This is a genomic window from Photobacterium sp. GB-1, from assembly GCF_003026165.1.
Lineage (GTDB): Bacteria > Pseudomonadota > Gammaproteobacteria > Enterobacterales > Vibrionaceae > Photobacterium.
The window spans coordinates 1-57,671 of record NZ_PYOB01000017.1 but is presented as its reverse complement, the minus strand read 5'-3'; the positions used below and the strand labels follow the sequence as shown (position 1 = coordinate 57,671).

Genomic DNA, 57,671 nt, shown 5'->3' with positions numbered 1-57,671 from the left:
ACACAGAATCGGACTGAGCTTGACCAGATAAGCTAGTACCAGCAGCTCTAAATGTCACCGGAATTTGGCGCTCGTAGCACGTTTTAACGGCAAAAATCACCTCTTGCAAACTATCCAGTTGAAGGACAACTTGAGGTGTTAAACGGTAAAAGCTAGCATCGGTACCATAGGCCAGTGCGAGTGTTGGATCGGTGATAATGCGACTTTTATCTATTTGTTGTTCTAATAGCGCAATCAGTTCAAGGTAGGGCTGCTGCATCATGGCTCCATGTATGTATACGAGTTAATTGTTTTATTTCTTATAGGTATATTCTACTTTACTCTGTATGGTTGATAAATATTGACTAATTCACATGTTTGTTGAAAAAAGTACACTAATAAATGAAAACGACGAGTAATCTACTCCTTTTTTATCACCTAATTGATAAAGGCTCCTTTAGCAAAGCAGCCGAACACATTGGCTTAACAAAATCGGTGGTAAGCAAACGTATCACAGCACTTGAACAAGCGTTAGGCGTTCAGCTTATTTATCGGACTACACGCAAATTGACACTGACAGAAGCTGGTGATGTTTTTTATCATCATGCGAGAGAAGTCTACAATGCGGTTCAAAATGCAGAAGATGCAATGAGTGGATTGGGAGAAAGCTTAACCGGTAAAATCCGTATTACTGTCCCTACCATTTCGGGCGAACTTATTTTACCCGAAGCAATTGCAGCATTTAGCCGTCAATATCCTGATATTCATATTGAAATGGAACTCGACAATCGCTTTGTTGATTTAGTACAGGAAGGATTTGATATTGCGATAAGAACAGGCGCAATGCCAGATTCAAGCTTTATTGCCCGTCAATTGGTTCAAGCTCGCTGGGTGATATGTGCATCCCCCAGCTATATCAAGCAATATGGCATACCAACACAGCCTTATGATTTAGAAAAACATAACTGTCTGGGTTATAGCTTCCAAGAAACAGGGGCGAACGAATGGCTAATTGAAGATACATTAGGTATTCATACCGTTAAAGTAAAAGGCAACTTTACCACTAATAACGCTTCTGCTTTACGTGGCGCGGCATTACACGGACAAGGCTTAGTCTACATTCCCAAAGTATTAGTCGCTGAAGATCTTAAAAAAGGTCGCTTGATTGAAGTTCTCACTGATTATGTTGCGAAGTCATTAGGCATTTATGCGGTATATCCGTATACCAAACAGCAACCAATGAAAGTGAAACTCTTCATTGAGCATATTTATCAGTATTATCAAAAATACCGAGATACCTTTAAATAAAATGATTTAATTGATCGCCATAACTTCATACCAAGTGACATTATCACCAATATGAACATCGACTTCTTCACCGATCTCACGACCAATCAATGCATCACCAAATGGCGAAGTTGGTGTCACTATCGTGACAGAATACTGATCAAACGTTACGACTAGTCCACCAGAGCTGGGGCCCAGAAAAACAAAACGCACGTTATCATCTTCATCAGCTAACGTTACAATATGCCCAAGTAGTACAGTATCAAAGGCTTTAGGTAAGTTAGCTTGTAATACTTGATAAGCTGTTATATCGGCTTTGCACTCTTCTACTCTTTGTGCCTGACCATGCGCTAAATAAGACGCTTCAAGCGCCAATGTGTCATATTGATTTTCCGCAACATTTTCATCATCAGTCGCCGTATTATAGGCACGTAAAGCCGCTTCAGTCGCCGCTTCTAATATTTGTTGTAGCCTAATTTGTACCTGATTTAATAACTTTTGCTTATTCACTATTACTGCCTATGATCTCAAACGCGCCATATCATAATACGACTTTGTCTGAATTCATATTTTCGTCATTGTGTATCTTCCTAAAAAGCGACTTATCTAGAACAAGATCCCCCTAAAAGAGCATTTAACGATCAATTAAAAGTAACATTGACAGATATAATGACTAAAGATGTCGCTTAATCTTTGGCGAAAAATCACTAGCAATTGTCGTGTACTATCAAAACAAAATAAAACAGTCTGTTAAAGTAACCACAGCTTTAATAAAACAACAAAAGGTACACTCAATGACAGAATCAAGAGCTCCTGACTGGGATAATATAAAAACTTACGAGAAGTTATATCAGGAAATATTAGTCAACCCTGATACATCAAAGTTTCATCATTATTTTACGGAAGATTGCTATATCAATATTAACGATAAAGAATATGAATCTGATGCTTTTAAGCAACGTATGGTCTGGTTGAAAAAGAATGCAAAGGTTAAAGTTGAAGTAGTTAACTTTTTTACCTCAAAAGACGGCACTAAGATAACAGACACGCATTTATCTCACTCCATAGATGCAGAAGGAATCAAGAGAACTTTTCGTGTTATGCAACAATCCGAACTTGAAAATGGCAGGATAAAAAGATTTATCGACAATACATTTATGCTTAGTGGTAATGATTCAGATTATAGTATTACAACAAATAAATAATTTTATTGCTTACCTTTTAGCTTCTACATCGCATAGCACCCCACTTTATGTGAGGTGCTACGTTTTTATAAATAATTAAATTTATTAGAATTTATAATCAACACTCCAAACAATTTGCTCTGTTCCTTTTAAGCGAACACCATCTGTTTTGTAATTTTGATCAAGATAACGGTATGTAAGATCTGATGAAATATTATCCGTTAGTTGAACCATTGCACCTAGCTGTCCACCCCATACAAAATCAGTAGAGCTATCTTTACCACTCGCTTCTGATGTCTTAGCTGTTAATTTATTATGAGCAGCACCCATTGACGCACCAGCAAAAAGGTTAATATTAGAAGTGACTGGTACTAGGTAATCATAAGAAACTAAAAATAAATCTTGCTTATGCTTAGCCTTGATAGTTTCTTCTCCAGATTCAGCGATATTGAATTTATCTTTCTTATAACCGTAAGTTGCCATTAAGCGATGATGGTTATCGACAATTACACCACCACGGATTTGATAGCTAGCATCTTCACTATGCATTTTAGCTGCATCTTTAAAGTTATCTAATTGATAACCCACACCACCACCCATAAATGTTTCCACATTTGTTGCCATCGCTGGTGCTGATACGATACCTGCTAAAACGACCGTAGATAAAATAGACTTTTTCATGATTTTATTCCTAACTTATTGTTATTAGTGAAAGTCATTAATCTAAAGGGAAGATTAATTGGCTTTCAAAATACCTGTGTCTTTTCGTTAGCAACAAAACTAAAGCATCTCTCCTGTACGAAAACTTAACAAATAAAACACTATTTTATTAACTAAATGCAACCTGAATAGAGCTGAATTTAAACGTCTAAAAAGCACTTCAAGTGTAAGTATTTATTTCAAACACATGATAATTCATTTAGAAAATAAAAATCGATTTCTGGTTCATTACTATGCTTTTTATTTTTCGCGTAGACTGTCAGCTAATGACTTTTTAGAATGAATGCTTTGTTTATGTTGAGCTTGGTTCCAAAACAGTCTTTCGCTATTTACTCTAATAACAAAATTTCATTACTAATAAAGTAATAATTAAAGTTAACCACTTTAAACACGATAGCAATAATATGGACATCACTCGTGAACAACCAAACTCAAGCATGACGAATAACGAAATCATGAAAAAACAATTAAAAACAAGATTGACGCTGCATACGTTCGCCACTTTCTTATTGCTAGCTAGCTCTGCGCCGCTATATGCTTATGCTCTTTCACCTATTCACTTACTGAACTATGTCGATTCATATGGCAATGTCTCATTAAGAAATAGTAGAGATATACAACTACCCGATCCTCTTGTGATCACTGGTAACTTGAATCTTGAAAAAAGCAAGATTTCACAACTTCCACGTAGCCTGACTGTAAATGGTAATCTTAATCTTGCTTATACTGAAGTTGAGTACCTCCCCGTGGTATTTAACGTCGATGGATTCGTTAACCTTGCTCACTCAAAAATTAAAGCACTTAACTATGGTATGAGAGTAAAGGGAGATCTCAGTTTAATGGGAACGGAGATCCAAACGCTTCCAGATAACCTTTATGTCAAAGGGGATCTTTACTTAAACAACAGCAAAATAACTAAACTTCCTAATCAAATCATCGTTGATGGCGATATCCACATTAAGGGCACTCAAATAACAAGCATTCCAGATAATGCAAAAATAAAAGGTCGTATTATCAATTAACAAGCCATTGGATTATTTTGCATTTAAAAATAGCAATCGTTTGCCTTTTAATTTAAATGCCTATCTAAATATAGTTAAATGCGAATTTTAAATATAAGAAAGCCAGAAATATTCATTTATTTCTGGCCACTGATACTCAATAAGTATTTAAATTTACATTACTAAGATTTTGAACATTTAACGGGGGATTTGCTAAATGTATAAGACTTTCTGAATCACCTAAAAGAAAGCCTTTCTGTCAGCATTGATTATGCTTTTTCAACTTTAGTAGTTTGATTTTTATAGTAAAACCACTGTCTACGGTTACGTGTTTTCATTTAAAACCTCTCATTAATCTTATATGAGTAAGGTTGATATCACTAAAATTAATACCGTTCTTACTCTTTACTTATCTGTTCTACTTAAACAACTTGATGTGACATAAACATGACATCACAATAGTTTTTTTGTGAACATCTTTTTTTATTAATATATCTTAGGCAGCAAACTATCAGAAAAGTTCACAGTAGATTATTAAAATGATTTTTATAGATATGGGTTCGATAGGAAGTATTGAAATGCAACCATAGCTAAATATTATCAGCTACGTTTTCTTACTTTAAAAAACCTCGAACAATTTATATCGACAATTTAATATATGTATCTTTTGCTCATTTGACAACCACTAAAATAGATTTTTTTTGTGATTCAACTCTTTATTTTATTATACAAGTGATCATACCCTATTAACGATAATCTTAACCTATTGCAAAATAAGTATATTTTTATAACTATCGGCAATCTATACCAACGTCCTACCCTCTCAAAAATTTAATCAAAACAGCCAATTTTCACTTTTTATTATTAATATCATCACCAATTCATTCCTTTTAATACTATCATAAAAAAGAAAAAATCCCTTTAAAGCTTGCGCTTTGGCTTCCAACAACCAATTGTAAATGGTATGTTAGATGTAATTAAGTGCTATGGAGACGATAATGACGATTCATACCGTTACTTTAGAGGTAACCGCTAATGTACCTAAAACCGTCCTCTTTGCATTACTTTCTGATCACGCTAAATTAGGGCGTTTTTTTAATGCTCAGTACTCGTTGATTCGCTCAGGAAAACCAGAGATTAATGGGATCGGTGCTATACGCGAAGTCATTCAAGGGCCATTTACATATCAAGAGCAAATCATTGATTTTAAAGAAAATGAACACATTCACTATCAAATAATTCAAGGCGCTCCAGTGAATGAACATGGCGGGTGGATAAAGTTTAAAAGTATCAATGCAACCCAAAGTAAAATTCATTATCGCATTACTTTTTCCCCTAAAATTAAAGGCACTGGCTGGTTAATTAAGTTTCAAATACAAAACTTCTTAAAACAAGCACTAGCAAACGTGATTAAACACAGTGAAGATATGTGGAAATCCACAACGACAGCGAAACCTTATTCATGTAATACCACTTCAATAAAAGACATTCCAACCAAAGCCCGCATTAAATAATGCGCAACAGCAAATCGCGATCAATTCTACATTTTTGATTTTCTCTTCCCATAAACATGCCTCTTGTTGCGCGATCTTTGATTGAATCGAGGACGTACATATCAAAATACGTTTTAATAGCTCAACAATATGCCTTTAATTGCATTAATAACTACGTTGAGAGGTCGTTAAGACTATGTACCAATCACAACCACTACTAACAACTGACAGATTAATTCTTCGTCCACTACAATTATCAGATGCGACAAAAATTCAACATTTAGCAGGCAACATCGATATTGCAAATAGTACTATCAATGTTCCTCATCCTTACTCTGACGGTATGGCGGGTAAATGGATTGGTAAGCATTTAGGTGGTTGGCTCACCCAGAACTCAGCAATCTTTGCGATAACATTAAAAGCAAATCACCAACTGGTTGGCTGTGCTGGACTTGAAAATATACAAAACGGGAGTGGTCAATTGGGTTATTGGATTGGTGTACCTTACTGGGGCAATGGATATTGTACTGAAGCGGTTGAACGTCTTAAAGAGTTTGGTTTTAACCGATTACATCTCAAACATATTTATGGTCGCCACAGTAAAAGCATCACAGATCCTGCAAAGGTCATGCTAAAAGTGGGTATGTGCCCTGTTGATAAACTTTCTATTGCTTCTATAGACAATATAAATGATGACATTTCACTGTATGAGATCACAACCTCAGCATGATACCGACTGAATAACGACTCCGTATAGTAAGTAGCCTTATGATAACTCTCATCACGCATCGCCATACCAATGGGAGGTTTTAGTGTTAGATTGTGACTTTCTAGTTATTGGGGCTGGAATAATTGGATTAAGTACAGCATGGGAGCTGCAACAACGTTTTCCCCAAAAAAAGATATGGGTTATCGAAAAAGAAGCTCATGAAGCTTTCCATCAAACAGGCCACAATAGTGGTGTCATACATGCTGGTATTTATTACCCTCCAGGCAGCTTAAAAAGTGATTTTTGTCTTCGTGGTAATCAAGCTATTAAAGCCTTTTGTAATGAATTTAATATCCCTTTCGAACAATGTGGAAAATTAGTCGTTGCCACAAACCTAACCGAGCAACAACGTTTACAACAATTAGCATTACGAGCTGCTCATCTTGATATTGATATCACCCTTCTTGATCAGCATGCACTGAAACAACAAGAGCCTAACATTACAGGCATGAGTGCTATTTTTGTCCCAGATTCTGCCATCGTTAATTATCGATTGATTTGTCAAAAACTTGTTGAGTTGATCCGACATCACAACGGTCATGTTATTTTTAATCAAACCGTTGAAGCAATAGAAGAAAAGACTGATAGCGTTGCTGTTAAATGTAAAACGAAAACATTTGTCGCGGGTAAATTAATTGCGTGTGCTGGACTACAATCCGATAGAATTGTTTCTATGCTCGGTACTCAACCCTCATTTTCTATTGTTCCTTTTAGAGGCGATTACTATCAACTCCCAAACAAGCACAACGATCAAATAAACCATTTAATCTATCCTGTCCCAGATCCTACCTTGCCTTTTCTAGGGATCCACTTAACTAAAATGATCGATGGCAGCATTACTGTTGGACCCAATGCCGTCCTCAATTTTGCGCGTGAAGCTTATGATTCACCAATGTTTAATCTTAAAGATAGTTTGGACTTACTTAGCTTTAAAGGCTTATATCCTCTGCTATACAAACACTTATCATCAGCATTGACAGAGTTTACTCAAGCAGTATGGAAACCTTCTTATTTAGCTAAAGTACAGAGCTATTACCCTCAATTAACAACCTCTGATTTACAACCGTATCCATGCGGGATACGAGCCCAAGCGGTGAATAAACAAGGCCAACTGATTGATGATTTTATGTTTCATCAAACAACATTAAGCCTTGTCGTATGTAACGCGCCTTCACCAGCGGCTACGTCATGCTTTCCTATCGCTCAGTATATTGTTGATAAGCTACGCTATGAGTGAGTGATGTTTTTGATATACTCGCCAACATCAAAAATTATCGTAAAAAGGGAGCTTGTAGTGAAAAGCCCATGTGTTGCCAAGTGTAAAAATAGTGATGGTATCTGTAGTGGTTGCTTACGCACCATGAAAGAAGTTATCGAATGGCAAAACTTTGATGATGCCAAGCGAGAATCAGTTATGGCTGAAATAAAGGGGCAGCCTGATACTCATTTTTGCCCTGAATGCCATGAGCCCGCACATTGCGATATTAGTGCGGGAAAGACAACGTGTTGGTGTTTCGAATTAGATAAACGCGATACTGCAGATTGTCCTTCAGGACGCTGCTTATGTCGTCAGTGCTTATCAAAGCAACCTCTCGCTTAATAATAAATGGCGTTCTAACTTATATAGATCGCTTTGCACGCCTTTTGTTACTAGGACAGTGAAATGACACTTAAGCTTAATAAAAGAAAAGCACAAATCCTTGATGAAGCTATTGCGCACTGGGAACAAGAAAAACTTGTAACTATGGAACAAAGTGAGCAATTACGACAAAGTTATCAAGTCGCAAATTTTGACTGGAAACTGCTTGCTGTTTATTCATTCTGGATAGCTATCGCTTGTTTTATCCTCTCCGTCATTTTATTAGTTGCTGATAACTATTTAATGTCGTTATTGGCCAAATTGATTAATACTCCAGCCAGTGTTTTAACTATTTTTACCGCGTTTTTATCTGCCGCTTTATACTATCTAGGTGTTAGAAGACGTACTAAGTTCCCTGAAAAAAGTATTAGCAATGAAGCAATTTTCTTTTTTGGTGTTTTACTCACAGCTGTTTCTGTCGGTTTTTTAAGTAAAACAGCATTCGCTGAACATTGGCGAGAAAGTCTATTTATTGCTATTCCTGCCATCATCTATTGTGGGTTAGGTATCAAGTTAAGATCAGTTTTAATTTGGTTATTTTTCTTATTAAGCGCGGGGCTTTATTTACTCTCAGAAACGTCCTATTTAAGTGATAGCCATTACCTCTTTTTAGGAATGAATATTCCGCTGCAATTTACTTGTTTTGGCGCCATCATTATCTTAATTAGTCTATTTTTTCCAAAAATAAAAATAGTAAAACCACTAACAGAAGCAACGCGTTTTGCTGGACTGTTCTATTTTTTCACTTTTTTATGGCTACTGACTATATTCGGTAACTATGACAGTTTTCATGAGTGGTCACAGATAAAACAAGTGGAATTATGGGCATGGAGCCTTTTAGCTTTGGCTTGTTGTACTATCGCAATTGTTATTGGCATAAAAACTAATGATGTTATGACGCGTGCATTTGGTATTACTTTTATGTTAGTTGTGCTGTATACCGAATATTTCTCGTATTTTTGGGGCGAGATCCATAAAGCACTTTTCTTTGCGATACTTGCACTTAGCTTTTGGTTTATCGGAACACGAGCTGAAAAGTTGTGGCAACCTAATCAGTAAATAACACACATTCTCCCTCACCATGAAAATGGGATAGCTTGATAGTAAAGCTATCCCATTATGAAAGTCATCGATTCAATCTCTATCGATGATAGGCTATGTACTGTTTGGCCTTTTTAAGTCCCATATACTTAGCCAGCGTCTTTTCTGCTACCTGACGTAAATCAACCACAACTAAACCATCTAACGCATCATTAAAAGCAGGATCAACATTAAAGCAAAGTAGCTTGCCATTTAAGCTTAGATATTGCCTTAATAAGACAGGAACACCTTTCTTATCGTTATCTAATCGACTCACAACTTTTGAGAGCAGTTGAATATCAGTAAGCGCGGCCAATATATCGGGATGATGATAACAACGATCCCCTTTCGGCAAAGGATAACTCGGCTTTACCAACGTTGCTACCTGCTGATCGTAATAGTGCACCTCTAGACTAGCCGCTAATAATTGGCGAGCCTCTAAACTATAGTCATTACTTATACTCACAGGACCAAATAAGTGCGTATATTGCGGATGACGATAGACAAATTCGCATATTCCCTTCCACAGTAACAATAGTGGGCTAAGGCTACGCTGATAAGGCTGAGCAACAAAAGAACGTCCTAATTCTAATGAATTACCTAACTGTTTCACTAACGCCTGATCATAATTAAACAAGGTTCTTGAGTATAACCCTTCAATCCCTTGCTGCTGTATGATTTGATCAGATGCTCCTAAACGATATGCACCAACCAACTGCTGCTGCTCTTTATCCCATACGAATAAATGATAATAAAAGTCATCAAACCGATCTAAGTCCAATGCTTTTCCAGTGCCTTCCCCGACAGCCCTAAAATTAACTTCTCGCACTCTACCAATTTCTTTTAATAAATGTGGCGCGTCTGCAGCTGTGGTGCAATAAACATCAAAGCGAGAATTTTCAATAAGCTTCTGATCATGTGGCAAATGTGCAATTTCTGCTGCTAGTAATTGAGCTGGGATAGGAGGATGGATCGTAGCCATTTCAGGGTTCGATACTGGTTCTTGCTTTGTTGACTGAGATAAATAGCTTGAACCTAAAAGATATGTATTGAGCCGTAAGTAATTAACTAATTGATAGTCATCATTAATATTTTTCACTTCCGAATAATGTATAGCTTCACCGATCGCTAGCCCTATACATTGTTGGCGTTTATTTAGCATCTCTCGCCCAAGCATTGCTGTACGTAATAAAGGATGAATTTTCCCTGCTAAATAAAACTTTTTACTGTTTTCACCACTAATAAAAATCGGCACTACAACTGCTTCATGACGGCGAATAAAGCGACTGACCGAGCGATTCCAACTTTTATCGACTAACCTTTTTTTTTGATCTTTAGTCGATACTTCTCCTGCTGGGAATACCAGCAATAAGCCCCCCGCAGCAAGGTGATGATGTGCTTCTCTTACTGCTTTTGCATTCGCTTTTACTGTGGATTGACTTTCAAAAACATCAACGCCAATGAACAGAGAATCTAATTCAGGCACTGTTTTTAAATATTGATTAGCCAAAATTTTTATATCTGCACGAACTGAGAGCAGAAGCTCAGCAAGAATAATGCCTTCCACACCGCCAAGAGGATGATTGGCAACAATCAAGGTTGAGCCTTGCTGTGGGATCGTTTGTACCGAGCCTTGTTGGAGTTGATAATCAATCCCTAACGATTCTAACGCATAGCGCACAAAAGTTGTTCTATCTGAATCAACGGGGCGTTTTAAATAATACTGATTAAGCTGCTTTAGTCCTGTCACCCATTCAGCCACGTTCTCAGCAATACCTAGTGGCGTTTTTCTTGGAAGTAAAAAAGGCGTGTCCGTTTCCATACTTTCACCGCAAATCACCGAATTTGGTGTCAGTATAAAAAGGATAAATGACGAAGGGGTTTCAATCTATTGCCGTTTTAATGACAAAAATAAAGCCACTGTTTAAAGTGGCTTTATATCGGTAAATTATTTATAAACGCTATCTGTAACAAAGTCGATACTCAAAAAATAGATATATTATCTTACTGCTTGCATTTCAAGATTATAAAGACGGATCTCATGTAATACACGTTCTGTCAGAATTTCATTCATGTTGTCACGAACTGACGCTTGCATTTCCGATATAGCAGGAAATACGTTCTCATGCATTTCATCTAAACATTCCTTTGATACCTTCATTTTTAAATCAAACTCAAAAGATGCTAGAGCCAAAAACTTCTCCATTCGCTCTAAAACGACATCAATCATGTATTGATCAGCATTTAAATCAAGCAGTTCCTGCTCAACAATGGTTTCTAAAGGTGTCCGCTCTCTCGGTTGTTCTTTTACTGGAAAAGTAAGAATATTCGACATAATATCCTCCCATAGACAGTAACTGTGAAGTCCCTAACAAATTTCCCTGTAACAATACCGTTACATTTATCCTATGTGTATTTATTCATTCTGAAAAGCACAATTTTGAAAAAACGTTATAAGTATAACATTTTTTAAATCTAACATGCCCTATCCTAACTCTATAAAACCTTTAATAAACATATAGATAAACAAATAAAAATAAATTTAAACTTTTCTTATTTTTTTTTCGTACAACTATCAACGATGACCAATATTGTTCGATTTTCATGCATTTCCTCTAACAAAACGTTTTTGATTTGGAGCCTTGTAGCGCCACTTATCCGAGTTACTCAAGCCGTATCTCGGTTTTTTTTGTCCTAAAAATAGCAAAACCTTAATATGTGGTTTAAATATCAAACGTTTAGTGAAAATAAGACATTTTTCACGTATAAAGCTATATATTCGATCTACCGTAAATAAAAACAAATCGATTACGGCGAATAGACTAAGGAGAGAATAATGAAAAAAGCCATAATGGTGGCAGGATTGGTAGCATCAGCGCTATTAACAAGTGGTTGTTCAGATAATGAAGTTGGCGATGTATCACTAGGGGTATTTACCACCAAAGATATTAAATTAAATACTTTAGTTGACCCATTAGTGCCCGGTGTTACCTGTCATATAGCAAGTATTGAGGCAGATTTAAGCCTTGCAGATCCATCCGATTCATCGATTTCATGTCGTCAAACAGGTGAAATAACACCTGATATGATTGCAAAAATAGACAAATCGAAATCGGGTGAAGTGGTATTTAAAAAGTCGAAAAGTATTTTCTTTAAAACAATGAAAATTCGTCGTATTTATGATCCTGCTTCTGAAACATTGATGTATTTATCATACTCAACAAAAGAAACATCAGGTAGCTACAAGCATAGCTTATCAACTGTGCCTCTTTGGGGAACGAAAGCTTACGTACCCAAAGACGTAACACCACAATCTGCGCAGTAATATCGGTTTATACACCGCAACCATGTACTTTTAACATACATGGTTGCGGTATTCTGATAAAAAAAGTAATTTAAAACTTGTTAAATCGACCTTTAACCATGATCGAGCCGATCAATGCCATTACAAGGCCCGTTAATAACACCACAAAGTTTTTATGACGCTCAGCGGCTAAAACTTTTTCTGCATAATTTGCATTAGGCAAATCAGTACTGCTCGCATGAATATATGCACCCATTTCCATTAGTACGTGCTCTTGTCCGACCATACCACTTAAAGAAATACTTGCCCATAATAGCGATACAACGCCAATTGAAATTGAAATAAAACCCCAGCTTTGTTTAACATCCATATTCTAGCCTGCTTTAAAAACCATAAAACATACTGTTTATTTATATAATGGATAAATACACAGTATGTGTAATAAATATCAGAGATGTTCCTCTTTGGTCGCATAGAATATTATAATAGCAATTGAAAAACAAATGATTAATATAAAGTCAAATACTGTTCAAAAAGGCACCAAATATAAGTTTAAGTATATATTTAAAAAACAAAAATAACTAACTATATGTTTTTAAATGATTTTATTTTTTACGTGTTTTTTTTGAATTTCAGTTTTGAGAATATGAATAAATAATTTTGGAATTCATATTTATATTATGCTTAATTTCGTGAGCAAGTACTAATTTCATTTACAAAAAAATAACAAGAAAAGATATGGAACTCATAATACTGTATATATATACACTGCCTTTTTACTCTGGCTAAATAAAAAAGTAACCATAAGGTTACTTTTTTATTTATAGCGCTATATTACTTCTGTTTTGGTCTAAAAGGCTTTATCACCGCATCATCACATTCTAAGAATGGACCATCCATTAAATCAATACAGTATGGAATTGCAGGAAAAACAGCATCTAAGCATTCGCGAATCGATTTAGGCTTACCTGGTAAATTAACAATTAAGCTATCGCCACGTAAACCCGCAGTTTGGCGAGACAATATCGCAGTGGGTACAAACTTAAGTGATTCAGCACGCATCAATTCACCAAAACCTGGCATCATACGATCGCAAACCGCTTCAGTCGCTTCAGGTGTCACGTCACGCTTAGCAGGGCCAGTGCCGCCTGTCGTAACAATAAGGCTGCAATTTTCTTCGTCTGCCATTGTAATAAGTGTTGCTTCAATCACATCTTGCTCATCAGGGATCACCTTATAAACAGGCTCCCACTCTGAGGTTAAATAATCATTTAGCGTATCGATAATCGCTTGGCCTGAAATGTCTTCATAAATGCCAGCACTTGCGCGATCACTTACCGTAACAATACCAATTTTCGCTTTGCTCATTCGTTTTCCCTCAGTTTTCTTTTGTCTCTTTATTACTTAATCTTTTAAGTAATAAACTCACGTGCTCGCAAGTGTAAGGAAAATGACGTCGAGGTAAACCGTTATTTTCCTTACACTCTCTATTATCAATTAATATCGTCTGACGTATTAGCACCAGCGACGAACATTTCTGCAATATTGCAGATATTCTTCACCAAACATCGCGAGTAATACCTCTTCTTCTGGCTCTATTTGAAAATTGTTCATCACCCATATAAAAACAGGTACGATCATAAAGCAGCTCAGCGCAGAAAAATAAAAAGCAGCAGCTAACAAGAAAAAAACTAACCCTATATACATTGGATTCCGCGTAAAGCGATAAATACCGGTCGTCACCAACCGTGATGTTTTCTGTGGATGGCGGGGATCAATTGTTGTATTGGCCTTTGCAAACGCAATTATCGCTGTAAATCCTGGGATAACGCCAATAAAACACAACACCGAAACCAGAAAACTCTTACCACTAAAGTCAATGGTTAGAATCGGATAAAAGCGAGAAAGTAAGTACATGGCTAACACGGATAATAACAATAATATTGGAGGTGGGAGACGCAACGACATACAGAAAGCCTTCTAAAAAAAATTAAGATATCACTTTGATATTATAGATATAATTACATCCAGTAGATATTTTATTTGCCTCAAATGCGATCAACTTATAGCATGACCGTTTTATCTATTTTGTCACGTTATGCAGCCACTAAAATATCTACAGGGTTATCCAACTCATCTTACTGATCAAGTACAACAGCTTATCGATAATGATACGCTCAAGACACTGCTTTTAAAGCGCTACCCGACGCCACATAACATCAAAACAGAAAAAGCACTGTATGATTATGTCGTTGAACTTAAAAATGCCTACCTAAAAAAATCAGCGCCGATCAGTAAAGTCGCTTACGATAATAAGATCAACGTTATTAATCATGCACTAGGCCTACATACCTTCATCTCGCGTGTCCATGGAAGTAAGCTAAAAGCCAAGCATGAAATCCGTATTGCTTCCGTTTTTAAGTCTGCGCCACTTGAATTCCTACGTATGATTGTGGTTCATGAATTGGCACACTTGCGAGAGAAAGAACACAATAAAGCGTTTTACGCATTATGTTGCCACATGGAACCTCGCTATCATCAATTAGAATTTGATATGCGTATGTACTTGACCCAACTCGAACTATTAGGTCCAATTTATTCTCAACCGAAAAACGATTAAGGCCATGACTGCTCTTTCTATGGAAAAATTAGGTCGTCGATTTAATTACGATTACAATAGCGGAAAACGCCACAGAGATATTAAGCATGCAACAAGAAGAATTTGAGATTTTAGTAAAAGAATTGGCAGCACTCGATAGCGTTTCAGCGATCCTAAATGCGTTGAAAGACAACGATGAGCCTGAAATTGCAGAAACGGCAGCAGCAATGATTGGTCACTTTAGTCTTGCTGAAATCGACGGACAACAGCGTATTTACCACGTTTTCACTCAAGAAAACGACCAAGGTGAAGAAGAAGAATTTGCCGAGTGGGTAATGAATGCTAATGATGAGCTGATGCGCTTCATTGCATGGTTCTTCTACACGACCTTTGAAATTAACGATAAAGAAACGTATCAAGCTGCAGGTCGTTCGTACACACCTGCAAAACGTAGCTAATACGAAAGAATTTACACCGCCAATAACGTTCTTTTATTGGCGGTTTCTAGCTACACACTTATTCTTCTTCATCTTGAACACGAGGCACCCAGTTACATAACGTAAGCATTTTGATTATGGCATCATATTCTTCGTTATTTTCAGTATCATTAAGACGTTGAAGGTAAAATTGCGACATCACATTCGTTATAGTCATAACGGTTCTCCTCTCTAGAAACTGTACTCAGTTTGCTAAAAATAACCGTAACTAAAAACAGAACAAATGCGATTTTCCCCTTCCCTATTTCACCATTATCGATGCAATTACACTGACTAAAACGTCATGAATATAGAAATATGGAACAGTTTTCTAGTTTTATTATCCTTATTTAATTTAAAAAGCTTTATCACTGAAAAACGCTAAGGTAAAACAGTTAAAGTGACCTGCCCCGCATTTTTTAAATAGTGGTTAATCAATGAGTCAATATAAGCCTTATCAATTTCATCAACCACAGTTTGTGGCTCTAGAACTGCACCGATAGGAAAGCCATTGATAAAATCTCGATGAACAAACCAAGCCCGATCTTTCGGCAACTTATCATTATCAAGCATCGCTAAAACTAAAGCTTTTTTATGCTCATCCAACTCAAATTGCGGTACTCCTGTTTTATAAAGATCAGCTAATGCATACTCCACCGCCTCAATACCTTTTTTTGCATCTTTTTTATCAGTTACCACGTTTATCTGACATCGTGCATAATTACTTCCAGGTGTTGCAGAGCCACACCAAGCGTTAGGTGAATAGGTCAGCGAGAGTTCTTCTCTAACATAGGTAAGCATTTTTCTTTGTAAGATTCGAGAGATAAGATCCGATGCATATATATCTTTAATATTCGGTTCTGTTGCCTCAAAAATAAAATTAAACACTAAATCTGCACGATCTAATTTATTAATTCCCCTTTTTAAACTCACTTTCTTATTTAAAACGGGTTGTTTTTTCGTTGTATATTGATGCTTTTTGCCTTCTGGTAAGCTACCTATATATTTTTCTATTAAGGCTTTCGCTTTTAACGGTTCAAAATCACCAATTACAGTGAGTTTATACCCATTCGCATGACCAAATAACCGCTTATATACAGTTTTGACTTTGTCTTTATCAAGATCATATAACTGTTTAAGTGATAACTTACCTTCATAAGGATTATGTGAAAACAAGTCACCTTTCGTGACCGACTCAAAGTTAGGATCATTATTTCTGGTCCATTGAATCATAGATTGCTTAACATGATGAAACACAGTGTCATCAATTTCTCCGTTTAACATAGCAGCATAAATACTCGACATCGCAAAATCTAAATTGTCTGCCACCGTTTCTATCGTGAAGCCTTGTGTAGTATTGCTAATATAAGGAATTAGCTGAGTATTATTGAGTTGAAACAACTGTGTCGTTTGCTGATTCGTCATACCTGACAAACCACTGTTAAGATATATATCAGTTAACGCAACAGCAGCAGCTCTATATTTAGGATCAAGTATTGTAATACCACCTGGCGCTGAAAATTCTAAATACACTTTTCCATCAGCACTGGCATCAGGCTGTAATAAAACCGCGACGCCATTGTCTAAATGTAATTCTTGCATATTATATTTAGGATGATCACTACTTTTAACAATTTTTCCTAAGGAAGGTAAATTGACGATTAATGCTTTACTCTCTGTGACCAAACTACCATTAGGTAGACTCTGCTTAGTCAAAAGAATCTGCTGAATATCAGCAATAATCTTATCTGTATCAGGAGCCCCTGCCCCTTTTGTATAAAACGCGCTAAATTGTGGGTTAACTAATACTTCAGACGTAAAATTATTAATTTCATCTAAACGTATTTCAGCTAAAAATTTTTTCGCTAAAGTGTTATCTAACGATGGAGAAACATTCACTTTATTATGTATTAATGAATCTAACGCTCTGTTTATAATATCAACTGATTTCTGATTTTTATAATCAACATTTGATTTTATTATCTGTGCTGATAATAAATTTTTTTGTAGCTCAAACTCTTCATTGGTGAAACCATATTGATGTAATCTAGCCACTTCACTTGCTAAAAATTTTATTGCTCCGCTTCTATTCTTATAAAAATTATCATGACCAACACCTAATGAGTAAACCCACTTATTACCGGCATCATTCGGTGTCCCAAGATAAGAATATGCATATTTATAAGGTGTTTTTAACAACTCATTACTTCGCGTTAAACGATGATTAATCAATTGATTCAAAAAGTTAACTAATCTATTATGATAATCATCTTGATACGTTTTATATTGATAATCTGACAAATTAAATACAAGCGATGACGTTTCTTCTTTTATCTGTGAGCTAAAAACGGTAAAAGGCGTTTGCTTAAAGGTTGGTAAATGCGGTGGTTGTTTCAACTCTAATTGACGATACCCTTTAAAATCAGAGAACTGTTCTTTTATAAATTTAACTGTGGTCTTCTCTTTTACATTTCCTACAATTAAAAGCTCCATATTAGTAGGGTGATACCAACTATCATAGTAAGCCTTAAGACCTTTATGTGTAGCTTTCTTTATACTATTAACTGTACCTGTTATTTTCTGATATTGATATTTAGTTCCCTCACCAAAATTCTCCATATAAGCAATATAAGGATTATCAATTAAATTAGCACGAGAATAAATTTCACCTTGGACAACACCAATCTCTTTCGCTATTTCATCTTGTTCCAAATTTATTTGATAACTAATATCAGCTAAATATTGTAAAACTTTTTTTAATAATTGCTCATTACCCTCAGGAATGCTTAGTTGATAGACGGTATTTTCAAAACTTGTAAAAGCATTTAGATCACGGCCAAACTCTAATCCAGCTTGCTCAAAAAGCCTGATAATTTCGTTTTTAGGAAAATGTTTTGTGCCATTAAATGCCATATGCTCAAGCAAATGAGCATAACCTTTTTGCTGATCCGTTTCTTGTACAGAGCCCGCTTTAACGCGAAGGTATAACTGTATTCGATCGCTTTGCTCATCAACTGGCAATATGTGATATGTAAAACCTGTAACAAGCTTTCCAGTGATCCAAGCCGGATCTTGAGGTAATAATAAATGATCACTATCAGCTCTTGCGTTAACCGAAACAACCATGGTTAACAATAATAGCCCTAAATGCATGATTGGTTGTTTCATACAACGCACTAAAACATTGATAGCTAAATCTAGCTTTGCTGTATCAGAGCCATTCTTTCTACAAAAAAAAACCGATATTACCCTTAAAAAGTTAAGAAACATTGTCACTACTACCACGCAAAATACTTAGTAGTAATTATTCATATTACTTTTTAACAATCTTAAAATGATTTGATTTTTACGATGTAGTTCATCATAAAATAATGCAACGCTATACCATTACGAAAAAATGCGTTTACATATCTTATTCATTTCCCCTCTCTTTCATTGTCCTTTACGAAGACTCACTCATTAGGCGCCTCTAACTCAAAGAACGATAAAAATGTAATAGGTACTAACAGCAAATCACTTTTTCGCCTACAATAAGCGCCAAAATATTCAGATTCAGGTGTTAACATGAAAATTTGTGCTGTTGAGCTACGTAGTAACGAAGCGGTTATTTGCCTTCTTTCACTTCAAAATGGCATGTTCGATATTCCACAATGTCGTACACAAAAGTTCATCATGGAAGATTCTCTAGATAACCAACAAATGCGTGATTTCCAATTCGCATTTAAAAAACTACTGGATGATTACCAAGTAGATAAAGTTGTAATCCGTAACCGTGAAACGCGTGGTAAGTTTGCAGGTAGCGCAGTAGGCTTTAAATTAGAATCAGCTATCCAGCTTATTCCAGATGTTGATGTTAACTTCATGACCAATGCTGACATAAAGCAAAAGCTAAAGCGTAATCCAATGGCGATTGATTTCCGTGATACCGGTTTACGTCAATTCCAAGAAGCTGCATTTACAACAGGCTACGCATTTCTTAGCCGTTAATACATTAACTAACATAATGTAATCAATATCTTAAAGGCGCTTTGCTTAATGCTTAGCGCCTTTTTTATCCGCATAATAAAAAATCCCCTGAGACACTAAATGTCTCAGGGGATAATTACTTAAAGCATTTTGTAATGGCTGATGAGTAGATTATTGCTGCACTATTACCAGCTCATTAATTTTACGCTTATTGACAGTTAGCTACGCCAACTTCTTTCCATACACCCCATTGACCAGATTTCGCAGGGTCTTCGCCACGTGTCCACCACTTAGCTTCCCAAACCTTACCATCTTTAGTCGCTTGGTCACCGCCAGTGTAAACTGTTGCTGCGTCCCATGCGTTATCACATGTATCAACAGGTGGCTCTACCGTTGTATGTTTAGCAACAACAACTGTCGCTGAAGCGCTTGAGCTTGCTTCACCATCAGATACCGTTACAGTAAAGACTACGTTAGTGTCTTGCGAGTACTCAGCCGCAGTAAATAGTACTTGTGAACCATTAACTGTTGCATTAACACCAGCTGGTAATGTCCAATCAAATGTTAGCGTATCACCCGCATCTGCATCAGAAGAAGCTGATGCATCAACAACAACTACATCGCCAGCGTTTGCTGTTTGTGGTGCAGTTACACTTGCAACTGGTGCCGTGTTTGTTGGTGGTACGACAACATCTTTAGGGGTTACAGTGACAACAACAGTATCTGATGACGATGCACCTTTGTTATCTGTTACTGTTAGTTTGAACGTTAATTGCTCAGCTTCTACCACTTCTGCAGCGACAAAACTTGCTGTAGCAGAATCAGCACCAGTTAATGCTACCGCTGTACCTGATACTTGCTCCCAAGCATAACTAGCAATGCTACCATCTGAGTCTTTCGAGCTTGAACCATCAAGTGTTACAGATGCAGGACCTGAAACCGTTTGATCCACGCCAGCTGCTGCTGTTGGTGCCTTGTTTGGCTTATCAATCACCGCGCCCGATACACCTTCATGCATTGCATTTAGGATATCACCGTTATCCGCATCAATTTCCCATGAGAATAAACCAGCAAGGCCAAGTGATTTAACGTAGTTACCTTTAGCTTTAACAGAACGCTCATCATCAAATGTGATCAAGTCACCTGTTGAACGATTCCACACATACGGTGCTTCTGCTTGCTCATCGTAACCATATTCAAAGCCATTGATACCTTGGCTGTTAGCACCAAGCATGTATGATTTAATGCCTTTGTAATCAATAACGCCGTCTTCCCAAACACCTTGAGCTTTGCTGCCCGTCAGTTTGCCAGTACCTGTACCTGTCATTGGATCTGTTGGATCTGTTAGCGTATCAGGTGTTACACCCGTCCAACCACGACCATACATTGCAGCACCAAGAACCAGTTTATTAGCAGGAACGCCCTGATCGAGCAGTAACTGAATACCAATATCAGAGGTGTATGCAGGTCCTTTGTACGGTTCGCCATTTTCATCTAGACCAGTACCGTCACACTGACCAGGACGCATGAAGTTACCACAGTAAAGTGCTGTTTGGTGACCAGGAACGTTGTTCCAACCGCCGTAGAAGTCGTATGTCATTGCGAAGATGTAATCCATGTATTGGATAGCTTCGCCATAATCAACGTCTTCAATTTTATCGTAACCAACACCGATTGCTGATGTTAGCTCATAAGTACGACCTGTATCAGCTTCTAGCTTATCAAGCATCGCACGCAGTTCACGCATTAACGCAATGTAAGCAGGACCATCTTTTACTACATCACCACGATCTGCTGCTTGGCCGCCGCCACCAGGGAATTCCCAGTCAATATCTACACCATCATAGAATTTCCATGTTTTTAGGAATTTCTCAACAGAGGCAACGAATGTGTCACGGTTTGCTTTATCTACAAAATCAAAGAATGGGTCAGACAATGTCCAGCCACCGATTGATGGGATAATTTTCAGATCAGGGTTACGCTGTTTCAATGCCATTAGCATTGCGTAGTTACCCTTGATAGGTGTGCTATATTCATGACCTGCTTGCTTAAAGCTCTTTTGGAATGCAGCCCATGGGTCATGGATAACAACTTCGTAATCATTAACACCTTTACACGCAGTTTGTAGTGCGTTGAAGCTATTACCACCTACCGATTTCACAGACTCGTTTGGACCACAAATTGGGATGAAGCCATAAAGAATATGGGTCAAGTTGTCTGCAGGAATGTTATCTACTGTATATTCACGGCCATAGATACCCCACTCAACGAAATACGTCCCCATAACAACGCTTGGGTCGGTATCAAATGATTTGTTGTTTGGATCAACATTCATTGCTAGAGGAGGTAAGTGTGAACCATCTGTATCTGCAATGGTGATTTGTGCTGGCGCACTTTTCGCACATCCTGTTTCGTCACAGGCTTCGATTTCCATTTGGTACAAGCCGCCTTGCTCGTACTCAAAAGAAGCGGTGGTTTGACTACCTTTGATTGGACCAGATGCGACCTTTTCACCATCAAAATAGATGTTGTAAGTATCGCCTGATTTACCACTCCATTGGTTAAATTTCACATTAATCTTAGCTTTGTCATGGTATTTAACCATGTCGTTATAGCCAGATGTTGTTTCCATCGCTAGCTCAATTTTAGAGAACTGAAGGTTGTTAGAACCATACAGATCAATGCTTGGTGCCGTAGGGGCCGCGAAAGCAGCGCCTGACAGTGCAAGGGATATTCCTGCTGCACAAAGGTTAAATCGAATCATAATCTATCTCTCAATCCTTGAATTTATACTCAACATTAAGCATATAATGCTTCTACGTCTGGTACAGGGTATGACTTTTTTTATTAGTAGAAACATGTATTCAGCATTTCAGAGACTGGCTATTTTTCAAAAAAAATAAGTCAGGGATCAATTCTTTTGCACAAATATTCGTACAAGAATTTCTAGATTTCATGGATTTTGCAACAAGAGGCAAACAATCAACAACATTTTGATAACATTTAACCGTATTAAAAATCCCCCTCGAAAAGCTATTTTTAGGCCAAAAAAAGTTTTTTTTAGAAGGAGAAAAACAAAGCCATCGATAACTTTTATAAAAAACAATATCAATAAACATTATTTATCAATGACTTAATTTTATATAAAACAGTTATATATGGCGTTTAATTGCAGAGAATCCGCCATCAATTTGAATAAAATGGCATTGTCGTAGTAATTTAAGCAATGAGATAGCAATCAAAGAACGGTATCCACCCGCACAATGGACAACAAAGTTATCTTTCTCTGAAGGCAGTTTGCCTTGCACAATATCGGATAACGGTAATGCCTCAGCATTAGGTAGCGCACCTTTTGCTATTTCATCTTGTTCACGCACATCTAAAATATTTAGATCTGATGCCTTCGTTACTAACGTTTCAGCAGATATATGTTCAACCTGAGACAGTGTCCCCTCAAGCGCTTGAAAACGGATATGGGTATAACCTAGTGATTGCAATGTTTCTTTTACTTGGTCTTGATTATTAGGTGAAGCAATAACGTCTAATTGAATGTTTTTATCCGGTAGCATTAATTCAAGCCACCATTTAAATTGTTTCCCGCCAAATCCAACAAATACACTACCTTCAACATGACCCGCTAAGAACTCATCAGAACTTCGCGTATCAATCAGGATTTTTTTTCTATCTGTAAAAATATGCACGTCTACTATTATCCTTTAAAAATAGAAGCTTAAGACCTTACGCTTTTCTTATAAAAAAGCCATGGGCTCAGTAACATATTTATCTACAACAATATAAGATTTACACCGTATCTCTTTATCGATAACACAGAAGAGATTTAGTCATCAAATTAACGCCGCTTGAATAACGCTCTTACGATTGCATTCGCAAGTTGCCTTAATAAGGTTTTAATAAACGATTCAGTGTATGTTTGGCGCTGAGAGCGACGAGGTTTTCGAATACTTGCACGTTCCTGTTTATCATGTTCAGCTTCTTGTGTTTGCTGCTTTTTCTGCTCTGTGCGCTTATTTAATATCTCATGGGCTGACTCACGATTCACTGCTACTTTATATTGCTGAAAATACTGACTGGCGTTTAGCATTTCAATGCGCTTATCAGCACGAATAGGCCCAATTTGCGACTCTGGAGGGCGAATAGTGACATGTTCAACTACCGATGGTACACCGCCCTCTTCTAATACTGATACTAGTGCTTCACCTACGCCTAATTCACCCAGTAAGGTAACTACATCTAAATTTGGGTTATCCCTAAATGATTCAGCTGCAACTTTTACGGCTTTTCTCTCTTTTGGGGTATAGGCACGTAACGCATGTTGAATGCGATTACCCAGCTGTCCTAATACTGAATCTGGAATATCGGTTGGATTTTGACTTACAAAATAGATCCCAACCGATTTAGAGCGGATCAAACGTACCACTTGCTCAATCTGATCTAAGAAGACCTTCGGTACATCATCAAACAGGAGATGAGCCTCGTCGAAAAAGAACACAAATTTAGGTTTATCGAGATCACCGACTTCCGGTAGGTTTTCATAAAGCTCAGACAACAACCATAATAAGAAGGTTGAGTACAACTTTGGTGATTGGATCAAGGTACTGGCATCAAGAATATTTATAATGCCTCGACCATCTGCGGCAGTTTTCATGAAATCATGGTAATCCAATGCTGGCTCACCAAAAAACTCGCTACCACCTTGGCGTTTAAAGCCCAATAAACGCCGCTCAATAGCAGCAATAGAGGACTTACTGATACGTCCGTACATCCCACCCAGTTGTTTTGAATTATCGCCTAAGTAATTTAGTGCGGTAGAAAAATCATCCAAATCCAACATCGGCATTTGATTTTCTTCTGCATATTCAAACGCTAAATTAATTAACCCTTCTTGGACATCATTACAATCTAACAAACGACTTAATAATAGCGGTCCCATGTCTTCTAACGTCGCGCGGATTTTTGCCCCTTCTTTCCCAAACAAATCCCAGAACTCAACGGGAAAGGAAGTAAATTGAAAATCATCAATACCAATTTCTCGACAACGTTTTTGAACAACTGCGTTATCAGTACCAGCCTTCGCCATACCTGATAAGTCACCTTTTACGTCAGCAAGAAAAACGGGGACACCAAGGGATGAAAAACCCTCAGCTAAACATTGAAGTGTTACCGTTTTACCTGTACCTGTTGCTCCAGCAATAAAACCATGACGATTGGCATATTTAGGATGGATCCCAATTTTGTTTTCGCCCTTACCGATAAGAATTATGTCACTTTTCATACTCAGAGATTCTCTACATTTTATGATTCTATCTTTATCAAACTTAGACTGAAGTCCTTAAAATTACGATAAATAATCATAAACATAGCGTTACTTTTGAGGTTAAATCGAAACTATTAATTTAGGTTTAAACATAAACAACATAGCTATAATGACGAACATGAATGGAATGACAAGAAGGGTAAGCTGATACCAACCAATCATGTTATTAAGCCTGCGATGCTAGCAAGTAAAGAGACGACTGTTACTGAGCTAAACACTACAAACTCATTACATGCTTGTGCTTTATCTTCTGAACTGTGTCCATACTTGTTTTTTCACCATCACCTCCGTATAAAAAACACCCAATGAAAACACTAACATGAATATCAAGCTCTAAATAGAATCAGTTAACATGGACTTTTGATAGTTTCACTAATTATCTCCTCGATAATGGCTGTTTTCATCAAAAACCTCATATTGCACTCACCATTAACACCCAACTAAATCATCAAAAAATTGCCGTCGCTTACCAACGTTCTTTTACTGAATGATACAAACGCGATAATAAATAAGATCTCATCACATTTTTAAAGGAGCTTATCGCTCTTTTTCTCTGTACTCTATTTTCAAATACCAAGTTGTCTTATACCCAATTCTATAAAGTTTTGATTTCTCTAACACATTCATCTGTTTTTTTTGATATAACTCTTTATTGATGTATTGAAATAAAAAGGAATAACGATGGATAAGGTTACGGAAGTTATTAATTTCCTCATCGCACACAAATTACTACTAAGTGCTCTGATCATTGTGTTTATTTCACTGATCCGTCGTCTGGTTTTGACCAAAATTCGAGGGGAAGAACTCTTTCTTTCAGAAGAACAACGAAAATGGATGTCTCGAACCAAAAATGGCACCTTTTCTATTCTTATCCTTTTACTCTTCATCCTTTGGCGCTCAGAAATTAATGAGTTTGCATTATCTGTCACAGCGATCGCGGTTGCCATTGTTGTCGCATCGAAAGAAATTATTCTTTGTATTACAGGATCAATTCAACGCGCAAGCTCACGTTCGTTTCGAATCGGTGATTGGATTGAAGTGGGCAAGTTATGTGGCGAAGTCATCGAACACAATATGATGGCAACGGTTATCCAAGAAATCGATCTTCATCATGGCCAATATCATTACACAGGGAAAACAGCAACCTTACCCAATAGCATGTTTTTCACTTACCCAGTAAAAAACCTCAATTTTATGAAGCGTTATGTTTACCATAACTTTTCTATCGTCGTACCCAATTTCCTCAACCTCTACCCTTTACTACCAACTATGGTCAAAAAAATAGAGCACCATTGTGAAGATTTTATAGACGTCGCTCGTCGCTATAACAGCATGATAGAAAAACATGCGGGTGTTGATTTACCGGGCTCAGAGCCACACATCCATATCAGTAGTGGTGCGACAGGCGAACAAATTGTTCACTTCATGTTATTTTGTCCAACAGAGCAAGCGACACATTTAGAGCAAGAAATTCGACAAGATTTTATGGAAGAATACGAAAAGCATTTTCCCAACAAAGATGACTAACCTGAAAAAGAGCGAGCATTAATCTCGCTCTTTTTAATTGTAAGCAATAAAAAATACGGCTAACTTTTGACAGCTTGTTTAACATCACTTAATTGTTGATGTAATAGCGAAAATTGCTGAGTTAACTTATGCTTTGGTTGGAAATGAATAAGCGGGATTTGTTGAAAATGTGATTCTTTCATTTTGATCGATTGAGGTAGATAAGGCTCTAATACTGGGAAGCCTAATTCTTTAACACTCTCAATAATTTGACGGGGAAAATTTGCCTGAGCATTAAACATATTGACCACAATACCTTCTAATGACAACTCACGATTATGATCGTCTCGAAGCTCTGCTAAATTGTCCATTAAATTGATCAATGCCTGTTGTGAAAAACTATCACAATCAAATGGGATCAATAAGTTATGCGCCGCAATTAATCCCGACTTAGTATAGAAATTTAGGTTTGGTGGGGTATCAATATAAATATGTTCATACTCTTTTTCTAATTCATCTAAAGTTTCACGTAACTTATAAATCTTATAGCGGCGTTCTAATTCTGGCTCTAATTTATCTAATTTGGGGCTCGATGGAATAAGAAATAAATTATCATAATCGGTCGGTTGGGGGTAATCCAATGTTGGTGATGCCATTGAAAACCAAGAAGCGGTTTGATTAAGTAAATCAGCAATGGTTTTATCGCTTTTTTGATTAATATCGAACCCTAAATAATGGCTTGAATTACCTTGTACATCGAGATCTATCACCAATGTCTTGTACCCTTTCGCCGCACTAATAGCCGCTAAATTTACGGTAATACTTGATTTACCCACCCCACCTTTCTGATTAAATATAATCCTGCGCATTACATCCCTTCCAATGATTAATTATTAACCAATACAATATACCCTTATATGCATATCTTTGTTAGCTAAAAACCCACACTTCTCAACGTTAAGACTGATATAACTCAAGTGGTAATCCATCTGGATCGCTAAAAAAAGTAAATTTCTTTCCCGTTAATTCATCAATACGGATCGCTTCTACCTCAATATGATGTTCAACTAAATATGCTGCTACAGATTCCACATCATCAACTGAAAACGCCAGATGACGTAGCCCTTGGGCCTCAGGATAACTGGGTCTTTGAGGTGCATCAGGAAAAGAAAACAGTTCGATTTGGCTATTATCTGGTAAACGTAGATCGAGTTTGTACGACTGACGTTGCGCTCTATAGGTTTCATTAATGATCTCTAGTTTTAATATTTGACTATAGAAGTACTTAGAACGCTGATAATCAGAGCATATGATCGCAACATGATGCATTCCGTTAAACATAAAATGCTTTCCTTATCTGATTTTAACGAGATTAATTAGAGGGGCCATTAGTAATGTAGGCTTTTTCATAAGGGGCTAATAAATGTGGATTATTCTGAATATCCACATCTTTAATATGATTTCCTGAATAATTTAAATACGTGAGATTTTTATTTTTTTTCACATCAAGCGATACTAAGTGATTGAAACTCACATTAAGCACTCTTAATTTTTTATTATGCTTAATATTCAATTTATTAAGCTGGTTGTTTTCAACACTAAGTAGCGCTAATTTTGGATTATGACTAACATCAAGCTGGGTTAAATGATTATGAGATAAATCTAACTGTTGTAAGTTAGGAAAGTTACTTAATTCTTTAATTTTTGATATATGTAAACCGTCACATTTCAACTCAGTAATGTGTTCGCTATATACTTTGCCTTGCAAAATGACGCAACGTTTAAAGTTAGCATCAGCAAACGGAATATCACTGATTGCCGCATAATGCTGGGCACAACCTGACAATGTCAATCCACCCAAAAACAGCAATATAGATGAGAATACTTTTTTCATTTAAAAATCTTTTCTATTACCTGTATTAAAACGACGCTTAGTCTTTGCGCAATGGTCGAATCACGCTTTCGAGACCTTCAATTTTAAAATCAAGCGCCAAAGCCATCAGCATACCTAACTCACCGTCAGGAAATCCTTGTTTCTGAAACCACAATAAATACTCTTCAGGTAAGTCGATAAGGATTCGACCGGCGTACTTACCAAACGGCATTTTCATATTTGCTAATTTAATCACATGCTCTTGCTGAAACATTACTTTCTTCACATAGAAAAACAGCTAAGTATTGTAACAATGCTTAGCTGTAAATATGCGAAATTTTTGTCAATTAAAAATCAGTTGATTATCACGCTATGCCGCATCCCATGACTGGGCGACCACTCTTTGCCCATCAATATAAAGGCTTGCAGTGTAATGACCACCAGCATTCACTTCGCCGACACCTTTTGGTGTTCCCGTCATAACAATATCACCATCTTCTAATGTCATGAATGATTGGATTTCCTGCAAAATAGCGGCAGGTTTTGTGATCATTTGAGAGCTAACGCCTCGCTGTAAAACCTCTTGTTGTTGTTCAAACACCACTTCAAATTCCGTTTCAGCAATATTAGGAAGTGGCACGAAATCACTAAAAAGCACGGATCCATCAAACGCTTTTGCTCGTTCCCACGGTAGGCCCTTTTGTTTTAAGGTCGCTTGCAATTCTCGCTTTGTTAAATCTATTCCCACTCCCGCAGCCATAAACTGACCTTGTTGGTACATAAAACAAATTTCAACTTCATAATGTACGGAATCGTTACTATGCTTAGCTTTGAGTTGTTGAGAAATGGCAGAATTGGGTTTCGTAAACAAGACAAGTTGCGTAGGAATTTCATTATTTAACTCATAGATATGCTCAACGTAATTTCGACCAACACATACCACTTTTGATGGTGTTATATACTTATCTCCAGTGGGTGAACTTAGCGTAATCTTCTGCATCAAATAATTATCCTTAATGATCATGAGTACTTCTATTATTCATATATTTATGAATGAATAAAAACATAAAAATAAAAAACAGATGCCGTTTACATTTTTACGGTTATTTGTCACACTTCATGGCTTGTTAAGTTTTAATGTTCATCTGACTTTTGTAAGCAAGACACAGAATAATATTGCGTTATTTTTGACACATCTGACTATTGACCGTTGCTCTTTATCATCGTCAACACCTGTATCTAACGCACCTTCTTGCTATACGACATGAGAAAAATAATGAAAAAGATTTTATTAAGTACGCTTTTACTGACATCACTATTAACTGGTTGTAGTTCTTCTCCTAAAGATGCTGCTGCGCTTCCAAGCACATGGGAAGTAATGGCGATTGATGGGCATTCAGAGCCTGTAGATGCATTACCTAAAAAGCCAGAATTAGTGATTGATAATAATTTGACGGTCACTTACCACGGCTGTAATACATTAAAAGGCAAGCTGACACTAACTGGCCAGAATTTACTGACTAAAAATTTAGCGTCAACCCGTAAAATGTGTATTCAAAACGAACAAGCTATTGTTGATGGATTCGTAAAAAGAATGCTAACAGGTCCATCAGATTACCTAGTGAACCAGAACACATTGATTATCAGCTCTGAACGTCACACCGTGACATTTAAGAAAGTAAAATAATTCACCGATTGATTTCAATGCAACGGAGGCTCAATACCTCCGTTTTTTTATGCATTAACAGTGATGAGCTCTTCTGCTATCAGTTTCAATAAAAAGGTTTCACGCTCAATCGACATCCCCTTTTTCTCAGAATGTTTCATCGTCTCTTCATTATGCGCTATCGCATCAAAAATATTGATCCATACTGGCTTCATACCATTTTTAATTTCGTAATCTTCAAAGCGAGTTGCGCCTAACTCTTTATCAATAGTACAAACGTAACAGTATGATTTCATATAAACCACATCATGATCTGGCTTATACCGCGGGCGATATTCGTCATATTGACCAAACGCTTTAATATCTCGAATATTTCTTGCGCCAGTTTCTTCTTGTAATTCTCGGATCAACCCTTCGACTTTATCTTCTCCAGCATCAATGCCACCACCAGGTAAGGTGTAATCATGATAACGCTCTGTGTATAACATCAAAATATCTTCACCATTTAATACAATGGCTCTTGCGGCATCGCGTTGAAATATTGCTAAGTCAGTTGTATTAAAGTCAATATTGGCAAGATCAGGGTGAACAGATAGTTTTAAAAATCGCATATAACACAGAACTCATCACTGTCGATAACTAGGCTGCGTATTTTAGCTAACTCTGCCTATGATTACTAATGAGGGGATTTCAGGACTTGATTCATACGCTTAACAACATTCAATGTTGATTCACCACGGTGTAAGCCTAATGCTGTCAGTATACAATTAGCCCCTAGATAATGACGATTATAAAACTCACCTTTTGCATCAAATAAGGTGCTGACACCTATTTTCAGTAAATCCAGTTTATTTCTAACATTCGACGCTAACTGCCACTGGCTTAACGGCGGTAATAGATTATTTTTTAGCGGACAAGGTAAATGTCCCGGGTAGGTTTGCCACGGCGTAAGTAACGCTTCTGAATATGACTGATTAAGCCATTTCATATAGAGTTGATGTTTTACCGCTGAAGATACCGGTAACGCGAACATCACTTCCAGCATCGCTTTACTGTAAAACGGTAAGTGAAAATCTAATCGAAATTTATCCATATCTTCTAGTGCAGGAGCGATATGTTGATGTTGATCGTTTTCCCATAAAAAGAGTTGAAATGCTTTATCTAATGGTAAGTGTGAGTACTGACATAAGCATTCAACAATATTTAGCTCTAACTGCTGCTGCAATTTCGCCCCTTGTTTTACCATTCGTTTAGGAATATAAGCATGCTGATGTTTTAAATATGCTTTTGCCACAGCAAAAGGATCGCCACTGGCACATGCGGCAAGAATCTGATCATCACAAAACACCATACCAATACATACACTGCCACCATTACCCGACCATACTAGCCTAGGCCTCTCCACTTGCAGATAAAATGGATACTGTGTCGATCGCCAATAATGTCCTAAACGTTGCTCAACAGTCTGCTCTTGAGTATCACTGACATTCACAATATGCAGTGGAAAATCATGGCATTGTGCAAAAACTTCGGCATAAACCTCATCTTGCGACCGTTGATAGGAAAAGTTCATGCATTCTAATTTTATTCCGCGCTTTAACAACTCAGCGACAATAACACGAGAATCTAACCCCCCCGACAGTGTACTGATCGCATGAAGATCATTACCTATTGCTAGGTCGACCGCTTGCTTAAAGGCATGATCCAACTGAAGTGTTCCCTCACTATCATCAATACAATTAAACGGCATATCAGACCATCGAAAGTACCGCTCTTTAACAAGTGAAGTGCTTGTTAAGGTTAATTTTTCTCCCGGTTGGATAGAGTACACTTCGTTATAGTGGGTTTTATTGCCAAGTGAATAACCGATTACCGCATATTCAGTCGCCCCTGCTAAGTTGGTCGTTAACGTCACACTCAATTCATTGAACAAACGTAAACAGGAACTAAAAATTACGCTCCCTTTATATTTCATATAATAAAGTGGACGTATTGCCAAACTATCGGCAAAAATAGTTAATGCACGCCGTTGTTTATTATAATCTAGCACGCAATACGTACCTTGAGCCTTAGCCAATAATTGTGGGAAATTCGAAAGGCTCTGCTGCAAAAGCGTATTAACGTCTTGAGTCAGTGAAGAAGACATTAAGGTATGTCCAAGAACCATAGAAAAGCGTAAATGATTTTCAGCCCAGCTCGATTCGCGATGACAATCAATGGCGACTCGGCAAAAGTACAAATGATTATCGAAATACTCATGCCTTATATCGGTTGGATTACGCGATAAATGTTGAGCGATCTCTTTTTTTATGAGCAATAAATCTGAAGTCCAAGCTTCTGAAATCACACCTGCAACAATACTCATTCATCTCTCCCACTGTGAAGAATGAATATCTGCAAAAAATAAACCAACTTTTTTCAAACATAACGCTTTGTTTCATCGTTATTATATGATGCTTCTCTTTTTATTCTTTATTAATCAATGCATCTTGCTACAAATATAATAAAAAAGCTTCTCTATTAAATTTTATAGAGAAGCTTCATTTTCTATCGTAATAGACAGAGATTCATTATCAATGACGATATGATTCATAAAGGAACCAAACACGACGCTCGGTTTGATCGATCCAGTTATCAATCATACTCACTGATGAATAGTCTCCACAGTCATCACATAAAGTATGCGCAGCACGAAGTTCTGCAGCTAATTGTTTGTTATCACTACAAAGTTCAGCAAGCATATCTGCAGGTTCAACATAATCAGCATCATTGTCTAAAATACGCTGCATACGTGAGATTTCACCAATAGAACGTAAAGTTTTTCCACCAATTTTACGCACACGTTCAGCAATGTCATCGGTCATTGCAAACAATTGAACACTTTGCTCATCAAGCATTAAGTGATAATCACGAAAATGTGCACCACTCATATGCCAATGGAAATTTTTGGTCTTCATATAAATTGCATAAACATCAGCAAGGATCGCTGTTAGTGCACCACTGATCTCTTTAGTCGCGTCTACACTTAAATCTGTAGGTGTGGCTAGAGGACGAGTAAGGTGTAATTTTGCATCTTCAATTTGTGATTCATTCAAGATAGTACTCATCGTCTTTTCCTAGTATGTTATTTGTGACAACGAATTCACTATATCCCCTTTAATTTGTATGACAATATTCTTTTGTCGGTTGTTATTGCAACTTAATATTGAGCCTTTAATTACTTGTATCAAAAATCAAAAATATTTAATTTACTGCAAGCTCCTGATTGAATTTAATAAATAATATTCATCTAATATTTTTCGATATAAAATTACCTTATATCTACAGCAACAGTATTCGTTATAAATAAAACCATATTTGCCAAAAACTTAAGCATAATGTAAAAAGTTATTTAATTTAAAAATAAAAATAGGAAGGCAATAATGCAGTCATCTACCTACCACATTGGTGAAGCAGGTAAAGCTTGGGGAAGCGACGAAAAAGCACAATGGTTAGCACAGACAACCATTAAACGTTCTTACCTTGAGCAAGTTGTGACAAAAATTGATGCATTGAAAAATGATTTTGATGTCACTCAGTATGGTGCTCTGTCTTATGCCCCTGATAAATACCCTCTTTTTGCGATAAAATCGCGTAATTGGGATAGCAATAAACCAACAATTTTAATCACCGGTGGTATTCACGGTTATGAAACGAGCGGTGTCCACGGCGCACTTGCATTTGCCGCTTTAGAAGCTAAACACTACAGTGATGATTTTAATATTCTGATTGCGCCTTGTGTGAGCCCTTGGGGCTATGAAACCATCAACCGTTGGAACCCTAACGCTGTTGATCCTAACCGCTCATTCATCCCCAATAGCCCAGCAGAAGAATCAGCGGCTTTAATGCGCTTAGTTCAAGAGCAAAAAACATCATTTCTAGCGCATATTGATCTTCATGAAACGACGGATACCGACGAGTCCGAGTTTCGTCCTGCACTAGCAGCGCGTGACGGTAAAGAATATATTGAAGACAGTGTACCTGACGGCTTCTATGTGGTTGGTGATACTGAAAACCCTCAAGATGCTTTCCAAACTGCAATTATTGATGAAGTACGCCACGTTACCCATATAGCGCCACCTGATGACAACGGAAATATTATTGGTGAAGCGATTACCCAAGAAGGCGTAATTAACTACCCATTAAAAGCATTAGGATTATGTGCAAGCGTAACAGATGCGTTGTATACCTCGACGACCGAAGTCTATCCTGATAGCCCGCGCGTGACAGAAAAAGAATGTAATATGGCGCAAGTTGCCGCAATTAAAGGTGCATTAGACTATTTAAAGCAACACGTTAAATAATAAATAATGTTCAGCTAACCTTGTTATTTTATATGCAAGGTTAGCGTTTTCTATCTTTTGTTTTGTTATTTTTAACATCTAAATACCAACGTTTGAATTGCAGATTTATATTCCCCATAATAAAGCCATCACTCACCTCGAATTTGGCAAGCCGATATGGATATCTTTTTCAAACACATTGATAGCCCATTAGGGAAAATGACTCTCACGGCAAACGATAATGCACTGCTTTCTGTTTGGTTTGAAAGCCATACTATCCCCTCTTTACATCACGCCATACTTAAACCAGACCATGCTATCTTGCTGCAATGTGAGGAACAATTAGCTGAATACTTTTCAGGTGATAGAAAACAATTTTCAGTACCTTTATCGTTTCAAGGCACACAATTTCAAGAACGTGTATGGCAAACATTAACGACAATTCCCTATGGTCAGACATGGCACTATCAACAATTAGCAAATGCTATTGATAATCCAAACGCGTGTCGTGCTGTCGGTAGCGCTAACGGTAAAAATACCTTATCCGTTATTGTACCGTGCCACCGAGTGATCACTAAAAGTGGTAATTTAGGAGGATATGCGGGAGGAAATCATATTAAGCAACAGTTACTCGCACTAGAAAGTCAGTTTAAATAATAAAATGCACCCACTCTGACTATATTTTTCTATTGATAAACTCATCTACAACAGCAGATACCTGCCATACTTACTGTTAAATGTCGCGTTTATGAGTAGCATATAAGTAAAAGAGAATCGGCGTTTTAAAATAAACCAAGGCGAAGATATGAGGAGGCAATGATGGCCACAGCAATCTCTGTCGAACAATATTTATCACACCATAATATTGAACTTAAACTAACTCACCATCGTCCTACCGACTCATCCTTTAATTCCGCAATGTCAGCACACGTTCCCACAACGAAGGTGGCTAAATCTGTCATCTTAAAAGATCAACAACACAACTACCTCATGGCTGTAATACCGGCAAATCGTCGCGTTATGTTAGATAAGGTGAGTAAAATTACGGGTAAAAAGTACTATTTAGTTGGTGAACACGAACTGTCATCGCTATTCCAAGACTGTAGCCCCGGCGCGATCCCCAATCTAGGGCAGATCTATCATCTGGATATGATCGTCGATAACATACTGTTTGATATCGACGACATTTACCTTGAAGCGGGTGATCATGAAAATCTTATTCACCTCACCACCGAGCAATTTAAAAAAGTCATGACCAACATCAGTCATCATACAATTAGTGGCTACAGAATGTTATTTACTCAACAGCATGAAAGTAGTTATTGGGATTGGGACTAGCCCTATCATGCTTCGTTTGACTAGATATAATAAAGCACATCATCACATTGGGTTTTATGATGATGCTTTGCGAATGCTGTTAGATACAACAGTGTTCGTATTTCCTACCTATTCATCAATCATTTCACACCAAGATGTTCCTGTGGGGATCTGCATGGCTTTACGCTCTGGGGTAGAGCTAACGGAGAGATCTCGCTGCAATATTGCTCCAGCCGCTAACACCATTCGCTCATAGACTAACGGATCAAACATACGCCCTGTTTGTCCCCATTCCACGGTATAACGACCACAACCCAGTGCTATACCCTCATTTTGTGAAAGAAATAAAAACCTATCCTGCAAGCCAAAGTGCTCATACATCATGTAAGACTGAAATAACATTGCCATATCTTCTTTGCGGTTACTGTAACCATATAAATCACTTGCACCTTCTACCTCAAAATGCGCACCAGCTTGTAAAGCAGTGAGTGTACTAACCTCATAGCTTGGCGTAACACCGTCATACAGTACATTGGCTGCATCAAACAAAAGCCCATCTTGCAGTGGAAACCGATCATAGAGAGTCTGATTTAATGGGGTCATCGCGTTGATGTTTTGATAAATAGTCCGATGAGGATCGAGTGATGTTAGGGAAGCAGGTGGAATCGCATCCACCGCATGCGCCAATTCATGCACCAATAGCCTAAATAAGGCGGGTAATAACTGATCAGTAGTACGCATCGTATTATTTTCTGCATACTCATTGCTCACCCAAGGCGCATAATTTCCCTCACTATCGACACTTTGCCTTACCGCCAAAAACGGTACATTAACCTGAAATTGATCACGAAAGTCCGGCTTAGCAATAATTGTTAGCCACTCCTGCTCGTTGCGCCATAAATAACGAGGATCAATATAAATGGTTGCAGTATTAGCACTATAAAAAGAAGGACGAATATCATCAGCAATGACGATAGCACTGACGGAGCGAAATAAAGGCAAGACGTCAGACGAAAGCAACGCTAAAGCAGATAAAAATTGCTCGGCCATCCAAGGGTGAGAAACAAAGATTCGTTGCTCAATATCCGTCAATGTCACTGCAGTGTTGAACGTTAACCCTATCGGTGGGAATTGGCTGACTAAACAGCTATTTCGATAATTTTTAGCGCACGCAAGGTACTGTTTTGGTGTCGTAGCAGAGTGTGCGGCAACCCTATTGAGATCAGGGTACCCTTCCGCATGTAGCTCTATCTCTTGGTGATTATCATCACAAGCGGTAAGTAATAGCGAAAAAGCCACGATAAAAAGAAAAGAAGACAGATATCTACAGTTCGAACTCAACCACATTTCGCACCTCCTTATCCCACTATTTTTCTAAGTGTAGCGGAAGGAAAATACTGATAAGTATTACCACTAATGCAAAGTTTCAAATATCGTGATCAAGCTTCACTATCGGAGATATTCCCGCTAACAAATATTGACTAAAAAGCGAATAAATCTATTCTGGAATAGAGCAACAGAGATGCATGTCGCACAGATTACTGTTGCCAATTTTTGACTATGGAAGGTGTTAAATGGATTTACTTCGTGGCTTATATTCACTACTTGAATCATTCTTTGAATAACGCAAGCAATACAATCATCTCGAGTATCAAGCCGTAATTCAGTATTACGGCTTTTCTTTTTCAGATGTATTCATAATTATTTATTAAGAAAAACTCCTATAGATGTATAAGCCTGCTCACACTCTCTTTTTACTATGTTTTCCATATTTAAGAAGGCATGGATCATTTGGTCAAAATGGATATGCTCTGCTTCTACACCTTGCTTTTTTAACGCTTCGACATACGCGATACCTTCATCTTTTAATGGGCAAAACTCAGCCGTGATCACTAAGCTTTCAGGCAGCGCCATACTATAGGGTCCCCACACAGGTGATGCTTTACGTCTATCTTCATTATGCTGAAAGTAATTCGAGAAATACCATTCAATACGAGACTGTTGTAGCAAATACCCCATACCGTTTTGATTAACAGATGGAAAACTTAAAGTGTAATCAAGGCTTGGGTAAATGAGTACTTGCTTGGTAATTTCAACCTCATCATCAAATTGTGCCATTCGTGCTAACGTGGCACAAATAGCACCACCCGCTGAATCTCCAGCAATAGAAAGTTGCGGTACAAAATTTAACTCAGCACGGATCAAAGTTTGAAACAGCGATTGTAAAACCAAATAACCATCATCAATCGCGGCAGGATAAGGGTGTTCGGGAGCAAGAGGATATTCAACCGATACAACAATAAATTGACTATGTTGTGCTAATTTCCGACAAATAGGATCGTAAACCTCGACACTACCCGACATATGCCCACCACCATGAAAAAAAACTAATACGGGGAGTGCCGTCTCTGGTTGAGGATGATAAATGCGAATAGGCACTTTATCTTTAATCGTTAAGTTCTCAATTAACGCAATATCGGGAATCTCGGTGACTAGCTCACGAGTAATGGCAGCAAGACCTTCTCTCACCGTTGGTACGGTAAACGGAATACCACTGGCAATGGTTTCATCCATCACTTTATTAAAGCTATTAAGCCATTGTTCTAATAAAGTCGTTAATTGGCGCATATCTATCCTTTATATAGGCATTGACCGTTACCCTACAATAATTAGGGCGTTAATTTTGATAACTCTTCAATATCAACAGGCTGAGTATAATCAACAGATGATAAACCAAAGCCATTAAGGGCTAAAAAAGCTGACTTGTATCCAGCATAGTCGCCAACCTGTCTAAAGTTGTCAGCGTTCATTTCTGCCATTAATTTGTTTACTTGCAACTGTACTTCAGGTTTTAGTTCCCAATCGTCCATTCTGATCAGAGCCTGATCTGATTGCTCGTCTGAATCATTACGCTGTTTTGTTTCAGTATCAGCCGATGAATAAATTTTTTGTGCAAAAAGACGCTGCATTTGCTCAATACACCCTTCATGATTTCCCATTTGCTTCATCACTTTAAATAACGCCAATATATAGGGCGAAAATGTCGGTATAAAGACACTGGCTTTTGTCACTAATGCTTTGCACACCACTACGTTAGCTTGACCATTGATCATCTGAACTAATTGTTGATTAATTGCGTGCGCGGTTTGATGTAAATGCTGCTTGGCAATACCAAGCGTCCCATGATGATAAATAGGATATGTCGACTCAGGACCGATATATGAGTAAGCCAAAGTTTTAGCTTTTGGAGCTAACAGGTTTTCAGATAATAAAAAGTTTATCCATTGTTGCCAATCTTCACCGCCCATCACTTTTGTTGTAGCGAAAATTTCCTCGTCACTAGCAGCAGTTAGTTCCGCAGGGACTAATTTATCTTTTTCTAAATCAACACTATAACCAGAAAAATTTTCACCCACGGTTTTTAAACATGAACGCCATACCTTACCCGTTTCAGGATCGGGACGAATACCGGTTGCTAGGCTATAAATCACTAAATCAACATGTCCGCCAAACTCATCACGTATTGTTTGCGCTACGTGTTGACGCACTTCATCTGAAAAAGCATCACCCACAATATTTTTGGCAGTATAGCCTTGCTGCTCAGCCGCTTGCTTAAAGAAAATATTGTTATACCAACCCGCAGAGCCTACCCCCTTATCACTTGGACCTCGTTCATAAGAGACACCCAAGGTTTTCGCTTGCGCACCACCAAAGGTCAACGCAATACGTGATGCCAACCCAAATCCAGATGATGCTCCTAAAATTAATACTCGGAGAGGACCTTGTGTGATCGGCGCAGCAGACTGTACATAATCAATCTGCTGTAGTACTGCTTGCTGGCAACCATAAGGATGTGCTGTTCGTGCCACAACACCTTGAATTTCAGGTTGAATCACCATTGAACCATTCCTCTTATCGATTAATACATCATCGTTTACTGATCAGCATGCCATACATGCCAATAATAAAACCTGATGATTAACTGATAACGTCATATTTACATCACCGATAAGTCAAAATTTAAACATTTTATAGATTTCACCATTAAAAATGATTCATATTTGCATCAAAAAATATTAACCAAAGTATTTTTTTGTCTTATTGAGCCAAAAATCAATAGCCATAGCTTTATTTAAAATCCGATCAAATATCAAACTGACGGTCGCACTTTAAATTTTTGCAGGAAGCAATGATGAAGGTATGGACGAGTGTTTTTATAGTTTTACTGTTAAGTTTTAGTTCTAGCGGATATGCAAAGATCTCATTACAACAGCAAGCCAAAGTTATTTATGAAGAAACAAAACTTAAGAAGCACTTAGACTTCAATATTTTTATGACGGCTTATAAAGAACATATTCGTGTTGCAGATAAACCGATTATGTCGATTATTGATTACAGCCAGCCATCGAATAACCGCCGATTTTTTATTATTGATACCGATAAGAAAAAACTGCTTTACCGTACTTTTGTTTCACACGGCATCAATAGCGGCAATCTTTATGCTACACAATTCTCTAATATTGTTGACAGTAAACAAACCAGCTTAGGCACCTATCGTGTTGCTGAGGCCTATCATGGTAAGTATGGACTTTCTTTACGTCTTGATGGGATGAGTCCATCAAATTCTAATGCAAGAAAACGTGCGATTGTGCTGCATGGGGCAAAATACGCAGAGCCAAGTACCATTAAAAAATTAGGTATGCTTGGACGTAGCTGGGGGTGTCCAGCCATTCCAATGAAGTTAACCAAAAAAGTCGTCAACTTGTTAAAGGAAGGCGGTTCAATTTACGCTCATGCGCGATCATAATTCGCTTTATTGTTTGCAAAATGCCATTTAGAAAGCTCGTTTTAGCACGAGTTTTCTTTATTCACTTCTGAGATATCTCTTCTTTTCGACCATCACATACTGCAACCAAGCCCACGCTGAGTCGTGTAAACAATGTATTGTCTTTTAGATAATTGGCACAGAATATTCATACATCTCTTCTATATACCATCACCGATCTAATAAGCACGTTCAATATGGGAGGGGGTTATGATGTTTTCACTTTTTTTCCGTCTAAAACTCAAATATCTCATTATCGCATCTTTACTTTTTAGTAGTCCTTACGCTAACGCAATGAGAGCAACACACGCTTGGAAGGTTTACGACCATGCTCAGCTCCAAAATTACGTTGAGTTTGATATATTTCTCAATGCTTATCGTGAGCATTTACGGGTTGCCAACAAACCTATAATGTCGATTATTGATTACTCTCAACCTTCTGACTCTAAAAGATTTTTAATCATAGATATCGAGAAAAGAGCCCTACTCCATCGAACTTTTGTCACTCACGGTATAAACAGCGGCAAACTGTATGCTACCCAATTTTCCAACACGGTGAACAGTAGGCAAACCAGCTTAGGTACTTACCGTGTTGGTGAAGCTTATTATGGTAAATACGGTATTTCTTTACGATTAGATGGCATGAGCCCTAGTAATTCAAATGCGCGAAAACGTGCAATTGTATTACACGGTGCAAGCTACGCTGAGCCAAATGTTATTCATGCTATTGGGATGCTAGGCCGCAGTTGGGGATGTCCGGCGATATCACGAGAGATCACGCCAGAAATCGTAGACCTACTTAAAGAAGGGGGCTCTATTTATGCTCACGCCCATAACAACAGACACAATAAATAAACGGTTCTATCATGCTAGTGACTGAAACACGCAACCACCAGTAACAATAAAAAAATAACGCCAATAAATTTCAGTAATAAACCTAAAGAAGCGCCACCTTTAGGGGCTTTGTTACAACAACTCATACATTGTCTATTCATAAAATAATAAGAGTCATGAGCATAAAGGTTCCAGTAAAGGGAAGGTCAATACCTCGTCTAATAAAACTAAGCCCATACATATAAAATCTATGTATGGGCTTAGTCTAATAAATCATCACATTCATTTATAAATATAACTGAATCTTACTTAGCGCTAGAGAATAACACGATTGCATCGTGAACCCCTTGGATCCCCATCTGCATCCCAATCACGGCTAAAATTAATCCCATTAAGCGCGTAATAATACTGATCCCACTTTGACCAATTTTTTCTATCAGTTTAGGGCCATAAATAAAGCAAAAAAACGTGATAACACACAGTAAAGCAAAGGCAGAAACCGTCACAAGAATATGAAACATCCCCCCTGCTGCAGAGTAGTTCATAGCTGTCGCAATCGTACCAGGGCCTGCAAGTAACGGTAGAGCCAATGGAGAAATCGCAATATCAGCCCCACTACCAGATGTTTCTTCTTCCTTTGTTTCATGCATACTTGATGTATTACCTTGCAGCATGTGATAACCAACAAGAAAGACTAAAACTCCCCCCGCTAAACGTAATGCAGGTAACGTAATACCAAATACACTAAAGATCCCTTTTCCTAAAAAACAGAACGTTGTGATAATACAAAAAGCCGTAACCAGAGCCTTAACGGCAATTGCTCTTGTTTGTTTTGCTGGCATTCCACCTGTCATTCCCACAAATACTGCCGTATTCGCAAAGGGATTCATCATCGCGAAAAAACCCATGAATACAGTAATAGCGACTGTTATTAAGTCGTGCATGCAACCTCTCTCTCTATAAGATTTATAATTAAAACAACACATTCCTGAATGAATCATATTTAATAAAAATAAAATAGCAAAAACAACACAGCAACAAAAACAAACAATTTCTCAACCTTTGAGGTATTTTCGCTCACATTACCAACAATAATGCTTAAAACTCATCATTAAAAACACAACTAATTACCGATAGAACAGATTGCAACATAAATATAACTACATGATTTAAATCACATTTAATATTTTCAGATGTGAAATGAAATAGAAATAAGACAAAAACAACTCATTGCATATAAAAGCGTGATAAAGATATTGTGCGCTCTCAAAATTTTGCTTTCATTCTGCTGCAATATCACTCGCAATTGATATTATCTTTATACGGTTGAAGACAACGGAATTCCCCATGGAGGGGACAACCTCAGTAGGCTGATATAGGGATGGTAGCCACATATCTATGGATGGCACAGCTTCAGTAGGTTGTTGAAAGGATTTGTTCAGGAAGAACCAACCGTACAATTCCCCCAGCAAAATTGCTCCCAGGAATTGGAGTGATTGCATAATCTTATTTTTTATAGATTTGTTTAAAATTGCAGAAATAAAAAAGCCCGCAACCAATTGCGGGCTTTTTTATTTGGCTCCTCCTGCTGGACTTGAACCAGCGACATACGGATTAACAGTCCGCCGTTCTACCGACTGAACTAAGGAGGAATTGTCATGGTGGTGGGGGAAGGATTCGAACCTTCGAAGGCAGTGCCGGCAGATTTACAATCTGCTCCCTTTGGCCACTCGGGAACCCCACCGAAATTTAATGGTGCCGACTACCGGAGTCGAACTGGTGACCTACTGATTACAAGTCAGTTGCTCTACCTACTGAGCTAAGTCGGCACTAAAATTTCGCTTTATCATCAAGCCTAAGCTTAACAACTAAATATGGCGGAGAGATAGGGATTTGAACCCTAGATACGCTATAAACGTATGCCGGTTTTCAAGACCGGTGCTTTCAACCACTCAGCCATCTCTCCGTAAGTGCGGCGTATGATAGCGATCACATTTTACATTGTAAAGTGCCGTATAAACCATATGCGTAACTTTTATACATTCAAACGATAGCGCGAAGAATTACACATCAGCTCATAAGAATTAGTGCAATTTGCTGTTTAAACGCATACTAAAAGCTCGTCGCTATTTTCTATAACTCACTATTAAAATACGCCTGAATTTCAGTTTGAACACGCTCAAACTCAGCTTCAGCGAGATAATAAGCTTGGTCTGATGAAAAATGTAGCTCATCTTGCTTTAGACAAATATTAATAACCGTTTGATCTGCGAAGAACAACATAATAAATGAACTATCAAATTCAACACGCAAGATCGCTGCTTTATTCACTGTAAGATTATTATCAATTATCAATCCACGTTTCATGATAAATACCGATTCAAAAATTCTGCTGTTACCATAACGAATTAATAAAATTTAAACAGAGAGACAAAATAATATTGAGTTTTTCAAGCAATTGACACTATGCACTTACATCGTAAAAATACTAACGAGTCGTTTCATCAACCACGTTTTTATCAGCAGTTTTCTCTTTAGCGGGCTCATCTTTAACCGCATTTTGAAAACCTTTTAATGCATAACCTAAATCTCTGCCTAAGTTTTTCAATTTTTTTGTACCAAATAACAATACGAAAATAACAGCAACAATAAGTAGTTTGCCAATACTGATTTCACCCATGATGTTGGTTCCTATTATTTCGTCGTGGTGTCGGGTTGGTGATTAGGTAAGCATCTGATTCATAGTGTTCTTTTAACCCTGAAAGGATAAATACCATAGAAAAGCACACACTAATCACATTTTTCGCAAACAAAAATTCAGGATAAACATGGGTTAAAAATAGATGGATCAGACACCACACAGAAATAACTTGTAGCGCAACAGTCGTCAGTTGCTGCCACGTTGATTTTAAAAAACAAGTACGAGTTAGCATAGCTATAAAAAAGACCACTGCTGCTGTCATTTCAATATAAAAAAACATATATCCACCTTATCTTCAACGCTTTATCCCATGGTATAAAGTTTGATCTAAGGTTTATGTAATAAATACATTACGTCATATAAAGTTTTTATAAAGAACGATATTCAGCAAAATCGACCCCATTTAATTATCAACTATCTCTCCATTGATCAAGCGATACCCCACCCCATTTTCAGTGATGATATATTGAGGCTGAGCCGGTGATTTTTCTATTTTATGACGCAGTTGAGCGATATGAATACGAACATAATGGGCATGTTCAGTATAATTACCGCCCCATACTTCTTTTAATATTTGCTTATGAGTCAAAACCTTACCCATATTTTTTGCCAGTAATATTAGTATTTTATATTCTTTAGGCGTGAGCTTAATACTCTCACCGTTATACATTACTGTTTGCATTGCCATATCAAGTAATACATCACCAAAACGGTATTGACATCGCCGGAGTAATAAGACTTCACCAAAAAAGAAACCAGCCGCCAACAGACCTAAAACCTTTTTTAAAATGCGGTGGCGCTACGTTATGCGCTAGAGAGGTTAATGTTAAAACACCACCTTCACCTTTATTCGAAGCGCGTGTGACTAACGCTAAACATTTTATACATACCGTTATCACTAAGGTCCAAAAGACTAATGAAAGAAAAACATTTGCTTGGTTAATGGCTATTGAGTGTTCACCTTCAAACATACCTTTAAAGGTATACAGTGAACTGGTACCAATATCACCATACACAGCCCCAATAGATAGGCACGTCAGTCCCCATAAAGACTGTTTTTACTTTTGTATCGTTGACTATCATGTACATCCCATATTGGGGAAACACTGTACCTTATGACGAAATAGAGGCACACAGGTTAACAAGGCGAAGGGAAATAAAGGGGAATATTTACGAAGAAAAATATAAAGAAAACATAAACTTTGTTTATATTTAAAGCTAAAAATACAGTATTCGTAAATAAAAAAAAGAGCGTAAGAAATATTCTTACGCTCTTTTTCAATATCTATTTTTAATGATTATCCAGTTTTAGTAATCAATCTAAATATTTTCGATATTTTTTCCTGATGTTTCAAATCTATATTTATATGTTACCCATGCACCAAATAGTGATGTAGCAACAAGACAAAGTAATAAATTAAACACCCCTATTTCATGCATTAAGATAGGGAATAAGAACGCAGCTAAAATCGCACCCAACTTTGCAATTGATGCAGCAAAACCAGCGCCTTTAGCACGAATTTTAACCGGAAATACTTCGCCTGAAATTAAATAAGTCTGTGCATTAGGGCCAAGATTATTCATAAAATTGAACAACATAAAGCCTAAAAACAGCAGATATATTTGATAATCATTACTTAGCTTTATCGACACAGCAGCTAAAGCCAAACCGACCGCACAGCCAATAAAGCCATAAATTTGCAACTTCATACGACCAATCGATTCAGAATAAATAATTGCGCAGATCACCCCAATAATAAGCAAGGAGTCAATCAATGCCGTACCTTTCGCTGAATATACAATGCTTGCTATCGTACTATGAAGCACATCTCCCGTAACAACGACATGTGGGTCAAGCACCGACGCTAAAATAACAGGAGTAAAAATACCAATACCATATGTGCCTAAATCTTGGATAAACCAAGGAGCAGAAGCCAAAATCGTTTTTGCACGGTACTTTTGCTTAAATAATTTCTTGTAACCGCCTAACCATGAATGGTGCTCTTCACCTTCAGGGCATGGCACAACCGTCAATGTCATATCAGATTGAGGATCACGATTTAATAATTGTTTCAGTGATTTTTCAGCCTCTTTCTCACGTTTTTTCGACAGTAGCCAGTGTGCACTTTCAGGAATAAAGAAACGTGCAACCGTTATTGCCAATGACGGAACCAATGCCAATATGTACATTAAGCGCCATGCATTAATATCTTCAGCATAAGTCAGTACGATAATGCCTGTGAGGATCCCTACCAAAACACCAATCGACTGAAAAGCAAAAGCACCAAGTACCAACTTACCGCGATTTTTAGTCGGAATACTTTCCGAGATCATTAAATGCGCGGTCGGGTAATCACACCCTAATGCTAATCCGATACCAAAGTTAAACAGTAAGATAGTAAAGTAAGATTGGCTACATGCCATACCGACTAAACAAACAGAAAGTAATGCCATCTCAATGATAAACATTTTCTTTCGTCCGTAGAGATCAGATAACCCCCCTAACGCACTTGCACCAATTAATATGCCGAACAGTATTGAAGAGCTCAGGGTACCTTTTTGAAATTCTGTTAAATGAAATTGCAGCGTGATCAAGGGCAAAGTTAGCCCCATCATAAACACGATCATTCCTTCGAAAAACTTTCCAAATGTCGCCAATAACCAAATTCGCCACTGTACCTTTGTCATTGACAGGCAAAAGCGGTTTGACCCTTTTCCCCATATTGATGTGTCATCAATATAGTTTTGAATAGTTTTTTGACATTGAATATCTAGATTTTGATTCATGTTAAAAATCAGCAATGCTTATAGTCTTACGACCAATATAAGTATTAAAGGTGCGCGTATATAAACACAGACGAGAGTAAAAATATAAGATATATTTTTCTCTTGACTTAATGGATGAAATCACAATATAAAAATGAATATATCGATATATTTCAGTTAAATAAGAAAAATGACCAGTATTGATATAGTAATCATACAGTTAAAGTTATTAAGATTATTAATAACACTAAGTCCACACTGTTTTTTATTTTAAAGTTGCCGTTATGTATCAAATATAAAATCTAACTTTTAAATTATGACACTCTATCTGTTATTAAATAGCGTTACATCAGCCAAAAAATAGACACCTCTGTTTAATGAGAATAAATATCAAAAACAAAGCCCACATTAAAAATGCGGGCTAATGTTCAAAAAACCATCAAAAAAATGTTACATAAAATGACTAACTAGAAAGATACTTATCAATATCAACTTCATCAATTTGCTTAGAAGGTAAAAACTTTTCAGCATATTGCATATAAACGCCACTTGATAAAAACAATTTAAATAGATCCATATCAATATGCTCATCTAATGCCATTTTGTGCAAAATATCTATCGCAACACTTAACGGTTTTGCCTTCTTATATGGGCGATCTGCCGCTGTTAGAGCTTCAAAAATATCAGATATCACTAAAATACGTTCAGGAGTACTGAGATCTTTTGCAGATAGCTTACGAGGGTATCCTGTGCCTTTCATTGTTTCATGGTGGGTTGAGGCGTAACGCGGTACACGCGCGAGATCATCAGGGAACGGTAGACTTTCTAACATCTTAATTGTACTGATCATATGTTCATTGATCTTAAAGCGATCTTCTGCTGTTAACGTACCACGTTTAATCGTTAGGTTATAAATCTCGCCCAGGTTGTATTGAAGCTCAGGTACCTGCATTTTTATTCCAAACGCTGGATCAAAATTTAGCTCATTAATACGCTTGATACAGTGTTCTCGCTTATCGACCAACAAATGTTCTTCAACAGGTAACGTTTCCGATTTTGCTGATACACTCAATTCTTCTAATGGCGATAAACCCAAGTGATCATCAAAGTGGCGTAACCATGTTTTATTGGCGATTTCATGTATACGAGCAATATGCTCATCACTCATAAACTCCCCTCCAACATTGGCGTTAGCCACAAATTTATAGTCATCCTGTAACTGTGTTTGCGTCTGTTTTAATGTCGCCAATGCTATTTCTTGTTCATGCGGATTATCAATAATATGTTGTAAATACTTAAGTTCCGCATCACGCCATAACACTTCAAAACGCATTCTAATTTCATGAATACGATTATAGTTTGCTTCTAATTTCGTTCCTTTATCAACAATATGCTCAGGCGTTGTGATCTTACCGCAGTCATGTAGCCACGCTGCAATTTTAAACTCTCGACGTTCTGCTGCATTTTTAAAACGGAAATCGGCGAATTGACCTTGGTTTGATTTTTCCACTTCACGGGCAAACATCAACGCAATTTCAGGCACGCGATTACAGTGCCCTGCGGTATAAGGGGATTTATCATCGATTGCTTGAGCAATTAACTGAATAAACGATTCGACAAATTCATCTTGACGTTTTTCATGCTCTTGAAGAGATTCAGCGGTAGTGTAAATTGACATCGAAAGATCATGAAATTCTTTGATTCGAGTCGGGATCACAGCGACATCACTATAATGTCGCAGCTTCACTTTTTTATTTTCTTTACGAAGCAGTAAAATTGGCTTAACTATGGGTTTTGCGCAAAATCCTGCTAGCGGAAGTAACACTAGTAATAATAGTGCTGATGTATAAATAGATGTACGAATTCTTTCTTCACTGGCAGCATAAACCGATGCTTTAGGTACCATCGAAGCAAAAAATATTTGATCATGTCCACCACGTCTTACATCGCGTACATAATAAAAATAGTCATCGTCATTACTATTCTTTTCTATCAGTTGGTTCTGGTAAGACTCATCAGCCGCAAAGTCGATTAATTCTACATAAGGTACGACACCCGTGCGATTCACTTCCACATCAGAATTTAACCATCTCTGCTGTAAATAATGTTGCTGCTGAGGCGTCAATGATTCAATCGCGCGATTAATAATATCTAAAAGTGGCTTTTTTTCAGGAGCCAGAACCAATGATAACGGAAAGCTGTTTTCAATATTTAATGTATGATAAGTCAGATCATTAATCATAAATTGTTCAGAAACATAGCTAAGTACAGCTTCTAAATCAATGAAAGCATCAACCTCTCCCTTTTTTACTGCTCTTAAAGCTTGATCAACATGTGAGTACGTCACAATATCAATTAAAGGGTATTTTTCTTTGATCACTGAGATAATTGGCCAGTTGCTTAATAATGCTAAGCGTTTGCCATTTAGATCTTGTAACTTTTCGTAATGCTTACTATCTGAAACCGCTATGGCAAAGGGAGATTTAAATAAAGGTTTACTAAAAATACCTAATCCCTGATTACTTGGAATATCAGGTACAGACGTAAGAATATCTAACCCTCCACTGGAATATGCCTGTTGTAATCCTAGTGATCCCGCACCGTTAAAAAAATCAAACTCAAGTCCTGTAGATTGACCCACCATATAAAGTAAATCAGGGATCAATCCGGCAGGACGCCCCGATATAGTAAAATCTATTGGTGCCCAGTTTTCTTTATTTGATACGCGCAATATAGGGGTATTTTTAATTAATTTTTGCTCTTCTGGCGTTAGTACTAAAGGTTTAGATTTGGGTAATGGCTGTTGTCTAAAAGAAGGCTCACTACTTGCTACTAACTCTCCTGATGGTAAATAAAGGAAATTATGACTAACATCGCTAACACTATTTTCTTGTAATAATTTATTAAAATGCGACAGTGTAAAATCGATACCAACAACAACCTTGCCTTTATCAGTAGGCACTTCTGTTGAGTAAGTTATGCCTGTAACCTCTTCAGGTAAAAATAAATAAGGCTCAGTACGGAAAACTGAACCACGTGTCGCATTTATATACCAAGAGCGTAATGTTGGTGAAAAAACATTTTTACGTTTTATTTTTTTTCGTAAATTAAAATTGGCATCATAAAAAGAATCATATTGTGTCATACCATTTGAATCAGCACTTCGTTCTATAATCAGCCAGCGATCTTGCTTTAATGCATTATTTTTGCGTCTTACTTCAGACATAGAATCTAAATTAATAATGATATAGGCATAGTTTTTATCCGTTCCAATAAAGGCACTATAAAAACTTGGATTGTCTTTTAAAACATTAGTGAAAATACGACGAATAACATCTTTAGATGGCGAATCAAGAATAGTGCCTAAGTGTGAGAGGTACTTTACCGTTGCTACGGCATCATCACTAACATCTGTTACAGCATCAGAGACAGACTCGGCTAACATTTGATACTTAACCTTTGCCTGATCTCGCGCCATTTGCTTACTATGGTAATATTGTAAACCAATCGCGATCGATGAAGTAATAAGTGCAACTAGTATAAAAAGAAAAATAACAATTGATTTAATGCTTATTGTTCTATTTTTGAAAAACGTCCATCCCTGCATACCTACACTATCCCATACGTTTTCTTGCGGTTACATAAATCATACAAACAACTAAATATATCAATAACAATTATTCGGCATATTTAAGAAGAAGATAACAAATATATGTAAAAATCGTTAGGAATGGCAAAAAATAGTAAAGATATTTGTAAAAATAAGAAGTACAAGAGATAGGACAGCTAAAAGCAAAAATACTTAATACGAATAATGTGAAAATTCTGCTTAAGTAAAGACTTAAGCAAAAAAGAGGTATATTTAACGTTTCTCAAATTACGAACAACGGCATCTTATCTTCAATAATGATTTCGACTCAGCTGTTTTCACAATCTCAATTTTATTATCTTTTATATCAGCCCATTGAGATAGTAGTCTCGATAGCTCATCTTTCATCATTTGAACATTGTACGGAATGCGATTAGTACGCAGTTCACCAAGTAAGCGTTGCTTAGCGATAGATGCGGTACCTAATACAGGCTTATCAATTTGTTGCTTTTTCCATAAATTAAACATAACCAGTATCCCTATACACCTAGTGCTTTTCTTAGATTATAGTTGAAATTTAAATTTAGTTACATTTTTTCGATAATTTCAAGATCTATATCAAATAAGTTCAAATAACGATCTTTATTAACCGAATACCTAAACTATATCGGCCGATCATCAAAAACTTTAACAAATAAAAAAGCCGTAAATAATAGTTACGGCTTATATATATTTATGGCCTTAAACGCTTATTACGCTATCGCGGGCTCATCAAACGCTGTCAGTGGCAATACTGGTCCAGTGTATTTTTCAATCTTCACAACAGAAGAGTTACCTGCACAGCCGTTGGCTAAGCGTGAAGTCGGAATATCTCCCGTCAATACGTTGCAGCCACCATTTTTACAAATCCCAGTTATAGGATCTAAATCAGGCCATGCCCCTTCATGAATACAGACTGAGCCTTGCTTAATGCCATCTGTAATGTAAGCGCCTACTAGTACTTGACCACGTTGATTGTAAGCACGCACTAAGTCTCCCTGCTTTATCCCTCGCTGTTTTGCATCTTCAGGATGAATTGAGATCGGTTCACGATCAGCAATCGCGTATTCTTTACGAAGTTCTGCATAATTTAATTGGCTATGAAGACGGTGCGCAGCATGAGAGGTCATTAACTGTAATTCGCCATCTTTCGCATTACCTACCCACTCCGTTGGCGCAAGCCATGTTGGATGAGGGGGACAATCGGGATAGTTATAACCTTCAATGATTTTCGAGAAGATCTCAATTTTACCACTTGGTGTACCGAGTGGATTCATAATGGGATTTTCACGGAAAGCTTGATAACGAACAAACTTGGCGTTTTGCGCGTTGTACTTCATTTCAAGCAGTTGGTTTTGTTTCCAGAAATACGTGAAATTTGGCATTGCAACACGGTTTTGACGACCAATGGCTTGTGCTTCTTTGTAGAAGCCATTTAGCCATTCCATCTCTGTTTTATTTTCGCTATACACACCGCGACCGCCCGCTTTTAAACGCTCAGCCATATCAGCAAACACATCAAAATCATTGCGTGATTCAAATTGTGGCTCAACCACTTGTTTCATTGGCACGAGATGTTGATTGCTGTAATCCCCCGTCATGGTTAAATCATTACGCTCAAACGAGGTGGTGATAGGCAAAACAATATCGGCATGTTTTGCTGCAGCCGTCCAATACGGTTCTGAAATAACAATTAATTCAGGCTTCTGCCACGCATCAATTAAACGGTTAGTATCTTGGTGGTGAGTAAAGTTGGCACCACCAGCCCACCAGATCATTTTGATCTCAGGGAACACTTTTTCATGACCATTATGCTGATAAGTTTGTCCCGGATTTTCTAACGCTTCCACAATACGTGCAACAGGGAAACTGTTAATAGCCCCTGATACTGCCCAGTCGTTCCCCGCAGAAGAGGCACCATCAATGGCTGCAGATATAGCAGGTAATACACCAGCATCACGCGTTGGGTTACCACCATTAGAATAGTGGTAAGAGAAACCAAATCCCCCACCCGGTAAACCAATTTGCCCCAACATTGCCGCTAACGTCACCAACATCCAATGACGTTGTTCACCGTATTGCTGACGCTGAATCCCCCACCCAGCCATTAGCATAGTGCGATTTTTACTAAAGATATCGGCCAAAATCGTTAACTGTTTTGCTGGTACACCACAAATATCAGATGCCCATTGCGGTGTTTTAGCAATACCATCTGACTTACCTAAGAGGTAATCTTCAAACTTGTCATATCCTGCGGTGTATTTATCTAAGAAAGCTTTATCGTACTGACCGCTATCAACCAATGCATAAGCGATACCTAACATCATAGCCACATCAGTACTTGGGTGCGGTGCAATCCACTCAGCGCGATCACCGAAGAACTCAATGGTTTCAGAACGCATAGGATCAATCGCAATAATGGTCTTGTTTGATTTTTTCAGTTGGTGGAAAAACTCAAGCCCCGCACCATCAGTCGCACTCCACGCGATCTTTAAGGTATTAAGCGGATTCAAACCCCAAAACACCACCACATCACTGGTTTCTAACACCACAGGATAAGTCGTTTGCTGCTCATACACTTCAATCGAGCCCACCACGTGCGGCATGATCACCTGTGCAGCACCTGTTGAGTAATCCCCCATATGGCCTGAGTAACCGCCAGCCATACTCATATAACGTTGCAATAGCGTTTGGGCTTTATGTAATACACCACTTGAACGCCAACCGTAAGCCCCAGCAAAGACGGATTCAGGGCCATAAGTTTGGCGAATTCGCATATGTTGGGCGTGAATCAAATCTAATGCTTGATCCCAGCTCACACGTACAAACTCATCACTGCCACGTTTACCTTGTGGCGCTGTTGGATTGTCTAAATAGCCTTTACGTACCATTGGGTATTTCACACGAGCTTTGGTGTGAACATAATCTTTCGCTGTGGTTTGTAAGCTGTTTTCAACTGTTGCTGGCAATGCGCCTTTCGATGACACAATCTTGCCATCTTGCACTTCAATCAGCATTGCGCCCCAGTGAGCTGCCGATAACACCGCTTTTCCTTGTGGTTCGGTGGTCGTTGCACAAACAGGCATCGCTTTAGCAATCGTCAATGCCCCAATCGAAGCCGTCGCGCCTTTTAAAAAATGGCGGCGTGATAATGACATCATGGTAATTTCCTTATTCATGCTTAGTGACCTACCACATCTTTGGCGTTGTACTGGAAGAACTTCGTTAATATTTCAAGATCTTCTGCTGAAATAGACGTGCGATCGCCCATGCCTTTCGCTATTGAAGGCCATGCGTTTACGGTAAAGTGGTTTGCAGGGATCTTAGCGTGACAGGTTGAACAGAACACGTTATCGAGCTGCTCTGCGTAATCCCAAAGCGGTTGTTGGCTATCAAGCACTGGCGCTTCAATCGTCGCCACAAGCGATACTGGACGCCATTGATTACCATAATCATCGGTTTTAAATTCACCCGTTTTTAATGCTGATTCACCGTCTTTGGTTAAGGTCGCAATAATGGCACGTTGACCTTCGCCCATGTACAGCACTTGCTCGGCACCTTGCATTTGGTAGCCCGAGAGCTCAACTTGGCGCTTACCATTTTCATCTTTAAGGTTTTTCAGTGGTGTCGCTGGGTTAATAGAACCTAAATCCCCCATCGCAATGGTTTGTACTGGATACACCACTTTTGCATCTGCTGGGGTTGTCTGCGCTTCATCTAACAGGTGATCAAGCGCGGTTGAATCCATTTTGGCTTCAGGTGGAAGGTGTGCAACGCCTTTGTGACAATCGATACAGGTTTGATCATTTTCCGCCGCATACAAGTGCATTTTCTGTGCATCTTCCGACTGATCATAAGTTTCCATTGCATCTTCATCATGACAGCTACGGCAAGTCGCAGAATCATTACCGCGCATCTGTTCCCATACCGTTTCCGCCATGGCTGCACGGTGCTGCTCATACTTCTCGTCAGTATCAATCTTACCGGTCACAAACTCATGATAAACATCTTTGGTCGCGCGGATCTTAGTCCATAAATATTCCATTGGTTCTTGTGGAATATGGCAATCAGAACACTCAGCTCGGATGCCTTTCGCGTTACTGAAGTGCACAGAGCCTAAATACTCTTTGTATGGGGTTTCCATTGAATGACAAGAAAGGCAGAACTCAGTGCTAGATGTTTTATCAAGGATGACTTGTGTTCCCCCTAGCGTCAGCCAGCCAATACCGATGCTAGATGCCACAATTACGGCAAGGGTTGTTTTATTTAGTTTCATGATACTCGCATATCCATATAAGCAATAGACACTCAAAGACCGAATGCGAGCGAGAAATTACGCTATTGTGAGATTTTTAAATTTGATTAAGACCACATTTTATTAAAGGTTATGAAGGGAATATTTCAAAATCACCATTAATTTCACATTTTTACATATTTTACAATTGACTGGCTGTCTATAAAAAACTTAATCTGATTAAAATAAAACCAACAGCGACAACCTTGCTGTTGGTTTTCACTATTTTATTGGATCACACCACAGGCAACACGTGCACCGCCGCCACCTAATGCTTTTGGCGTATCAGAGTAATTATCGCTACCCGCATGGATCATAATTGCGTGACCTTTTAGTTCTTTCAACGTTAAACGTGGCGCTAAAACAGGGTTAGTTGCTAAACCATTTGCACTCACAAACAGTGCTGGCAGATCACCTTTATGATTATCATCAGTCCATGGAAAACCGTGTTTATTCGTGTGCTCCGGATCGTAATGCCCACCTGCTGCACCACCTAAAATAACTTTGCCGTCTTTTTCTGATGAAGCACAGCTACCATTTTGATGAATATGGAAACCATGCATTCCTGGTGTTAAATCTGCCAGTTCAGGTGTAAATACTACCCCATATTTATTTTGGCTTAGTTCAATCGTACCAACAGGTTTACCTGTTTGTAGATCAGTCATTTTAACCGTGAGATCTTGTGCTAACACTTGGTGAGATACCCCCAAAGCGAGAGCGGTGAAGAGTAAAGTTTTTGTCTTATTCATCATTTTGTCCCTCTTGTTTTTTATTTCCTAAAAACATCAAACATACCTATAACAAAAAGTTATAAATTATATTTACAATTCTAGTTATAGACTACGCTTGAAAAATTCCATAAGGAGATTAAATGCAGTGTACGTACTTTTTACTCTTACGATTACATCAACACGGCTATCTTAAACAACCGATTCGTTGGCAGATTACGGACACAGATATTGTTCATACCGCGCGTAACTCTCCTAACGTCATTGAAGATAAGAAGCGTTTTTTCCTCGTTCGCTCAGCTAGCTCAAATACCAGTCCTCACTCACAAATGCTTAAACTGAGATACTCCAGCTTGGCGAATACTAATTATTCACTAATTGATAAACCACTTTTTCTAATTTTTCAGCTGATATTTGTTCTGCCGGTATCGGTGTAGAAGCAACAACTTCAAGCTCAGAGCGAAAACGTTTTATCGCGCGCATAATCGTAAATCGTCCGCTACGACTAAAGATAGAACCCCATACCCCTTTTAATCCCATCGGAATAACAGGGACAGGATTACGTTTTACTATATGTTCAATACCACGTTTAAACTCATTTATTTCACCTGTACGTGTAATTTTCCCCTCGGGAAAGATACAAATAATTTCGCCAGATGAAAGCTCTTTATCAATTTGATCAAAAGCTTGTTGATAAATTTCAGTTGATACTTTTGGTGAACAAATAGGGATCGTTTTCGCCCATTTAAAGAAATACTTCATCACAGGTAAATTCGCGATATTTTTATCCATGACAAAACGAACAGGTCGACGACTGGCTGCACCCACTAAGATTGCATCAACAAAGCTAACATGATTACACACTAAAACAGCAGGTCCCGTTTCAGGAATATTATCAAGCCCCGTTGATTTCACTCGATAGAGAACGCGGGAAATAATCCACACGATAAAGCGTATTAAAAATTCTTGAACTTGACTAAATACGTAAATAGATACAATCACATTAAGTAACGCGATAGAAAGAAACAGCTCGAGAACTGATAAATGAACGACTGTTAACATCACAATTGAGAATAACGCACTGCCAACCATAAACAATGCATTAAGAACATTATTACCAGCAATCACTTGAGCACGGTGTTCTTTTTCGCTTCGTTGCTGAATTAACGCATTTAACGGCACAACAAAGATACTTCCTGAAGCACTAAGTAACATTAAATCAAGCAGTAAACGATAATTGTTAAGCGTAAAATCAACCACAGTCATTGAATTTGAGGTGATGATAGTTTGGCTTGAAAAATACAGATCAAAGCCAAACACACTCATGCCTAAAGCCCCAAGCGGGAGAATACCTAATTCAATTTTATCGCCAGATAACTTCTCACAAACAATCGCTCCTAGCGCAATGCCAACTGAAAAAATAGTCAGTAGCATTGTGACATATTGAGGATCATCACTAATAAATGTTTTCGCAAAGTGTGGAAGTTGAGTTAAATAGGTCGCTCCCACAAACCAGAACCAACTAATGGCTAAAATTGATAAAAAGACGGTGCGGTTTTGTTTAGTAATACGGATTGTTTTTACAACCTGTTTAATAGGGTTCCAATTAATCGCTAATTCAGCGTTATTCGGCAATGCTTTTGGAATAAAAAGACTACTGACAAAGCCAAGAAGAGATAGTACAACAACGCAAACAGAGGCTGTAAATGCGCGGTCTTCAGTATGAAAAATAAAGCCAGCACATAAGGTCCCACCAAGGATCGCAAGAAACGTCCCCATCTCAACTAATGCATTACCAGCAAGTAACTCTTTTTGTTTTAAGTGTTGCGGCATCAATGCAAACTTTACCGGTCCGAAAAAAGCAGACTGGGCCCCCATCAAAAATAATAGACCCAAGAGCAAAGGGATCGATTGCATTTGTATCGCCCATGCACCTAATGCCATTACGCCTACTTCGATCAATTTTAGCGTCTGAATTAACCGTGTTTTTTCATATTTATCCGCTAACTGCCCACCTAACGGTGAAAAAATAAAGAAAGGAAAAATAAACAAACCAGCGGCAAGATTCACCAGCATGGCACTTTCAGCTTGGTTGTACAGTGATGAAAATACAATCACGAGTAATAGAAAATTTTTGAATAGATTATCATTGAAAGCACCCAGTGCCTGCGTAATAAAGTACGGCAGGAAGGATTGCTTTTTTAATAAAGATAATTGACTCATACACACCTCGTGTCATTGCATAATTTTATTTTTATTTACCATACAACACAATCGAACACTGTGCAATTAATTGTTTAAAATATGAATAGAGGATCTTATTACATAGATTAATTTTAGTTGCTTTGAATTTAGTCTCACTTCTAAAAGTATATAAAG

The 57,671-nt window shown here is 37.7% G+C and carries 55 protein-coding genes, 4 tRNA genes and 1 pseudogene (1 of these 60 running past the window's edge); 19 read left to right on the top strand and 41 right to left on the bottom strand.

Translation table 11 applies throughout. The features are described from left to right. Positions 1-259, bottom strand: partial view of an FAD-binding and (Fe-S)-binding domain-containing protein gene (locus tag C9J45_RS15380; RefSeq protein WP_107292742.1) — the 5' end (the start) only. 2,567 nt of this gene lie to the left of the window's left edge; 259 of the gene's 2,826 nt are visible here — the first part of the coding sequence; its start codon is at positions 257-259; the stop codon falls past the left edge of the window. Between the two features lie 122 nt (positions 260-381). Between C9J45_RS15380 and C9J45_RS15375 the strand changes: the two genes are divergently transcribed. Continuing rightward, a complete protein-coding gene (locus C9J45_RS15375; RefSeq protein WP_107292741.1) occupies positions 382-1,287 on the top strand; it encodes a LysR family transcriptional regulator in 906 nt (301 codons plus the stop codon). A gap of 6 nt (positions 1,288-1,293) precedes the next feature. Here the strand turns inward: C9J45_RS15375 and C9J45_RS15370 are convergent, their stop codons facing one another. Then, complete coding sequence (locus tag C9J45_RS15370) at positions 1,294-1,776, bottom strand: GreA/GreB family elongation factor (RefSeq protein WP_107287359.1); 483 nt, start codon at positions 1,774-1,776, stop codon at positions 1,294-1,296. Between the two features lie 284 nt (positions 1,777-2,060). On the opposite strand from C9J45_RS15370, the gene C9J45_RS15365 reads away from it, so the two are divergent. Further along, positions 2,061-2,471: a hypothetical protein gene (locus C9J45_RS15365; protein ID WP_107292740.1), complete on the top strand. Its 411-nt coding sequence runs from the start codon at positions 2,061-2,063 to the stop codon at positions 2,469-2,471. An 84-nt stretch (positions 2,472-2,555) separates the two neighbouring features. Here C9J45_RS15365 and C9J45_RS15360 read toward each other — a convergent pair whose 3' ends face one another. Beyond that, the gene (locus C9J45_RS15360; protein ID WP_107207043.1) at positions 2,556-3,131 is read right to left on the bottom strand and encodes a porin family protein; all 576 of its coding nucleotides are present in this window, start codon (positions 3,129-3,131) and stop codon (positions 2,556-2,558) included. A 443-nt stretch (positions 3,132-3,574) separates the two neighbouring features. Between C9J45_RS15360 and C9J45_RS15355 the strand changes: the two genes are divergently transcribed. The 6 genes from C9J45_RS15355 to C9J45_RS15330 all read left to right on the top strand — a co-directional run bounded on the left by C9J45_RS15355 (position 3,575) and on the right by C9J45_RS15330 (position 9,131). Then, on the top strand, positions 3,575-4,192 hold the full coding sequence (locus C9J45_RS15355) for a hypothetical protein (protein ID WP_107207044.1): 618 nt from the start codon (positions 3,575-3,577) through the stop codon (positions 4,190-4,192). A 977-nt stretch (positions 4,193-5,169) separates the two neighbouring features. Further along, entirely contained in the window at positions 5,170-5,685 is a 516-nt protein-coding gene (locus tag C9J45_RS15350) for an SRPBCC family protein (RefSeq protein WP_107292739.1), read from the top strand. Positions 5,686-5,860: 175 nt separating this feature from the next. Then, entirely contained in the window at positions 5,861-6,394 is a 534-nt protein-coding gene (locus tag C9J45_RS15345) for a GNAT family N-acetyltransferase (RefSeq protein ID WP_107207046.1), read from the top strand. 82 nt (positions 6,395-6,476) lie between these two features. Continuing rightward, complete coding sequence (lhgO, locus tag C9J45_RS15340; RefSeq protein WP_107292738.1) at positions 6,477-7,670, top strand: L-2-hydroxyglutarate oxidase; 1,194 nt, start codon at positions 6,477-6,479, stop codon at positions 7,668-7,670. Positions 7,671-7,727: 57 nt separating this feature from the next. Beyond that, positions 7,728-8,033, top strand: a complete 306-nt coding sequence (locus tag C9J45_RS15335; RefSeq protein WP_107207048.1) for a DUF1289 domain-containing protein — start codon at positions 7,728-7,730, stop codon at positions 8,031-8,033. 63 nt (positions 8,034-8,096) lie between these two features. Next, positions 8,097-9,131 carry a DUF2157 domain-containing protein gene (locus C9J45_RS15330; protein WP_107292737.1) on the top strand — a complete coding sequence of 345 codons (1,035 nt, stop codon included), beginning with the start codon at positions 8,097-8,099 and terminating at the stop codon, positions 9,129-9,131. 82 nt (positions 9,132-9,213) lie between these two features. Here C9J45_RS15330 and C9J45_RS15325 read toward each other — a convergent pair whose 3' ends face one another. Beyond that, positions 9,214-10,974, bottom strand: coding sequence for a lysophospholipid acyltransferase family protein (locus C9J45_RS15325; protein ID WP_107292736.1), 1,761 nt, complete (start codon positions 10,972-10,974; stop codon positions 9,214-9,216). A 177-nt stretch (positions 10,975-11,151) separates the two neighbouring features. After that, on the bottom strand, positions 11,152-11,487 hold the full coding sequence (locus tag C9J45_RS15320) for a hypothetical protein (RefSeq protein ID WP_005364081.1): 336 nt from the start codon (positions 11,485-11,487) through the stop codon (positions 11,152-11,154). A gap of 501 nt (positions 11,488-11,988) precedes the next feature. Here C9J45_RS15320 and C9J45_RS15315 point away from each other — a divergent pair. Further along, a complete protein-coding gene (locus C9J45_RS15315) occupies positions 11,989-12,477 on the top strand; it encodes a CreA family protein (protein ID WP_045152230.1) in 489 nt (162 codons plus the stop codon). Between the two features lie 70 nt (positions 12,478-12,547). Here the strand turns inward: C9J45_RS15315 and C9J45_RS15310 are convergent, their stop codons facing one another. The 3 genes from C9J45_RS15310 to C9J45_RS15300 form a co-directional block, all read right to left on the bottom strand. Continuing rightward, entirely contained in the window at positions 12,548-12,826 is a 279-nt protein-coding gene (locus C9J45_RS15310) for a molybdenum cofactor biosynthesis protein (protein ID WP_107207051.1), read from the bottom strand. A gap of 464 nt (positions 12,827-13,290) precedes the next feature. After that, a complete protein-coding gene (mog, locus tag C9J45_RS15305) occupies positions 13,291-13,824 on the bottom strand; it encodes a molybdopterin adenylyltransferase (RefSeq protein ID WP_107259863.1) in 534 nt (177 codons plus the stop codon). Positions 13,825-13,971: 147 nt separating this feature from the next. Continuing rightward, positions 13,972-14,424, bottom strand: coding sequence for an isoprenylcysteine carboxylmethyltransferase family protein (locus tag C9J45_RS15300; protein WP_107292735.1), 453 nt, complete (start codon positions 14,422-14,424; stop codon positions 13,972-13,974). A 130-nt stretch (positions 14,425-14,554) separates the two neighbouring features. Here C9J45_RS15300 and C9J45_RS15295 point away from each other — a divergent pair, with 130 nt between their 5' ends. Both C9J45_RS15295 and C9J45_RS15290 read left to right on the top strand, forming a co-directional pair. Then, positions 14,555-15,076, top strand: coding sequence for a M48 family metallopeptidase (locus C9J45_RS15295; RefSeq protein WP_107292734.1), 522 nt, complete (start codon positions 14,555-14,557; stop codon positions 15,074-15,076). 86 nt (positions 15,077-15,162) lie between these two features. Beyond that, the gene (locus C9J45_RS15290; RefSeq protein ID WP_005364069.1) at positions 15,163-15,513 is read left to right on the top strand and encodes a hypothetical protein; all 351 of its coding nucleotides are present in this window, start codon (positions 15,163-15,165) and stop codon (positions 15,511-15,513) included. Between the two features lie 58 nt (positions 15,514-15,571). Here the strand turns inward: C9J45_RS15290 and C9J45_RS21680 are convergent, their stop codons facing one another. Together C9J45_RS21680 and C9J45_RS15285 are read right to left on the bottom strand one after the other, a co-directional pair. Beyond that, positions 15,572-15,709 (bottom strand): hypothetical protein, encoded by a 138-nt coding sequence (locus C9J45_RS21680; RefSeq protein ID WP_181316924.1) that lies wholly within the window; start codon positions 15,707-15,709, stop codon positions 15,572-15,574. Between the two features lie 203 nt (positions 15,710-15,912). Next, positions 15,913-18,699 (bottom strand): pitrilysin family protein, encoded by a 2,787-nt coding sequence (locus C9J45_RS15285; RefSeq protein WP_158260227.1) that lies wholly within the window; start codon positions 18,697-18,699, stop codon positions 15,913-15,915. Positions 18,700-19,095: 396 nt separating this feature from the next. Between C9J45_RS15285 and C9J45_RS15280 the strand changes: the two genes are divergently transcribed. Further along, on the top strand, positions 19,096-19,518 hold the full coding sequence (locus C9J45_RS15280; RefSeq protein ID WP_005364059.1) for a DUF3010 family protein: 423 nt from the start codon (positions 19,096-19,098) through the stop codon (positions 19,516-19,518). 187 nt (positions 19,519-19,705) lie between these two features. Here the strand turns inward: C9J45_RS15280 and C9J45_RS15275 are convergent, their stop codons facing one another. The 3 genes from C9J45_RS15275 to C9J45_RS15265 form a co-directional block, all read right to left on the bottom strand. Continuing rightward, on the bottom strand, positions 19,706-22,261 hold the full coding sequence (locus C9J45_RS15275) for a glycosyl hydrolase family 18 protein (RefSeq protein WP_107290725.1): 2,556 nt from the start codon (positions 22,259-22,261) through the stop codon (positions 19,706-19,708). A 388-nt stretch (positions 22,262-22,649) separates the two neighbouring features. Next, positions 22,650-23,198, bottom strand: coding sequence for a rhodanese-like domain-containing protein (locus C9J45_RS15270; protein ID WP_107290724.1), 549 nt, complete (start codon positions 23,196-23,198; stop codon positions 22,650-22,652). A 149-nt stretch (positions 23,199-23,347) separates the two neighbouring features. After that, entirely contained in the window at positions 23,348-24,790 is a 1,443-nt protein-coding gene (locus C9J45_RS15265) for a helicase HerA-like domain-containing protein (protein ID WP_107292732.1), read from the bottom strand. A 723-nt stretch (positions 24,791-25,513) separates the two neighbouring features. On the opposite strand from C9J45_RS15265, the gene C9J45_RS15260 reads away from it, so the two are divergent. Beyond that, positions 25,514-26,359, top strand: coding sequence for a mechanosensitive ion channel family protein (locus C9J45_RS15260; protein WP_107259870.1), 846 nt, complete (start codon positions 25,514-25,516; stop codon positions 26,357-26,359). A gap of 59 nt (positions 26,360-26,418) precedes the next feature. Here C9J45_RS15260 and C9J45_RS15255 read toward each other — a convergent pair whose 3' ends face one another. The 5 genes from C9J45_RS15255 to C9J45_RS15235 form a co-directional block, all read right to left on the bottom strand. Further along, positions 26,419-27,207 carry a ParA family protein gene (locus C9J45_RS15255; RefSeq protein ID WP_107207059.1) on the bottom strand — a complete coding sequence of 263 codons (789 nt, stop codon included), beginning with the start codon at positions 27,205-27,207 and terminating at the stop codon, positions 26,419-26,421. A gap of 88 nt (positions 27,208-27,295) precedes the next feature. Further along, the gene (locus C9J45_RS15250; RefSeq protein WP_107207060.1) at positions 27,296-27,679 is read right to left on the bottom strand and encodes a VOC family protein; all 384 of its coding nucleotides are present in this window, start codon (positions 27,677-27,679) and stop codon (positions 27,296-27,298) included. 31 nt (positions 27,680-27,710) lie between these two features. Further along, positions 27,711-28,232, bottom strand: a complete 522-nt coding sequence (locus C9J45_RS15245; RefSeq protein ID WP_107292731.1) for a hypothetical protein — start codon at positions 28,230-28,232, stop codon at positions 27,711-27,713. 37 nt (positions 28,233-28,269) lie between these two features. Next, positions 28,270-28,485 carry a DUF3820 family protein gene (locus C9J45_RS15240; protein WP_107207062.1) on the bottom strand — a complete coding sequence of 72 codons (216 nt, stop codon included), beginning with the start codon at positions 28,483-28,485 and terminating at the stop codon, positions 28,270-28,272. Between the two features lie 96 nt (positions 28,486-28,581). Further along, positions 28,582-29,211, bottom strand: a complete 630-nt coding sequence (locus tag C9J45_RS15235) for a fumarylacetoacetate hydrolase family protein (RefSeq protein ID WP_107292730.1) — start codon at positions 29,209-29,211, stop codon at positions 28,582-28,584. Between the two features lie 276 nt (positions 29,212-29,487). Here C9J45_RS15235 and C9J45_RS15230 point away from each other — a divergent pair, with 276 nt between their 5' ends. Continuing rightward, positions 29,488-29,898: an META domain-containing protein gene (locus tag C9J45_RS15230; protein ID WP_107207064.1), complete on the top strand. Its 411-nt coding sequence runs from the start codon at positions 29,488-29,490 to the stop codon at positions 29,896-29,898. A gap of 47 nt (positions 29,899-29,945) precedes the next feature. On the opposite strand, the gene C9J45_RS15225 is transcribed toward C9J45_RS15230, so the two are convergent. From C9J45_RS15225 to C9J45_RS15215, 3 genes are all read right to left on the bottom strand, one after another. After that, positions 29,946-30,488, bottom strand: a complete 543-nt coding sequence (locus C9J45_RS15225) for an NUDIX hydrolase (RefSeq protein WP_107292729.1) — start codon at positions 30,486-30,488, stop codon at positions 29,946-29,948. Positions 30,489-30,553: 65 nt separating this feature from the next. Next, positions 30,554-32,242: an asparagine synthase-related protein gene (locus C9J45_RS15220; RefSeq protein ID WP_107290718.1), complete on the bottom strand. Its 1,689-nt coding sequence runs from the start codon at positions 32,240-32,242 to the stop codon at positions 30,554-30,556. Between the two features lie 208 nt (positions 32,243-32,450). Further along, a complete protein-coding gene (locus C9J45_RS15215; RefSeq protein ID WP_107207067.1) occupies positions 32,451-32,984 on the bottom strand; it encodes a Dps family protein in 534 nt (177 codons plus the stop codon). A gap of 315 nt (positions 32,985-33,299) precedes the next feature. Here C9J45_RS15215 and C9J45_RS15210 point away from each other — a divergent pair, with 315 nt between their 5' ends. From C9J45_RS15210 to C9J45_RS15200, 3 genes are all read left to right on the top strand, one after another. Next, positions 33,300-34,220, top strand: coding sequence for a M14 family metallocarboxypeptidase (locus tag C9J45_RS15210; RefSeq protein ID WP_107207068.1), 921 nt, complete (start codon positions 33,300-33,302; stop codon positions 34,218-34,220). Positions 34,221-34,376: 156 nt separating this feature from the next. Beyond that, positions 34,377-34,856: a methylated-DNA--[protein]-cysteine S-methyltransferase gene (locus C9J45_RS15205; protein ID WP_107207069.1), complete on the top strand. Its 480-nt coding sequence runs from the start codon at positions 34,377-34,379 to the stop codon at positions 34,854-34,856. 162 nt (positions 34,857-35,018) lie between these two features. Next, entirely contained in the window at positions 35,019-35,537 is a 519-nt protein-coding gene (locus C9J45_RS15200; RefSeq protein WP_107292728.1) for a YbaK/EbsC family protein, read from the top strand. 108 nt (positions 35,538-35,645) lie between these two features. On the opposite strand, the gene C9J45_RS15195 is transcribed toward C9J45_RS15200, so the two are convergent. The 3 genes from C9J45_RS15195 to fabV all read right to left on the bottom strand — a co-directional run bounded on the left by C9J45_RS15195 (position 35,646) and on the right by fabV (position 39,415). Next, positions 35,646-36,863, bottom strand: coding sequence for a hypothetical protein (locus tag C9J45_RS15195; RefSeq protein ID WP_107292727.1), 1,218 nt, complete (start codon positions 36,861-36,863; stop codon positions 35,646-35,648). 354 nt (positions 36,864-37,217) lie between these two features. After that, positions 37,218-38,144 (bottom strand): alpha/beta hydrolase, encoded by a 927-nt coding sequence (locus C9J45_RS15190; protein ID WP_107207072.1) that lies wholly within the window; start codon positions 38,142-38,144, stop codon positions 37,218-37,220. A 41-nt stretch (positions 38,145-38,185) separates the two neighbouring features. Then, positions 38,186-39,415 (bottom strand): enoyl-ACP reductase FabV, encoded by a 1,230-nt coding sequence (fabV, locus tag C9J45_RS15185; protein WP_107292726.1) that lies wholly within the window; start codon positions 39,413-39,415, stop codon positions 38,186-38,188. 293 nt (positions 39,416-39,708) lie between these two features. Here fabV and C9J45_RS15180 point away from each other — a divergent pair, with 293 nt between their 5' ends. Further along, a complete protein-coding gene (locus tag C9J45_RS15180) occupies positions 39,709-40,323 on the top strand; it encodes a murein L,D-transpeptidase catalytic domain family protein (protein ID WP_107207074.1) in 615 nt (204 codons plus the stop codon). Between the two features lie 228 nt (positions 40,324-40,551). Further along, the gene (locus tag C9J45_RS15175; protein WP_107207075.1) at positions 40,552-41,196 is read left to right on the top strand and encodes a murein L,D-transpeptidase catalytic domain family protein; all 645 of its coding nucleotides are present in this window, start codon (positions 40,552-40,554) and stop codon (positions 41,194-41,196) included. Between the two features lie 284 nt (positions 41,197-41,480). Here the strand turns inward: C9J45_RS15175 and C9J45_RS15170 are convergent, their stop codons facing one another. The 17 genes and pseudogenes from C9J45_RS15170 to C9J45_RS15085 all read right to left on the bottom strand — a co-directional run bounded on the left by C9J45_RS15170 (position 41,481) and on the right by C9J45_RS15085 (position 57,515). After that, positions 41,481-42,119, bottom strand: coding sequence for a MarC family protein (locus tag C9J45_RS15170; RefSeq protein WP_107207076.1), 639 nt, complete (start codon positions 42,117-42,119; stop codon positions 41,481-41,483). A gap of 632 nt (positions 42,120-42,751) precedes the next feature. Then, positions 42,752-42,827: transfer RNA gene (locus C9J45_RS15160), tRNA-Asn, on the bottom strand. 7 nt (positions 42,828-42,834) lie between these two features. Further along, positions 42,835-42,919 (bottom strand) — tRNA-Tyr (locus C9J45_RS15155). Positions 42,920-42,928: 9 nt separating this feature from the next. Further along, positions 42,929-43,004 (bottom strand) — tRNA-Thr (locus tag C9J45_RS15150). Positions 43,005-43,050: 46 nt separating this feature from the next. Then, positions 43,051-43,141, bottom strand: a tRNA-Ser gene (locus C9J45_RS15145). Between the two features lie 167 nt (positions 43,142-43,308). Beyond that, on the bottom strand, positions 43,309-43,542 hold the full coding sequence (locus C9J45_RS15140) for a hypothetical protein (RefSeq protein WP_107207078.1): 234 nt from the start codon (positions 43,540-43,542) through the stop codon (positions 43,309-43,311). 121 nt (positions 43,543-43,663) lie between these two features. Continuing rightward, positions 43,664-43,855 (bottom strand): Sec-independent protein translocase subunit TatA, encoded by a 192-nt coding sequence (locus tag C9J45_RS15135; protein WP_107207079.1) that lies wholly within the window; start codon positions 43,853-43,855, stop codon positions 43,664-43,666. Beyond that, positions 43,848-44,156 (bottom strand): hypothetical protein, encoded by a 309-nt coding sequence (locus C9J45_RS15130; RefSeq protein WP_233217796.1) that lies wholly within the window; start codon positions 44,154-44,156, stop codon positions 43,848-43,850. The genes C9J45_RS15135 and C9J45_RS15130 overlap by 8 nt, the downstream gene beginning before the upstream one ends. A gap of 123 nt (positions 44,157-44,279) precedes the next feature. Beyond that, positions 44,280-44,606, bottom strand: a pseudogene (locus C9J45_RS15125) (winged helix-turn-helix domain-containing protein); the annotation flags it as partial. A 10-nt stretch (positions 44,607-44,616) separates the two neighbouring features. Beyond that, entirely contained in the window at positions 44,617-44,892 is a 276-nt protein-coding gene (locus tag C9J45_RS15120; RefSeq protein WP_233217718.1) for a KUP/HAK/KT family potassium transporter, read from the bottom strand. A 304-nt stretch (positions 44,893-45,196) separates the two neighbouring features. After that, on the bottom strand, positions 45,197-46,564 hold the full coding sequence (locus C9J45_RS15115; RefSeq protein WP_233217717.1) for an MFS transporter: 1,368 nt from the start codon (positions 46,562-46,564) through the stop codon (positions 45,197-45,199). Between the two features lie 541 nt (positions 46,565-47,105). Beyond that, a complete protein-coding gene (locus C9J45_RS15110) occupies positions 47,106-50,087 on the bottom strand; it encodes an HD domain-containing phosphohydrolase (RefSeq protein ID WP_233217790.1) in 2,982 nt (993 codons plus the stop codon). A gap of 432 nt (positions 50,088-50,519) precedes the next feature. Further along, entirely contained in the window at positions 50,520-50,759 is a 240-nt protein-coding gene (locus C9J45_RS15105; protein WP_107207082.1) for a hypothetical protein, read from the bottom strand. A 224-nt stretch (positions 50,760-50,983) separates the two neighbouring features. Then, positions 50,984-53,431: a molybdopterin guanine dinucleotide-containing S/N-oxide reductase gene (locus C9J45_RS15100; protein WP_107292724.1), complete on the bottom strand. Its 2,448-nt coding sequence runs from the start codon at positions 53,429-53,431 to the stop codon at positions 50,984-50,986. A 20-nt stretch (positions 53,432-53,451) separates the two neighbouring features. Continuing rightward, complete coding sequence (locus C9J45_RS15095) at positions 53,452-54,546, bottom strand: NapC/NirT family cytochrome c (protein ID WP_107207084.1); 1,095 nt, start codon at positions 54,544-54,546, stop codon at positions 53,452-53,454. Positions 54,547-54,791: 245 nt separating this feature from the next. After that, positions 54,792-55,313 carry a superoxide dismutase family protein gene (sodC, locus tag C9J45_RS15090; protein ID WP_107207118.1) on the bottom strand — a complete coding sequence of 174 codons (522 nt, stop codon included), beginning with the start codon at positions 55,311-55,313 and terminating at the stop codon, positions 54,792-54,794. 342 nt (positions 55,314-55,655) lie between these two features. Continuing rightward, complete coding sequence (locus C9J45_RS15085) at positions 55,656-57,515, bottom strand: MFS transporter (protein WP_107292723.1); 1,860 nt, start codon at positions 57,513-57,515, stop codon at positions 55,656-55,658. Positions 57,516-57,671 lie beyond the last annotated feature (156 nt).

Excerpts from the sequence above, each read along its gene's own strand:
- C9J45_RS15375 (WP_107292741.1), top strand. The coding sequence starts at position 382 with ATGAAAACGACGAGTAATCTACTCCTTTTTTATCACCTAATTGATAAA.
- C9J45_RS15365 (WP_107292740.1), top strand. The coding sequence starts at position 2,061 with ATGACAGAATCAAGAGCTCCTGACTGGGATAATATAAAAACTTACGAG.
- C9J45_RS15360 (WP_107207043.1), bottom strand. The coding sequence starts at position 3,131 with ATGAAAAAGTCTATTTTATCTACGGTCGTTTTAGCAGGTATCGTATCA.
- C9J45_RS15355 (WP_107207044.1), top strand. The coding sequence starts at position 3,575 with ATGGACATCACTCGTGAACAACCAAACTCAAGCATGACGAATAACGAA.
- C9J45_RS15350 (WP_107292739.1), top strand. The coding sequence starts at position 5,170 with ATGACGATTCATACCGTTACTTTAGAGGTAACCGCTAATGTACCTAAA.
- C9J45_RS15345 (WP_107207046.1), top strand. The coding sequence starts at position 5,861 with ATGTACCAATCACAACCACTACTAACAACTGACAGATTAATTCTTCGT.
- C9J45_RS15330 (WP_107292737.1), top strand. The coding sequence starts at position 8,097 with ATGACACTTAAGCTTAATAAAAGAAAAGCACAAATCCTTGATGAAGCT.
- C9J45_RS15325 (WP_107292736.1), bottom strand. The coding sequence starts at position 10,974 with ATGGAAACGGACACGCCTTTTTTACTTCCAAGAAAAACGCCACTAGGT.
- C9J45_RS15320 (WP_005364081.1), bottom strand. The coding sequence starts at position 11,487 with ATGTCGAATATTCTTACTTTTCCAGTAAAAGAACAACCGAGAGAGCGG.
- C9J45_RS15315 (WP_045152230.1), top strand. The coding sequence starts at position 11,989 with ATGAAAAAAGCCATAATGGTGGCAGGATTGGTAGCATCAGCGCTATTA.
- C9J45_RS15310 (WP_107207051.1), bottom strand. The coding sequence starts at position 12,826 with ATGGATGTTAAACAAAGCTGGGGTTTTATTTCAATTTCAATTGGCGTT.
- mog (WP_107259863.1), bottom strand. The coding sequence starts at position 13,824 with ATGAGCAAAGCGAAAATTGGTATTGTTACGGTAAGTGATCGCGCAAGT.
- C9J45_RS15300 (WP_107292735.1), bottom strand. The coding sequence starts at position 14,424 with ATGTCGTTGCGTCTCCCACCTCCAATATTATTGTTATTATCCGTGTTA.
- C9J45_RS15295 (WP_107292734.1), top strand. The coding sequence starts at position 14,555 with ATGCAGCCACTAAAATATCTACAGGGTTATCCAACTCATCTTACTGAT.
- C9J45_RS15290 (WP_005364069.1), top strand. The coding sequence starts at position 15,163 with ATGCAACAAGAAGAATTTGAGATTTTAGTAAAAGAATTGGCAGCACTC.
- C9J45_RS21680 (WP_181316924.1), bottom strand. The coding sequence starts at position 15,709 with ATGACTATAACGAATGTGATGTCGCAATTTTACCTTCAACGTCTTAAT.
- C9J45_RS15285 (WP_158260227.1), bottom strand. The coding sequence starts at position 18,699 with ATGAAACAACCAATCATGCATTTAGGGCTATTATTGTTAACCATGGTT.
- C9J45_RS15280 (WP_005364059.1), top strand. The coding sequence starts at position 19,096 with ATGAAAATTTGTGCTGTTGAGCTACGTAGTAACGAAGCGGTTATTTGC.
- C9J45_RS15275 (WP_107290725.1), bottom strand. The coding sequence starts at position 22,261 with ATGATTCGATTTAACCTTTGTGCAGCAGGAATATCCCTTGCACTGTCA.
- C9J45_RS15265 (WP_107292732.1), bottom strand. The coding sequence starts at position 24,790 with ATGAAAAGTGACATAATTCTTATCGGTAAGGGCGAAAACAAAATTGGG.
- C9J45_RS15260 (WP_107259870.1), top strand. The coding sequence starts at position 25,514 with ATGGATAAGGTTACGGAAGTTATTAATTTCCTCATCGCACACAAATTA.
- C9J45_RS15255 (WP_107207059.1), bottom strand. The coding sequence starts at position 27,207 with ATGCGCAGGATTATATTTAATCAGAAAGGTGGGGTGGGTAAATCAAGT.
- C9J45_RS15250 (WP_107207060.1), bottom strand. The coding sequence starts at position 27,679 with ATGTTTAACGGAATGCATCATGTTGCGATCATATGCTCTGATTATCAG.
- C9J45_RS15245 (WP_107292731.1), bottom strand. The coding sequence starts at position 28,232 with ATGAAAAAAGTATTCTCATCTATATTGCTGTTTTTGGGTGGATTGACA.
- C9J45_RS15240 (WP_107207062.1), bottom strand. The coding sequence starts at position 28,485 with ATGTTTCAGCAAGAGCATGTGATTAAATTAGCAAATATGAAAATGCCG.
- C9J45_RS15235 (WP_107292730.1), bottom strand. The coding sequence starts at position 29,211 with ATGCAGAAGATTACGCTAAGTTCACCCACTGGAGATAAGTATATAACA.
- C9J45_RS15230 (WP_107207064.1), top strand. The coding sequence starts at position 29,488 with ATGAAAAAGATTTTATTAAGTACGCTTTTACTGACATCACTATTAACT.
- C9J45_RS15225 (WP_107292729.1), bottom strand. The coding sequence starts at position 30,488 with ATGCGATTTTTAAAACTATCTGTTCACCCTGATCTTGCCAATATTGAC.
- C9J45_RS15220 (WP_107290718.1), bottom strand. The coding sequence starts at position 32,242 with ATGAGTATTGTTGCAGGTGTGATTTCAGAAGCTTGGACTTCAGATTTA.
- C9J45_RS15215 (WP_107207067.1), bottom strand. The coding sequence starts at position 32,984 with ATGAGTACTATCTTGAATGAATCACAAATTGAAGATGCAAAATTACAC.
- C9J45_RS15210 (WP_107207068.1), top strand. The coding sequence starts at position 33,300 with ATGCAGTCATCTACCTACCACATTGGTGAAGCAGGTAAAGCTTGGGGA.
- C9J45_RS15205 (WP_107207069.1), top strand. The coding sequence starts at position 34,377 with ATGGATATCTTTTTCAAACACATTGATAGCCCATTAGGGAAAATGACT.
- C9J45_RS15200 (WP_107292728.1), top strand. The coding sequence starts at position 35,019 with ATGGCCACAGCAATCTCTGTCGAACAATATTTATCACACCATAATATT.
- C9J45_RS15195 (WP_107292727.1), bottom strand. The coding sequence starts at position 36,863 with ATGTGGTTGAGTTCGAACTGTAGATATCTGTCTTCTTTTCTTTTTATC.
- C9J45_RS15190 (WP_107207072.1), bottom strand. The coding sequence starts at position 38,144 with ATGCGCCAATTAACGACTTTATTAGAACAATGGCTTAATAGCTTTAAT.
- fabV (WP_107292726.1), bottom strand. The coding sequence starts at position 39,415 with ATGGTGATTCAACCTGAAATTCAAGGTGTTGTGGCACGAACAGCACAT.
- C9J45_RS15180 (WP_107207074.1), top strand. The coding sequence starts at position 39,709 with ATGAAGGTATGGACGAGTGTTTTTATAGTTTTACTGTTAAGTTTTAGT.
- C9J45_RS15175 (WP_107207075.1), top strand. The coding sequence starts at position 40,552 with ATGATGTTTTCACTTTTTTTCCGTCTAAAACTCAAATATCTCATTATC.
- C9J45_RS15170 (WP_107207076.1), bottom strand. The coding sequence starts at position 42,119 with ATGCACGACTTAATAACAGTCGCTATTACTGTATTCATGGGTTTTTTC.
- C9J45_RS15140 (WP_107207078.1), bottom strand. The coding sequence starts at position 43,542 with ATGAAACGTGGATTGATAATTGATAATAATCTTACAGTGAATAAAGCA.
- C9J45_RS15135 (WP_107207079.1), bottom strand. The coding sequence starts at position 43,855 with ATGGGTGAAATCAGTATTGGCAAACTACTTATTGTTGCTGTTATTTTC.
- C9J45_RS15130 (WP_233217796.1), bottom strand. The coding sequence starts at position 44,156 with ATGTTTTTTTATATTGAAATGACAGCAGCAGTGGTCTTTTTTATAGCT.
- C9J45_RS15115 (WP_233217717.1), bottom strand. The coding sequence starts at position 46,564 with ATGACAAAGGTACAGTGGCGAATTTGGTTATTGGCGACATTTGGAAAG.
- C9J45_RS15110 (WP_233217790.1), bottom strand. The coding sequence starts at position 50,087 with ATGTTAGCCGAGTCTGTCTCTGATGCTGTAACAGATGTTAGTGATGAT.
- C9J45_RS15105 (WP_107207082.1), bottom strand. The coding sequence starts at position 50,759 with ATGTTTAATTTATGGAAAAAGCAACAAATTGATAAGCCTGTATTAGGT.
- C9J45_RS15100 (WP_107292724.1), bottom strand. The coding sequence starts at position 53,431 with ATGATGTCATTATCACGCCGCCATTTTTTAAAAGGCGCGACGGCTTCG.
- C9J45_RS15095 (WP_107207084.1), bottom strand. The coding sequence starts at position 54,546 with ATGAAACTAAATAAAACAACCCTTGCCGTAATTGTGGCATCTAGCATC.
- sodC (WP_107207118.1), bottom strand. The coding sequence starts at position 55,313 with ATGAATAAGACAAAAACTTTACTCTTCACCGCTCTCGCTTTGGGGGTA.
- C9J45_RS15085 (WP_107292723.1), bottom strand. The coding sequence starts at position 57,515 with ATGAGTCAATTATCTTTATTAAAAAAGCAATCCTTCCTGCCGTACTTT.